Here is a 57,671-nt window from a genome sequence, read left to right on the forward strand (position 1 = left end):
CTCACCCCTGTTTCCGGCAATTACCCACAATGCAAAAGGGAAATGATTCGATGGGGAGTTTTTCCATGAAAATTTCACTTCATCAAAAAGATATTGGTTCCCGGCAAGAACAAATCTTTTTTTCGATTTATAAAGATCATTCAGCAGATCAACCCTTAAAATCCTGCGCATTTTATTATCATCTATGGCTCTAATTGCACGGACATCCGGAAATGGATAAACTTCTTCGTCTCCGAAAAATCCGTCAATTATATTTATCATAGCCCCGGATGAAATCAATGGATTTTGAAACCCATTCTTCTCTGCTCCTTTTCTGTAATTTTCCTCTTTCGTTGATGGCAAAAGTATCAATGCAATCTTTTCTTCGATAGATAGGCTATCAACGGAGATCTCATGAAAATTCCGGGCAAGTAAAAAATCCACAGAATATTGAGCTTCTGAAAGGTTTGCCACTCCACAAAACAATGATAAAAGAAATATATAGTGCAGTAATTTTGTCTTCATCTTTACAATGCCGGTAACTGGCCCTTTTAACACAGTTTAAGTCACTCAAAAGAACAAAAAAAAGAACGTTTCAGCAATCCTTCATGGTAAAAAAGAAACAGCCGAATATTTTTTGTTAAAAATTCAGGATTATTAAAAAATAAAGTGTTATTTTGGAGAATCCAAAGTGAGATCATTAAATCTATTTTAAGTATAATATGTTATGTCGGATTCGAATTTAAGTGATGCATTAAATCAGGACTGGGGCGACAAGGTAATTTTGGTAGTCGAAGATGTGGATACCAATAAAATATTCTTTGATGCCGCCCTTCGCCGAACCAGTGCAAAAATTCTTTGGGCCAAAGACGGACAACAAGCCATAGACTTGTTTAAGGAAAATAATGTTGATCTGGTTTTAATGGATTTGCAGTTACCCGTAATGGATGGTTACACTGCAACCCGTGAAATCAAAAAAATCAACCCGGATATACCGGTCATTGCCCAGACAGCTCATGTGATGTCCGGCGAAAGAGAGAAGTGCATGGAAGCGGGTTGTGATGATTATCTGGCCAAGCCTATCAGATTACAAATTCTCATTGAAACTTTGTCCAGGTTTCTGAATAGTTGACAATGATTTTTTTCGAATACAAAAGCGGATTTCCCTAAAAAGAAATCCGCTTTTTTTATTCTGTTTTTATTAACGGGATATGGACTTCAAAAACCCCGTTGGAATGGATTATATCAATATCCTGACCGGTAAGATACTGATATCGTCCACGGAGATTTTCAAGTCCGAGCTTTAAAGAATCAGCATCTGAATTTAGTTCATTGCGACTGTTTCTAACCACAAGAAATCCATCTTTTATCATCACATCAATTTTCATAGGATTTTCCGATGAAAACCGGTTATGCTTAAAAGCGTTTTCCATCAATAATTGTACGGAAAGAGGGACAATATTATAGCCATTTAGCCCATGAACCTGCAGATTAAACTGAAAAGAACTGCCAAAACGCATTTCCTGTAAATATAAATAACGAGAGGCCAGTTTTAATTCACGCTCAAGAGAAACAAGATCATTATCCTGCAACTCCAGAATATCGCGGTACATACCTGACAACCTTGATAGAAAGTGTTTGGCCGTATCAGGATTTTTATCAATCAGGGAAGCCGCCACATTTAGACTGTTAAAAAGAAAATGGGGACTTACCTGACTTTTAAGCACATCGTACTTTGCACTCAGGGCCTCTCGCTTCAACATCTCCTGTTGTTTAATCTCTTTTTTCCAGTCCAGAAAAAAAGACCGGGCATAAAACCAAAGTGAAATAAAATAAAGGATGACAAACTCGGTCACCCAGATCCCGGGAAAATCGCGAAGAAAAACACGAAATGGCATTCCCTGAACAGCTGAAAACCATACCCAGTTGGTCACAAAAATGACCAGTCCGGAATATAGGGTGGTCACACCCAGCGAAATAAAAACAGCACGTATGGGCTTATCTATCCAGGAGGTAAATGGTCCGATGGCCCATCCATACAAAAACTTATTGCAAAACAACCCTAACCCCAGCATCAATGAATAGCCCATGTTTTGAAATATCAACTCAGGCTGCGTCATGCAATACGGGCAGTTAATCCATTGAAAAAACAGACCTATTACAATAGAGATGCTTCCATATAAAAGAATTTCAAAAAATATTCCCGGACGTTTGGTCATTTTTTAAGCTTATTTCATCAAATCAGTTAATGTCTGACTATTCTTCGGGAATGGATGCCAACTGATTTTCAACCATCTCTTTTCCCCATTGAGGCCAGATTCCATTCTGTGGCTCAAAGGTATCAAATAAATCTGCTGCTTTCTTATACAATGGTTTGGCCTTTTCGGCTCCACCGCCAAACATTGCCGGAGTATAATAAATATTCTGAGCTTTGCAAAGCCATATACGCGGATTTTCAGGATTCAGGCTTTCTGCTTTTTCGAGTGCTTCGTTCGAGAGGGCAGAATATTTCATACCTCGCATGGGATTGGTAATGCGCATAGAATGGATCAATCCCTGAAGCACATGATTCTCCGATTCATTCGGATTGAGGGCCATTGCCTTCTCCAGCATTTGCTGAGCTTTGTCGAGATATTTATCAATAGTTTCTCCATCTTCAATATGATAGGTAATGCTGACATACGAATAAGCAGCATAATAATACGGAAGCCATTTGTTTTTCTCTGTTTCACCAATCCTGAAAAATTTGGCAGCAATATTTTCCAGTTTATTTGCCTCTTGCGACTGATACATTTCTCCGATGGTTTGTTTCATGACGGATTCATAATCTGCAGCCATCGCTGAATAAGAGGTCAATAATGTTAAAATCAGAATTGCGAATGTTTTCATAATTAGTAAGTTTAAAAGGTTAATTTATGGAGATAAAAACGCCCAGAAAAATGAATTGCTTCACATCCGGTTTAATGGTAATCAATGATGCATTCTCTGAATCTCCGGATAGTGATACTCTGCGATATCCCAGAATATTTTCCCGGCCCAGTACATTTGAGATGCTCAGGTGTACAATGGTAAACTGGCCGAATAAGCTTGTCAGATAACTTATATTTGCTCCCACATCACTGTAATTGGGAGAAGTGTGTGCCATAAAATTGTCATCACCGGGAATATGGTATGGTCGGCCGGAGTTCCACATCCAGGTAAGTCCTACCTGCGACCTGATGGGTGAAACAAATTGTTTGGCCACCAGACTAAAGGTGTGAGGAGCAATAAATTCAGGAGTTACCTTTTTATGGTAATCCATAAATTTTCGTTCAGAATCGATGTATGAATAGGATACCCAGAAATCCAGATTTTCTATCAGCGTTTTATCCCGGTAAAAGAAATCTATTCCTTTGGCATATCCACTTCCCTGATTTGCCATTGGTACAAACTCCCCAAAATCATTGTATTCGCCGGTGATAAGTCCGGAATAATCTTTAAAATAAGCTTCTGTACGGAAAAGCCGGGTAGCAAGACTTCCGCTTTGCAAACCAACAATAAAATGTTCCGATTTTTGCATTTTAATATCCCGGTTATATTTTAGGAAATCGCTCTGTGCAGTCTGAAAAAAGTGTCCCCAGGCAAGAGAAACAGTAGTGTTTTTTCCTGCAGCAAACGCCATGGCCGCACGTGGTGACAAAGCCTTTTCATTCGATTGTGTGGAATACTCGTAGCGCAAGCCGGGCCTAAATGCCAGCCGCGAATTAAGGCGCCATTCGGCTTCTGAAAAGGCAGAGTAGAGATTGTCGGAAAAATTAGCATTAATGGAAAACCCACTTTCTGACTGCTTGTAAGTTTCATCAAAACTTGTTCGTTGCCAGGCTCCGCCATAAGTCAACTTAAATCTGCCATTTATCTGTGATATCAGTTTAACTTTGGCCTCAGACACCCCCTCCCCTGTTTGCTGGTTGTGAATCCCGGCCCGAAAGTCCTGGTCGTCGAAAGTATAGGATGCTCCCAGTTTCATTAACGTTTTATCAGTAATTGACCGATGGTAGGTGCTGTTAGCATATATGTTGCCCCCGTCTTCATCAATCATTAAATCACCTCCAGTCCCATCCGGAACTCTGAACGACTGTCCGCCGTAATCACCTGACGCAAAAAATTTGAACAAACTGCCCTTGTCTCCCTGTTGACGGTAACTAATATTTGCGTTGACAGCCTCTACATGATCTTCCCAGTCCATATGATTTTTCACAAGTGAATTGTAAGGACCGAAATTAAAATAACCTCCAGTCGCCGAAAACGATCGGTTATCTCCCACCCAGGTGTTAGCCAGTTCCCCTCCAATGCTCATCAGGGAGACACTTGTAAGTTCCTCGGTTGCCACATCCTGTGATTCGAGTACCAAAACGGATGAAAGTGCTTGTCCAAACTCAGCTGAATAGCCCCCGGTACTGAAAAAGGTACCTTCAAACAAAGAGGGAGAAAAACGTCCGCGAGTAGGTAAATCAGGGACTTTGGAGTAATAAGGTTTTGCTGCCAGCACACCGTCCATTAAAACCCGTGTTTCAGAAGCATCACCTCCTCTTACCAGCAACCGTCCGTCATCGGCAGCCACCTGAGTCCCGGGCAGGGTTTTAAGAGCAGTGCCTATATCGCCCAGCGAACCGGCGGTTGTATAGATATCCATAGGATCCATCACTGCAGCCCTTTTTTTGTCCCCAGCCTCAAAACTGCCGGCAGTAATGGTAACCGCATTCAGACTCGTAATGCTTTCACTTAACTGAACATCGATGGTGGCATTATCAGTTCCCGATAAACTCTTTTCAACACTCTGATATCCCACAAAACTAAAAATGAGAATTATTTCTCCGGAGTTTTGAATTTCAAGTTTATACAAACCTTTCTCATCTGTAATGGTTCCGTCGTAGCTGTCCTTTACATAAACATTTGCACCGGGAAGACCCTCACCAGTTCGTTTGTCGGTTACATGACCGCTCACCACAATCTGCGAAAGCACCGGCTGCAGGTAAACGAAAAATGAAACTGCAAGAATTAATGATTTAACATTTGAGCTCATAATGCAATAAATTGGTGGTTGAACTTTACTTTGCAAATTATGACATTTCACAGGCATATAACAATATTTAAATGATGAGCGGAAATATGAATCCGATGAACAGGGAAAAGTCGCGATGAACAGGAAACAATCCTGTCAAAAATGTCATATATTCTCGTTTGTTTCCTGAAAAAAGTCCATTTTTGTATGTTGATTGAACAGAAAAGACCCCGGAGCTATGAATTCATGGACATGATGTATAAGAAAACTCTATTTAGTGTTTGTCTATAAAGTCCAACTTCTGCGTTGTTGCTCAAAATCTAAATCCTCAAATACATTAGTATTCTGCGATTTAGATTTTTCACACGCCTTGAATTTGAACTTTCTATCTCAAACACGTGAAAAACATTTAGTTTATGGACAGACTCCATTTAGAGATGGCAACAAACGGTGCTTCGGAGATAAATTTTACTCGTTTAAAATTGGCTGTAGTTTATAGTCGCGTATATATATTCTGAGATTGCTTCGGACTGAGCCCTCGCAATGACGTACTTTCACTTTAAGATGGAAGAGGTTTGCAGAGGGCCTTGCCCGAAGCAATCTCTATTTACAAAATAGCAAATATAAACTATAGCCTTAAAATTTTGTAATCGCCATATATAAAGCTAATTAATAATTTGAGAACGAATGAAACCGCTTCACTCTCACATAATATTTTTTAAACATATTCTTTTGTGATATTTATGCTTAAAAAATATCATGTTCGTTTCATCACTATATTTTAAACAAAATGAAGAATAAAGTAATAATCATCACAGGAGCTTCCTCCGGAATAGGCCTTGCATGTGCAAGAGACTTCGCCGCCCGGGGGGCAAAATTATCTCTGGCGGCACGAAATGGTAATAAACTATCGGAAATAGAAAAAGAGCTTTCCGGGGCAGGACATGATGTGTTGGTAACCCCTACCGACGTCAGTAAAGAAGAAGATTGTAAGATGCTGATAGCCCAAACAGTCAAAAAATTTGGAAAGATAGATGTATTGGTAAACAATGCAGGAATCTCGATGAGGGCACTCTTTAAGGATCTTGAACTCTCTGTGCTGAAGCAGCTGATGGATGTTAACTTCTGGGGCACTGTTTATTGTACCAAATATGCTCTTCCTCATCTTTTGGAAACCAAAGGTTCTGTGGTGGGTGTCTCCTCTATTGCCGGATTTATCGGCTTACCCGGAAGAACCGGATATTCTGCATCTAAATTTGCCATGCACGGATTTTTGCAGACCCTGCGTACCGAAAATCTGAGAACAGGGCTTCATGTGCTTATTGCAGCACCTGGATTTACGGCTTCCAATGTGCGTAAAGCGGCATTAACGGCCGATGGATCCAATCAGGGAGATACTCCGCGCGCAGAAGACAAAATGATGAGTGCAGAAGAGGTTGCCAGCCATCTGGCCAGAGCAATTATTAAGAGAAAAAGAACCCTTATTCTGACTTTTAAAGAAGGAAAGTTAACGGTCTTTTTGAGTAAATGGTGGCCATCGCTTGTTGAGAAATTAGCATACAGTCATATGGCTAAAGAACCTGATTCACCATTCAAATAATTACCATGCTTAAACATACCACCAAAATCCGTGTCCGCTACGGGGAAACAGATCAAATGGGAATTGTAAACAATGCCGTTTATCCGTCTTATTTTGAGGTTGGTCGGACAGAGATGTTTCGTGAATTGGGTGTACCCTACAGCAAAATTGAAGAACAGGGAATTATGCTTCCTCTCTCGGAACTGCACATAAAATACCACCATCCGGCGGTTTACGATGAAGAAATCACCATTGAAACCTATATAGAAGATTTTCCAACAGCCCGCATCCGGTTCAAATACAATATCTTTAATGAATCACAGAAATTGTTGGTATCGGGTGAAACAGTCCTTGCGTTTTTGAATGCACAAACCCGGCGCCCAACCAGGATTCCGAAGTATCTTGGCCATCTGATCGAACCTTATTTTTAGCATAAATATCATACAGGAATTTGTAAGGCATCCTTTCATGCGGGTTTCATCAGACCAATAATTTAAACTAGTTTTATGCTGATCAACAATAAACAATTTTCATTTGTCGTAGAACAATTTTCCGATTTACGAATTCTCCGGTATCCCGTTTCCGGCTTTGAGGAGTTATCTCTGAAACAAAAGGAACTCATCTATTATCTGTCACAAGCAGCGGTGGAAGGACGGGATATCCTGTTCGATCAGAACTACAAACATAATCTGACCATCAGAAGAACTCTTGAAGCTGTTTATGAGCATTACCAGGGTGACAGGACATGCAGTGAATTTGTGAACCTTGAGGTATTTCTAAAAAGAGTTTGGTTTTCCAATGGCATTCATCATCATTACTCTACAGCTAAAATGACTCCCGGTTTTAGCAGGGGTTTTTTTGAAACAACAGTTCAAAGCATTGAAGAAAAGCATCTTCCACTAAAGCATGGTGAACCGAAACAAGATTTAATTAAACGTCTGACGCCCATTTTATTTGATTCTAAAGTTGCATCACGTCGGGTTAACCAGAGTGAAAATGAAGATCTGATTGTCACATCAGCCAATAATTACTACCGGGGTGTTTCTCAACAGGAAGCGGAATCTTTCTATGCCTCTAAAAAGAATCCTGAAGATAAAAGACCTGTGTCGCACGGCATGAACAGCCTTTTGACCAAAGAAAACGGCAAAATAGTTGAGAAAACATGGAAAACAGGTGGCCTCTACTCCAAGGCCATAGAAAAGATTGTTTACTGGCTGAAAAAAGCAATCCTTGTTGCTGAAAACAGTCAACAGAAAAAAGTAATTTCCCTGCTGAGGGAGTTTTATGAAACAGGAGATTTGAACACTTTTGACCAATACAATATTGAATGGTTGCAGGATCAGAACTCACATGTGGATTTCATTAATGGTTTTATCGAAACTTATGGGGATCCTCTTGGGCTAAAAGCCAGCTGGGAAAGTGTGGTAAATTTCAAAAACACAGAAGCCACTCACCGAACTGAAATTATCAGTCAAAATGCGCAATGGTTCGAAGACCATTCTCCCATCAATAAACGATTCAAGAAAGAAGAGGTACGGGGAGTTTCTGCGAAAGTAATCAATGTAGCTATGTTGGGAGGCGATTGTTATCCTCATACTCCTATTGGCATCAACCTCCCCAATGCCGACTGGCTGCGAAAAGAGTATGGATCCAAGTCCGTAACCATCGAAAACATCACCTATGCTTATGAGCAGGCTGCCAAAGGAACCGGTTTTCTTGAGGAATTCTGCTATTCAGACGAGGAAATTGCCCGTCATAAGGAATATGGTTTTCAGGCAGGTAATTTGCACACCGACCTTCATGAATGTTTGGGACACGGATCCGGTCAGTTGCTTGAAGGCATCAGCGGTGATGAACTGAAAGCCTACGGAGCTGTCATAGAAGAAGCAAGAGCCGACCTTTTTGCACTATACTACATCGGAGACGCCAAGCTAATAGAACTGGGATTACTGACTAACGAAGAGGCTTTTAAAGCAGAATACGATAATTATATTCGCAATGGTTTACTGACACAAATCACCCGTATTTCACTGGGCGACAACATTGAGCAGGCACATATGCGCAACCGCCAGTTAATTGCTTCATGGGCTTATGAAAAGGGAAAAGCTCAAAATGTCATTGAAAAAATGATAAACAATGGCAAAACCTATTTTGTTATCAATAATTATGAAGCTTTACGAAAGTTATTTGCTGAATTGCTGGCTGAGATTCAACGCATTAAATCGGAAGGTGATTTTGAATCGGCAAAAAATCTGGTGGAGACATACGCAGTTAAGATTGACAGGAGGTTGCATACTGAAGTACTGGATAGATACAAGAAGTTGAATCTGGCACCTTACAGTGGATTTGTCAATCCGGTTTACAGCCTGCAAAAAGACCAAAATGGGAACATAACAGATGTACTTCCCGATTACACGGAAGGATATGCAGAGCAAATGATGCGTTACAGCAGGGAGCATTCATGGCTGCCTGATTATAATTCCTGAAATTGCTCAGGATAGAAAATTTTATTTAACTTTGTTTGTATAAACTGTTAGGGGTGCTCCTTAGGGGGGCTGAGAATAAACCCTTTCACCTGATATGTATAATAACAGCGTAGGGAAACAGGAACTCAATGACCATTATTTTTTACAATAATACTTTCCATTGAAAAGCTGTTTTGCCTGTGCAGAGCAGCTTTTTTTGTTGTTTTCCCGGCATTAACCGGGGGTGCAGGAATATCAGCTCCCTCAAACTTTAAAAAATCTTGTTGTTCCTTATCAGGTGTTGAAAAATCAACAGTTTGTTTAACCTTACAAAAAACAAACATTATGATTACAGCACAAAATGTAAGCAAAAACCTTCAAGATTTGCGAAAACAGACACCTTTGGTTCACAACATTACCAATTATGTGGTCATGAACAACACTGCCAATGCCCTTTTGTCGATAGGTGCCAGTCCTGTAATGGCTCATGCCCCGGAAGAAATGGAAGCTATGGCCGGAATTGCTTCATCTCTGGTAATTAATATTGGAACCCTGAGCAGTGAATGGATAGAGGGAATGTTGATAGCAGGAAAAACTGCCCGGCAAAGGAAAATCCCGATAGTGCTGGACCCGGTAGGTGCCGGAGCAACAGGTTTCCGGACCCAAACCTGTCATAAAATCATTAAGGAGTGTAAGCCCACTGTCATCCGTGGAAATGCTTCAGAAATCATGGCACTTATCAGGAGTGATGTACAGACCAAAGGCGTGGATAGTACCGAATCATCCGAGAATGCGGTAGAACTGGCTAAAACACTATCCAGAGAAACCGGCGCAGTTGTAAGTGTCAGCGGTCCTGTTGACTTTATTACAAATGGAGAAAACATACTGACCATCAAAAATGACATTCCTATAATGCCCAAAGTTACAGGAATGGGATGTACGGCCAGCGCAATCACCGGTGCTGTGGCGGCTGCATGTCCAAATCCGCTCGAAGCCGCTGCCACTGCCATGGCCATTATGGCAGTAGCAGGAGAAATGACACTGCCATTGGCCAAAGGGCCCGGGACGTTCCAATCTCATTTTCTCGACGCTCTCTATAACATGAGCGATAAAGAAATAGCCGAATATCTGAAATTATGAAACCATCTTTTTCATTAAACCTGTATCTGGTTACCGACAGGGATCTTTCTTTGGGAAGATCACTGACTGAAATTGTTGTAAAAGCTGCAAAAGGCGGTGTTACAATGGTTCAACTCAGGGAAAAAAGTGCTTCCACCCGACAGATTATACAGGAAGCACTTCAAATTAAACCAATCTTAAAAAAATATGGTATTCCTCTGATTATTAATGATCGTGTGGACGTTGCAATGGCCATTGATGCTGATGGAGTTCATTTGGGACAAAGTGATATGAATTGGCAGATGGCACGAACTCTTCTGGGGCCTGAAAAAATCATCGGTCTTTCCATTGAAAATGTGGATCAATTAACGGATGCCAATGAGGCAGATATTGATTACATCGGTATCAGTCCTGTTTTTACCACTCCCACAAAAAAAGAACTATCCAAAGGCCTGGGATTATCGGGAACTGTTGAAATTGCAGCTCTTTCAAAACATTCATCAGTTGCCATTGGAGGTATTAATAAAACCAATGCGGCAGATATCTTAAGCACCGGCACCAATGGCATTTCCGTAGTATCAGCTATTTGTTCGGCTGAAGACCCGGAAGGTGCGGCAAAAGAGCTTACCGGTATTATTAAACAAGTAATAAAACAACCCTGATTATGAAGCAATACAACACGGTTTTGACCATTGCCGGAAGTGATAGTGGCGGAGGTGCGGGTATCCAGGCAGATCTGAAAACTATTTCAGCATGTGGATGCTATGGAATGTCTGTGATTACAGCTATAACCGCACAAAATACCCAGGGAGTTTCTGATATTTTCCCGGTTCAGTTGTCAACCATTGAAAAACAAATTGATGCTGTAATGTCGGATATTGGCGCTAAAGCGGTGAAGATAGGCATGTTACACTCAACGGAAGTCATTGAATTGGTCGCCCGCAAAATACAGGATTACAAGGTCAGAAATCTGGTAATTGACCCGGTAATGGTTGCCACTTCAGGAGACAAATTACTCAGAGATGAAGCCATTCAGGCCTTAAAAGAAATCCTGCTTCCGATGGCAAGGGTAATCACCCCAAACATTCCGGAAGCTGAAATTCTTTTAGGTGAAAAACTGGAAGAGCAATGCAAATTTCCGGACGCAGCCAGGCAACTCTCCTCAAAAAGTGAAGCGTCGGTGTTGCTAAAAGCCGGGCATCTCAGCGACAAAGAGTTGATTGATGTGTTTTACAATGAGGAAAGCAGCGAAATGATTTATCTGAAATCTCATCGTATTAACACCCCAAATACGCATGGAACAGGATGTACCCTTTCATCAGCCATAGCTTCATTCCTGGCTGCTGAGAATTCATTAAACAAAGCGGTAACTAAAGGAAAAGATTATATCGAAGGGGCAATTAAAAAAGGCAGGAACTATAAAATTGGTGAAGGCCACGGGCCGGTTCATCATTTTCATAAATGGTGGAAGTAAATAACATAATGAATGATCATCAATAAGAGGCACTATGAACAACCAATCAGATCTGTCTAATCCGCCGGCAGGTCCTTTTACTAGAGAATTGTGGGAAAACAACAAATTCCTGATTGATGAAATCATTCATCATCCGTTTTGCCGAAGATTGTCGGATGGCACTCTTCCCTACGAGGCTTTCAAAAATTATCTGGAACAAGATATTTTATATATTGAACAGGATGCCCGGGCATTTGCAATTACAGCCGGTTGTGCTTATACCACCGAAGCATTCTCTTTTTTTACAGATATGGCCCGCGACGGGCTGGAAATTGAACGGATACTACACAGAGATTTATTGCCCTACTTTGAGGTTAAACGACCCGATAAAATGTCAAAAACATGTAATGGATATACCTCTTTTTTGTTGAATACAGCATTAAAAGCCTCTTATCCGGAATCTGTGGCTGCTTTATTACCTTGCTTTTGGGTTTACAGGGAAACAGGGCTGAAAATGCGCCAGGAAGCGACAGAGAAAAACCCGTTCTGGAAATGGCTGGACACTTATTCAGACGAAGCCTACGGACTTTATGTTGATCGATTTTTAATCATTACAGAAGCACTTTTATCCGGGGAATCTTGCTCCATCCGTGAAAAAATGCATCAGGCCTTCCGCAGAAGCTGTGAATTTGAGAAATCTTTTTTTACTGAGGCGATGGGATTTTTGTAAAGATAAAGAAAAGAAAACTGGACAGCTGTTTCAAAAATTCCTATTTTTGTTAATCATTAATTGCATCCTGAGGGATGCGTTAACCTTTAAACTGATTTTACCATGAAGAAATTATTTTTTTCGTTGTTTATTAGCATTTCAGTGGTAGCCGGAGCCCAAACCAACACAGAAACCATTACCACTTTTCTGGAAGGCATCATAAATTTTCAGGAAGTTGAAGTAAATGATCACAACCCAATTATCTCCATTAGCGAACTGGCTGCGCAACAATCAGATGAAACAATTATCCTTACCGGAGCAAATGTCAGTGAGACTTTTGATAAGGCGATGGATTACAACCATGCTTTAATTGTGGTTGGTATTCACACAGCAGTTTTGGTTACAGACTGGAAAGATTGCACCCCGTCTGGTGCCTGGGATGCCTGTATGCCCATGGGAGAAGGATATGTCAAGCGAACGGCACTTGAAAAAGAGAGCGGATATATCAACAACATAATTGGTATTCCCGACAATCAGGAAAGAAAAGTTTATCTTTTCAATTAACCTGTTTTATTCATAAATAATCTATTCCAATGCTCAACTATCGGCAAAATACAAGTATCCTCGTCAAATTTGACTTAAAAAAATAGTCCACTATTTCCTGCTTTAAATTTACCTGCGGGTTCGTGTATTTCTTGATATTTGAACATTTCATTACGAAGATTCATGAATAAATCAGACTAAATTAGAAAAAATGCATAAAAAAGGGCTGTCCAAAAGGATTTGGGCAGCCCCTTTTTTATGCATTTTCAGCCCTATATGCTGTCTTAAAAAAACAGGCTCTAACTTGATAAATTTTTATCGACAGAATAAAAACCTCAAGAGCAATAATGCGGAAGAAGTGATTTAAGAAGCCTCAAACCTAAGTTCTTCCTGGGTGGTGATTTTCTCACAGTAATGACACCTGAGGGCAACTTCTTTTTTATTAATAACATTGAAGTGAGTGGTAACAGCCTCGTTATTAGTCACGCACTTTGGATTAAAACACTTAACAATTCCAACAATGGTGTCAGGAATGGTTACATCGCTTTTTTCCACCACTTCAAAATTCTTGATAACATTTAATCTGGCATGAGGAGCGACCAGTGATATTTTGTTAATTTCATGGTCCTGAAAAAACACCTCTGAAACTTTAATAATAGCTTTTCGGCCCTGTTTCTTACTGTCAAGATTAGCGCCAAAAGTTATCTGAGTACTGATTTTATCAAGTCCCAGAATGGTAATTACTTTGAACAGGTTTTCTGACGGAATGTGATCAATCACGGTTCCGTTTTCTATTGCACTAACTTTTAATTCTTTATTACTTGCCATTTTTTTCTGTCTTCAAAAGATTAAACTACGCTTACTTAGTATCTGTCCATAAAGTCCCATTTGCTGCGTTACTCTTGCCTCCAAAATGCTCATTTACATGAGTAAACTCCGCTTTTGGCGGTTTCGCAAGCCCCCGATGAAAAATCGGGGCAGGCTTTGCAACTGGAACTTTTTGACCAGACACATGACTACTCAGTCTCAAATCCGACTTTATAAACGGGCACTACATAAGTCCCATCACGGCAGCTATCAACGCCATCCGGGCATAAACACCGTTTTTTGCCTGATCGAAATAATAGGCCTTGGGACTGCTATCCACATCTGTGTGAATTTCATTTACTCTGGGAAGAGGGTGCAATACCCGCATATTATCTTTTGTTCCCTTAAGCATATTGCGCTTTAGTACATAGGCATTCTTCACCCTTTCGTATTCCATAGGATCAGAAAAACGTTCTTTCTGGACACGGGTCATGTAAATAATATCAGCTTCATCAATAATCTCCGACAATTCTCCATGCTCATAATAAGGAATTCCGTGTTCTTCAAGAAAAAGCTTGTATTCCCTCGGCATTCTCAATTCTTCAGGAGAAACAAAATGAAACGTTGGATTGAAGTTGGATAATGCCATCAGTAGTGAATGAACAGTGCGCCCATATTTTAAGTCACCGACCATGAAAATATTCAAATCATCCAACTTCCCCTGGGTTTGACGAATTGAATACAAATCAAGCATTGTCTGTGTCGGATGTTGATTGGCACCGTCGCCGGCATTGATTACCGGGACCAAAGACTGCTCAGAAGCATATCTGGCACTACCTTCGAGCGGATGCCTCATCACAATAAGATCGGCATAACGGCTTACCATCTGGATAGTATCTTTCAGGCTCTCTCCTTTGGTTGCAGAAGAGGAAGCAGAATCAGAAAACCCCACAACCCGTCCTCCCAGACGGTTAATAGCAGTTTCAAAACTCAATCTTGTACGGGTTGACGGCTCAAAAAAGAGACTTCCAACCACTTTTCCTTCCAGCAACTTTTGATTAGGATTGACTTCGAATTCTTCAGCAAGATCAAGGATGTGCAAAATCTCTTCTTTGCTAAAATCATTGATGGAGACCAGGCTCCGGTTCTTCATCTCAGGCATGTTGTTCTTTATCTTAATGGTTTAAAATATAGTGTTTCAAATATATGGGCAAAAAAAAGACCCGGTCAATAAATAACCAGGTCTTCCGACAAATATTTTAAAGAAAAAATGAAAGAGATGTTGATGAAAAAAAACAACATTCCTGTATTTGAGATGCCTGATTGTCAGGCCACTTTCTATTTTCTTTTGATTCGACATATCAAAAAACAAAGCTATCCATTTTTTCCCAGATAGTAAAGGAAAAATTCTGTTTTGATTAAAGAAAAAACAATTCGAATCATACAACTGTCATTTGTGATAACACTTAAAATATATTCCTTATAAAAAATTACTTTTGTACAGTTTTTTGCCATTCATTGCCCAATTCAAGAGACTGATTTCTCCCCTTATCCGGCAAATCAAAATGTATTAAAAAATAGTGCTATGCAGGGAAAATTATATATGATTCCTAACCATTTGGGAAACGAACAAACCGGTTTTACCATTCCAACCGAAGTGGCGGCTTTATCGTGCAAACTTCGATTTTTCATTGTGGAAAATATCCGGACTGCCCGACGCTATCTCAGGTTATTGGATTCACAAATGGACATCGACAACTCCACCTTTTTTGTGCTCGATAAGCACACAGGGCCCAGAGAATATTCAACTTTTTTAGAACCGATCACACAGGGCCATGACATCGGTGTAATATCAGAAGCCGGTTGTCCCGGCGTGGCAGATCCGGGTGCTGAAATTGTAAAAATAGCCCATCAGAAAAACATTCAGGTTGTTCCGTTGGTTGGTCCCTCCTCCATTCTTATGGCCCTGATGGCTTCCGGGATGAATGGTCAAAGCTTTGCCTTTAACGGTTATCTGCCCATAGATAAATCAGAACGCTCCAAGACTATAAAACAGTTGGAAGCAAGAAGTGCTAAGGAAAAACAAACTCAGTTATTCATTGAAGCTCCCTATCGCAATAATGCTATGGCACAAGATCTTTTAAAAAACTGTCGTCCTGACACACTGCTCTGCATTGCCTGTAATATTTCGATGCCTGACGAATTTGTGGTGACTCGTCCCATATCCGGGTGGAAAGGAAAACTACCCGAATTGCATAAAAAACCTACAATGTTCCTGTTACAGGGAACCTAAGCTCAGACTTTTCGCCGGAACATCGCTTCCGGATATTCGATATGGGTCAGGAAAAGAGCCTGCGGGGGAGCAGAGGTCCCTGCTCCGCCCCTGTCTTTGGCTTCAATAATTTCACAAAAATCATCCACAGATAATTTTTTCCGGCCTACTTCCAATAACGTTCCCACCACGGCACGTACCATATTTCTTAAAAACCGATCTGCAGAAATGGTAAAAACATATCTTTCATCCCTTTTCTCCCAGAAAGCCTCTGTTATTCGGCAGAAATTGGTTTTGTTTCCTCCATGCAACCGGGCAAAACTGGTAAAATCATCATATTCTTTAAGCTTTTCCGCAGCAAGATTCATATAATCAAAATCCGGAATAAACCAGGGACGATGGGTCAACCCATCCAGAAAAGGATTTTTTCGGAGAACAAGGTGATATTCATAAGTTCTGGATATTGCATCGTAACGTGCATGAGCATCATCCGCCACAGGGGTAAAAGAATAAACCGCAATTCCGGAAGGCAACATGCTATTTGTTTTTTTTAGCAATACAGATTCTGTAAAGGGTAAAGGATTTGCCTCAAAATGGGCCACAAAATAGGTAGCATGTACTCCTGTATCGGTTCTGCCGGCTCCTGTAACCTTAATTTCTTCCTGTAACAGAGTTGTAAGAACCTGTTCCAGATCCTGCTGAACAGTTACTGCATTGGGTTGCTTTTGCCAACCGTGAAAATTGGCTCCGTTGTATGCCAACTCTATAAAGTACCTTGCCATTTTGTTGATAATTGTTTGAATTATTCCACAAAGAAAAGATTTTCCTTTGATACCAGACCAATCAGATTAATTCATATACCATCTGAAGTAAAAAAAGCCACTGCTCATTGACAGATTATTCCGCTTTTCGTAACTTTTAAAACCGGGAAGAATTAACCTGCCGGGGCCAAAAAAACCATAAAAACCAATAATTATGGACAATACCAAGCCCGTTGACAGCACCACGAAAACAATTCGGGAAATTGAGAAAATTCTCCAAACTCTTTTACAATCTCAGGAAAAAGGAGATATTGAAAGCTTTTCCAATTGTTTCTTTCACGCTTCTTCTGTCGTTCATATAGGGACAGATGTGGATGAATATTTTACCTCCTGGCGGGACTATCTGCACTGGATTGATGATTTTCTTATCTCCCGTAAGGGGCATGAAATTAACGCTCAGAATACCCGAATCAGGCTCAATGAAGAACAAAATACCGCCTGGTATTCACAACTCATCGATACCTGTTACGAAACAAAGGGTGAAATTACCCGCATTGAAGGCTTCAGGCACACGGGTGTCATAATAAAAACAAATAATGGCTGGAAAATTGTACAAAGTCATGTTTCAGCACCATTGATTACGGAATCCTGAAAATCCATACAGACATTTATTAAAACAAATTTTCAAATAAAGGTCAGAAAGTCCATTGCCTATTCTATGGCTTTTATTTGCAATTCAATCAAACACAACAAAACACAGTAGTATGAAAAAACAAGTTGGAATTTGGATGAACACTGACAAAGCAGTGTTGGTGAGTTTAATGAACGGAAAAGAAGAAAAAATCCAAACCATTGAATCGGACGTTGAGACACGTTCTCACAATCCGCGGGAAATGAAGCCCGGTTCACGTACCGGCTCCATACTCATGGATGTGGATAAAAAAATGACCCAGCGCAAAACCCATCAGTTGCACGATTATTTTGAAAAAGTTATTCATTCAATAGCCTCAGATACAGGTGAAATATTTATATTCGGACCAGCAAATACAAAAAAGCATTTTGAAAAAGAGTTGAAAAAGCATGCTCAGTTTCATTCTATGAAGCTGGAACTGGAATCAGCAGATAAAATGACCCAGCCACAAATGATTGCCAGAATTAAGAATCATTTTGTGAAAAACGGTAATCATAAAAGTTAATTAGTCTATTAAGCTTATGCAAAAGAGATCTTATAATATCATTTTCAATGCCTGCCTGAAAAAGGCAGGCATGCTTTTGTTTTTCCTTCTACTTCCGGCTAATTCTGTTTTTATGCAAAGTAATGAAAATCATCCTTATCAGGAGCAACAGGAAGCGATGGTCCGGAATCAGATAATTGCAAGAGGCATCAAATCCAAAACGGTTACTGACGCCATGCGCAAAGTCCCCAGACATATGTTTGTTCCTTATAATACCAGGACCTTTGCTTATAATGATCAGCCGTTACCCATCGGTCATAACCAAACCATTTCTCAGCCTTACATTGTTGCCTATATGACCGAAGCATTAGACGCTAAAGCTGGGGATAAAGTATTGGAAATAGGAACAGGCTCAGGTTATCAGGCGGCCATATTGGCAGAAATGGGTATTGAGGTTTATACCATTGAGATTATCCCGGAACTTGCGGAAACAGCAAAAAGAAACCTGAAAAGAACCGGTTACAACAATGTTAACACCCGGCTGGGAGATGGCTATGCAGGATGGCCTGATGAGGCGCCGTTTGATGCAATCATCATTACTGCAGCTCCTGAAACCATCCCTCAGGCTCTGGTTGAACAGTTAAAGACAGGAGGAACCATGATTTTGCCCGTGGGTCCCAGAGAGAGTACTCAGTCGTTGAAAAAAGTAGTTAAGAGGTCGAAAGGTATCAGACAAACCACTCTTTTACCGGTTCGTTTTGTACCTATGATACGGTCTTACAATTAATGTATGAACTGGGAAGAAGAACTGAATATTCTGCTTGAGGAACGGAGCATCTCACAAATTGTCGAATACCTGCTCAGGTCACCTGACGAAATATCACGACTTGTAGGGATCACAAAGCACGAGAGTGAAAAAATTGCCTGGCGTGCAGCCTGGGTGTTAGATCATCTGAATATGCAAGCCCCATGTTTAGCAGCACCTTTTTACCCGGAATTCTTGCAAATCCTAAAAAAGACGCATTTTAACGGAGTGCGCAGGTCCTTGCTAAAGGTCATAATAACTGCTCCGACGGTAATTAAAGAAGACGGTGAATTACTGGATCTTTGTTTCAGGTGGATTGTTTCCCCTGTTATCCCAATTGCTGTCAGAGCTCATTCTATACAATATGTCTATGATTTGTTACCCGAATATCCGGAATTGGAAAATGAATTTAGACATAGTCTCCGGTCAGCCCTGGATGCCGGGAGTAAAGGAGTAAAAGCCAAGGCTGGAAAGATTTTATCCAGCCTTGACAAATCGACACTACGTTAAATTCTTCCTAACAACTATTAAAGTGCCATTTACACAATCACAATCACGCAGCTCAACTCTCTGTTTATAAGAGTCTTGCGTTGCTGGATTTCTGCGTTTAGACTTTTTAAACGCCTCATCGACTGTTGGTAGTCCGTCCGCTAAATAGAGTCTGTCCATAAAGTACCACTTGCTGCGTAACGCTTGCCACTGGCACTTTCTGGCCGGACACATGACTTTTTATAAACTTTCCCGACTTTATAGACGGGCACTAAATAGTGTTTGTCTATAAAGTCCAACTTCTGCGTTGTTGCTCAAAATCTAAATCCTCAAATACATTAGTATTCTGTGGTTTAGATTTTTCACACGCCTTGAATTTGAACGTTCTATCTCAAACACTTGAAAAACGCTTAGTTTATGGACAGACTCTAACCTGATTAATTCATAAATTATCTATTGCAATGTTCAACTACCTGCTAAATTCAGGTATCCTCAATAAAATTGACTCGAAAATAGTTCACTATTTCCTTCATCAATTTTCTCTGCGGTTGCCAGAATTTATTGATATTTGAACATCTCATAACGAAGATTCATGAATAAATCAGGCTAAATAGTGTTTCAAATATTTTTCTTTCATTTTTTCTTTCTGCAAGGCAAAATTTTAAAGCATTGCCATAGCTACAGTGCAAAATTTCAACGATGCAGGGAGGAAAAAGGGAGGTGAAATATGAAATAATATTTTGTGATCGCACTACGAGTGCTGCTATTTTAATTTCTGCCGAAATTTCTCCCTGAACTTTTTCAATTTAGGATTAATAACAACCTGGCAATAAGGTTGATTGGAATTATTTTCAAAATAGTTCTGATGGGATTTTTCTGCGATAAAAAAATCACCGGCCGGACTAATTTCCGTTACTACAGGTTTGTCATAAACTTCCTGACGCTTCAGTTCCTCTATAACTTCTTCAGCTTCCTGCTTTTGATGTTCAGAATTGTAAAATATTACCGACCGGTATTGTGTACCAACATCGGCCCCCTGCCTGTTCAGTGTTGTGGGGTCGTGTACTGAAAAAAATACAGAAAGTATTTCTTTGTAAGAAATCACCCCAGGATCAAAAAAGACCCGAACCACTTCTGCATGTCCGGTAAGCCCGGAACAAACCTTCCGATAAGTGGGATTGGCAATTTTTCCGCCGCTGTAGCCTGATTCAACTTTAGTAACTCCTTTTAATTCCTCAAAAACAGCTTCAATACACCAGAAACATCCTCCACCTAAAATGGCGGTCTCCTCTTTATTATTTGCCTGTATCATAATACTTAACTGGATTATCAATGTTAATAAAAATAATTTCTTCATTCGTTTTCAATTTTGGGTTATCACAATCCTGATGATTAAAACGTACCTCACTACTTAGAGTCCGTCTATAAAGTCGGGAAAGTTTACAAAAGTCATGTGTTTTGTCAGAAAGTGACAGTTGCAAGGCTTGCGAAGCCGCCAAAAACGGAGTTTACTTGAGTAAATGAGTGTTTTGGCTGCAAGCGTAACGACGCAAATGGTACTTTACGGACAGACACTACTTAAACTAAAAAAGATAGCAGTTGGTTCAAAGCAATAAACCAGATCAAAACCTATATCTTTGCAAAAAAAGGTTTGCAAAACAAGCACAACATAACAAATTGGTTGCCCACAACGGCGAAAGAAGTGAAAGAACACGGCTGGGATGAGCTGGATGTTATTCTGTTTTCCGGTGATGCCTATGTTGACCATCCCTCTTTTGGAGCTGCGGTAATCGGTCGTGTACTCCTGGATATGGGACTCCGGGTTGCCATAGTTCCTCAACCCAACTGGCGTGATGATCTGAGAGATTTCAAAAAGCTTGGAATTCCACGGTTATTTTTCGGAGTTACAGCAGGCAACATGGATTCCATGGTCAATCATTACACTGCAGGAAAGCGTCTGCGGTCGAATGATGCTTATACTCCCGGCGGAAAATCAGGATTCCGACCCGACTATGCGACTGTTGTCTATACCAATATTCTGAAAGACCTTTATCCCGACATTCCTGTAATTCTGGGAGGGATCGAAGCCTCTTTGAGACGATTCACCCATTATGATTACTGGAAAAACGAATTAAAGCCCAATATTCTCACCTGGAGTAAGGCAGATATGCTGATTTACGGGATGGGTGAACAACCGCTCGAACAAATAGTTAGACTCCTCCGAAAAGGTGTCCCGGTGGAAAGTCTGAATACAATTCCGCAGACTGCTGTTTTGCAGGACAAAGATTCCTCTTTGCCAAAAAACAAAAATTGGGAGGACATCGAACTTTTCTCTCATGAAGAATGTCTGAACGACAAGTCAAGGTTTGCCCAAAACTTTAAACATATTGAAGAAGAATCCAACAGAATGCACCCTGCCCGGTTACATCAGGTCTGTGAAGAGAAAAGAATCGTTGTCAATCCGGCCCTGCCCCCTTTAAAAGAGAAGGAAGTTGACTATTCATTCAACCTTCCCTACACAAGACTTCCGCATCCACGGTATCATAACAAAGGAGCAATTCCTGCTTTTGATATGATAAAATACTCCGTAAATCTTCATCGGGGTTGTTTTGGAGGATGCAGCTTTTGTACCATTTCGGCCCATCAGGGGAAATTTATCAGTTCCAGATCGGAGCAATCAATCCTGAAAGAAGTTCAGCAAATTGCTGAAGAAGAAGATTTCAAAGGAATCATCTCTGATTTGGGAGGGCCCAGTGCCAATATGTATAAGATGCAGGGGATTGATGTGAGTATCTGTGAGAAATGTAAAAGACCCTCCTGTATCTTCCCCTCAGTCTGCAAAAATCTTAATACATCGCATCAGCCACTTATTGAAATATACCGAAAAGCAGATCAAATTCCCGGGATAAGAAAAACCTTTATTGGCAGTGGTGTACGTTATGATATGCTGCTCAATGAGAGTGCATCTGATGAGGAGAAAAAATCTCATCAGGTTTATCTGAAAGAGCTTTTGACAAAACATGTATCCGGACGCCTTAAGGTAGCTCCTGAACATACATCAGACAAAGTACTGAAGACCATGCGTAAGCCATCTTTCGGGCTTTTCAAAAGATTTACGCACAAGTTTCAAAAAATCAATGAGGAATCGGGGCTTAACCAGCAAATCATTCCCTATTTCATCTCCAGCCATCCTGCATGTGAAGAAAGAGATATGGCTTTACTTGCAGCCGAAACAAAATCGCTGAATTTCAATCTGGAACAGGTTCAGGATTTTACCCCTACGCCCATGACTTTGGCTACCGTGATGTACTACACCGGACTGGATCCGTATAATATGAAAAAAGTATATGTTGCACGCAAAAAAGAAGAAAAAACGGGCCAAAGGCAGTATTTCTTCTGGTATAAGCCCCAAATGCGTCAACAATTGGAAAAGAAAATCAGAAACTCAGGATGGTTTGATATATTAAAGATTCTGTTTCCCGATAAACAAACAGATATCTCCTCAGTGAAGAAACAAAACCATTTTAAAAAGAAGAAAACTTCCCGAAAGAGATAGAATTCCTGAAAATCCGATTGCTATACAAACCAGGATCATTACCTGAATACAAGAATCCCTGACGATGACACGGGCATTTTTACTATATTTGTTAGAACAACTTCTAAATCCATTTATATTATGAAACGAATTCTACTCCCTATATTCTTAGTGGTAATCACCAGTTGTGCAGAACTGGCTCAAATTGCCAAAGAAATTGACACCAGCCGGCCACTTACACAAACTGAAGTAATCAGTGGTCTAAAACAAGCATTGACCATAGGCGCCGATTCCGCTGCATCTGAACTTTCTGCAACCAATGGCTACTATCTCGATCAACTGGTAAAAATTACCCTTCCACCTGAAGCATCAGTCGTCACAGAAAATATTTCTAAACTTCCCGGGGGAGATAAATTGGTGGAAGATGTAATTTTACGCATTAACCGTTCTGCGGAAGATGCTGCCCAAGAAGCTGCACCGGTTTTTGCCAGAGCTGTTACAGGCATGACCATCCAGGATGGCTTTAACATCCTCAGAGGTGAAAAAGATGCTGCCACACAGTATTTGAAAACACAAACCTACCAGGAACTCTACAATCTTTATCAACCAAAAATCAAGAAGAGTCTGGATAAGGAAATTGTCGGAAACATTTCTACCAATGAGTCATGGAACACTCTTACCGGTCAATGGAACCGGGTTGCCGGTTCTATTGTAGGGAAAATGGCCAACCTTGATGTCATAGAAACTGATTTGGACAGGTATCTGACCGAAAAAGCCCTGAACGGCCTGTTTTTGAAGCTTGCTTTGGAGGAAGAAATAATCAGAGAAGATCCAAAGGCCAGGGTAACTGCATTGCTTAAGAGAGTATTTGGTCAATAAGCATTGAATAACCTTCCCTGCCAGGTATTTCTGGCCAGCATCCGCTTGCGCACAATTTCCACAACCTGAAAGTTTTTTAATCCCCAACGGGGTGCAAGAAGCAAATTATAAGGTGCCTGACTGGCCAGCCGTTCCACCACAATGGAGGGATTCAGCCGCTCCAGAAAATCAATGACAATTTCAATATATTCATCCGGGTCAAGTACCCTGTACCCATCCGGATTGGACTGAAACTTTTTCCCCAAAGCAGATCCTTTTACATATTGAAGTTGATGAAGTTTCAGATAATTCAGTGGGAGTCCGGATAAAACATCTGCATGAGACAACATCACCTCATTGGATTCTCCGGGGAGTCCCATAATTAAATGGCCTCCAATCGGCAATCCAGCTTCATTTAGTTTCAAAATGGCCTCCCGGGTCTCCTCAAAAGTGTGTCCCCTATTTACTATTTTTAAGGTTTCTTCATTGGTCGATTCAATGCCCAGTTCCACCACCACATAATAATCCTTTTGCAATTTCATAAAATACTCTATCAACTCATCAGGGAGACAATCGGGACGTGTGCCCACCACCAAACCGACAATTCCAGGATGCTTCAAAGCTTCTTCATACATTTGCTCCAACTGATCCAATGGTCCGTAAGTATTGGTGTATGCCTGAAAATAAGCAAGATACAATTGCTCCGGGTACCTGTCACGAAAAAAAGAGATTCCCGTATTGAGTTGATTGGTGATGCTCATCCCGGGCTCGCAGTAATCGGGATTAAACGTATTGTTATTACAAAAGGTGCACCCTCCTGTTCCTCTGCTTCCATCCCGATTGGGACAGGTAAAACCCACATTTAAAGAAAGTTTTTGAACGCGGTTGTTGAATTTATTGCGTAAAAAATTACTGTAATCGTTGAATGGATTGTTGTGGCCCCACAAGTATTTTTCAGACATGAAACGCTTTTTGTGGCAAAGATAAAGAAAAAAATTACCTGGTTTTTTATCTACGGTTTAAGTACTAATCAACCAACAAAAAGAAAATATCAGGCGAAACCAGAACCAAAAAGCGTCAATGATTAATATCCAGGGATTTATTAATACAATTGACCAGTTTTTCACGGGAAATTGGTTTACTTACAACATCACGTAGTCCGTTTTCTGCAATTTTTATATTTTTTTCTTGTTCTGTGTGGTTTGTAAGTCCAAGAATGACAACATTCGGATTCATGCTTTTAAGCTGTCTTCCTATCCTTTCTCCTTCATTATCACGTAAATTCAAATCCAGAAGAATTAAGTCAATATTGCCATGCTCACGACAGGTTTTAATTGTCTGAACAGCTGTGGATGCTCTAAAAATACGCATATTATCACCGAACTCCCGAAAAATAATTTCACGGGTAAGAATAAACTCCATTTCATCGACTCCTGCAATTAGCAAACTGTATTGATTTGCAGTTGAGAAACTTCCACCAATATATTTTTTTTCAGATGAATCGGATGAATCATCTTTTCTCATCCATAGGTCAAAATAAAAAACAGAACCCTTCCCCGGGCTAGAATCAACCATTATACGGCTCCCCATTTTATCGATAATTCTTGAAGCAATAGTCAGCCCAAGCCCGTTACCACCAAAGGCTCTTGTTGCTCCACTATCGGTTTGATAAAATGGTTGAAAAATAAGGCTCTGCATTTCAGGAGCAATTCCTACTCCAGAATCTTCAACATAAAACCTGATATTATCATTATTTTTTAAACAGCCAAAATGAATGTTTCCCTCTTTTGTAAATTTAACGGCATTAGACAAAAGATTTTCCATCACCTGTCTCAACCGCGCAGAGTCAAGATAAACGGTTGCATTCTCAAATTCGGGTTCAATCACGGGTTTATTCATTTTAACCCGGCTTCCTGTAGCGTCAGCAAATGATTTATACAGAGACATCAGAAATCCGGGTAAACGAATCGGGCTTTTTTTCAAAACCACATTATTCGTTTCCATTTTACTGATATCCATTATATCATCCACAATCCCTAACAACCGGTGGGTGGACTCTATGACAATCTGAAGATATGAATTACGCTTATCATCAGGCGTATCCGACATCTTTGCCAACTCGGAAAAACCGAGAATGGCATTCATGGGCGTCCGAATTTCATGGGACATGTTTTGCAAAAATGCAGCTTTTAGCACTTCACTTTCCCTGGCTTTCTGCCTGATGTCAATAAGTTCCTGATCGCACTTCTTTTTCTCCGTAATATCTTCTTTTACCGCAATAAAATGAGTGTTTATTCCTTCAGGATCAAAAACCGGAACAATAGATGCTTTTTCAAAAAATAATTCCCCATTACTCCTTTTATTAATAAACTCCCCTTTCCAAACAGCCCCCGTTTTAATAGTTTTCCATAACTTTACATAATCATCAGGTGGAACCAGACCGGATTTGAGTAATCCGGGCTTTTTACCAATCACTTCATCAGCGGTATAACCCGAAAGATCTGTAAAGACATCATTCACATACTCAATAGTCCCATCATCATCTGTAATCATAACAGAAACAGGGCTATGTTTCAGTGCTTCTGAAAATATTCTGAAATCAACTTCACTTCCGGGAGACGCAAAGTTCCCTTCAAAAGTTTTTTCTTCTTTATTTGGATGAACTGATTCTCTGCCCCCCAAAGACGTTACCGTAGTGATTATTATAGAATCATTAAGAATTTTACTTTCAAACTTCAAATTTCTTTGTTGATCAATAAACGTACGAACCCCATCCTCCTGTTTTTGCCATAACTCAGCCAAAAATGAAAAGAAATCAGATTTTTCTGATTTGGACTGATTTTTTTGGAGAAAATCTGATAAATCCGGATACAGACGCCTAAATTCCTTGTTGGCATCAGTTTTATCAAATTTCAAAACCTGATCATCCTCATCAGTTATAACCTTATGGCACACTGATGCAACCGGTAATTTATCAAATATTTCCTGATACAAGTTGTCCATAAATCAACTGTGATACTCTCTTTTTTAGTAATAGCTGTCTATCTAACCTGACTCATTCCTAAATCAGTTAGTTATTCAAACAATAACGGAATTTTGGAACAATTTGTTACTATTTACAAGCAGAAAACTCACTTTTCAAATTCAGTCATCAATCTCAAAAAAATCCCGATCTTTCCATACAGGAAATTTTTCTCTGAAAGCGTTTAATTTTTCTCTGTCCAGGTCTGCATAAAGAATGTTCGCATTCATTGGTGAAACCCTTGAAACAATATCTCCTTTAGGAGAAAACACCACTGAGCCCCCCTGATATTCAATCCCCGGTGCCTTTCCTGTTCTGTTCACACCCAAAACATAACATTGATTCTCAATAGCTCTTGCTTTCAAAAGTGTATTCCAGACATCCTGTCTCACGGCGGGCCAGTTGGCCACATAAATCAGGATATCATAATCATTCTGGCTACGACTCCACACAGGAAACCGAAGATCATAACAAACCTGAGGCATAATATGCCATTTGCCCAAAGGAAATATTCTCCTTTCCCGTCCAGGGAGGTAATGGTTCTGTTCCTCGCTCATCCTAAATAAATGGCGCTTGTTGTAAAATTCCACATCCCTTGCAGGAGAAGCAAAATAAAATCGGTTGTAAAATCCGTTATCTCCCTGAGCAATTGAGCTTCCTGCAATGGCAAATTGAAATTTCTCCGACATCATTTGCATCCACCGGGGAATCTCTTTTAAAGCAGAAACAGAAAATTTTTCCGGATTCATTGTGAACCCGGTTGAAAACATCTCCGGCAAAACGACCAGTGAGAGGTCACTTTCCAGTTTCTCAAAAAGGGTTTCAAACATTCTGAGATTTCTGTCAATATTCTCCCAGTGTAAATCGGGTTGCAATAAGGCTACTATCATAAATCGGAATTTTAACAATTCATAACCACAATTTGTCCCAAACCAAAAGTGTGCTAATCATTTTCCCAAAGATATATCATCCCTTAAACCCTGAATTTCCTGCCAAAGTCAGCCCCTATAAAGCCAGCCATGTTGTTCAAAAGATTTATTCAGCAGATAATTATTCTCAAACTAATTACCTTAAAGATTCAGGAACAAATCGTTCATGTACTGTTCCACCACATCTTTTGCTTCATTGGTTTCGAGACCGTGATGGTTAAGAATTATGGAAAAAGCAAAGGCTTCGGCATCATTGGGAAAATAATATCCGGCATAGCCGAGAATATCTTCCATGGAACCACTCTTGCCATAGATTTTACCATGCAACAGTGGATTTCGCCACATATATTTCAATGTGCCGGAGCAACCATTCCTGGATAAGGATTCCATAAAACAGGGGTATTGCCGGCTTTTCTGATAAATATACTCCAACATCCCAACCAAAAAGGAGGATGACATCTTATTAATCGGGGATAGCCCGCTGCCATCCTTAATTGAAAGATAAGCATTTCCGGTTTTATCTCTCCAGAGCTGGTCTATCTCCAACAAACCTCTGTCCCAAACCGAAGTGAGAGAATCATCTCTTTCAAGACCAATGGAAAGGAGCAGGTGATCGGCAAAGAGATTAATACTTTTTTGGTTGGTTTTTTTAATTATTTCTGACAAGGAGGGAGAGTTTATCACTCCAATTATTCTGCTGTTAGTTCTCCAATTATCCTGTTTAATTGATTCAATCGGGATGCGATTATTATGTCCCAAAAGTTCCAGAACTTCATAGCCAAATGTCATTCCGGGGTTTGGAAGAGCACCTTTTACAGTAAATGATTTACGACCGGCAGGAATGGAACCTCTGATTTGCCACTCTTTTTGACCCGGAACCCCGTAAATATAAGCACTGTCTTTATTGTGTGACGCGGATCTTACGTAGCTTTTGAATGAAATATTGTTTTGAGGAGGACTCACGGCAATGACTTCACAGATTTCTCCCACCTGAGCCGGAGATTGCAGCACCAATTCAAAAGTATTATCCCGCCATGAAAGACCTGATGGAGGTGCCCCGTAATAATTCCCCATATCTTCCCAAAGCCGTTTTGATGGAAATCTGAACGGGTCAAAACAAACATCATCCAAGAAGATCTTCCCTGAGATACCATCAATACCCTCTTTTTTAAAAAAATTTTCTATTTGTTGAAGCACATCATCCGGACTCCTATCCTTAAAATATTTAGATCCAAGAGTGGGATCACCTGAACCTTCAATGATTAAATTACCTTGAAGAATTCCGTTTTGGACAGGTCCCGAAATAAAAAAACGTGTCGAATATTGAAAATCCGGCCCAAACTGCTCAAGTGCGGTTGCTGTGGTTACCAGTTTCATCAGACTGGCAGAAATCATTGCCTTTTCGGCATTCTGCGAGACTAGCGTTTCACCAGTTTTTAAATTTCTTACAAGAATTGAATAAGAAGAATGAATTGGAAGCCTGGTCATCAAATTCTGAGGCACCAAAGGAACTGAGACAAAGATGAGCAATAAAATCAATATTCCGATAAAACGCTTATTCATAGATTCCATATTGTTTGTCAAGCTTCTTCTTTTCCTGAAGTCTTGTTGAAAGCTCAATATAGTAATCTTTTGCCATCTTCTGCTCATAACCGTTCATGCCAAGTCCGCCATCTTCCTGAAAACCCTCCAAAGCTCTGTATGCCCAGGATGTGGCTTCCAAAAAATTTCCTATTATTTCCTGCGACAAAGCCAGATTGTATGCAGCCCGGGCTTTTTGTTTCTTCTTTCCGTTTTCATAAATAAAATACCAGATTCTTCCGGCCTCTTCCCAGTCACCACGATTAACATAGGTCTGAGCATCATAAAACAACGGATGTCCTTTTTTAAAGAAGTACCGGGTTTCACTTTGCCAGGTAGGAGAAATATACTCTGAATATTGGGCACCTGAGTAAAGAGCAGCTTCATTCAAAGCATTTCGTATGGTTGGAAGATTTTCAACAGAATTTCCCAAAGTAAGTCCTGCCCCATCCCAAAAGATTGTATCCCTCTGCAAATGCACGTCAAGAATGTCGTTGGAAAGATTATTGTGGATTTTCCAATAAGCAGTAGTCCTTGCATCTAAGGTAGCATAGTACTGACCTTCAACATCAATCACATTGATAACCGTGCCATATTCATAATGACCAAGTTCAATTACAGCCTGCGCATTGAATTTTGCACAAAGAGAGTCCACAACAAAGGGAGAAAGCTGTGCCATCGGCTCTCCTTTCTCCGGAGAATTCAACGGATGATTTACTATATAAACCGAATCAAAAAAAGCCTTTGACTGTAACGATTCAACAAGTGATTGGTTGATCTGCATTCCAAAATCTTCCACAAAAATAGAATCGATTGTATATTCCATTTTTGGGACCTTAATTTTGTGAATTCCTTTGTCTTCAGGTCTAAAAGGATAAGCATTGTCCACTACTACCACCGAGGCTATCTCAACTGGTATGGCCACCTTGGCAGGCTTAAGCACATCCAGCTCAATGGTTGAATAAGAAATACAGCCCGGCAATAAAAATATCAAACCGGGTAAAATCCATTTTTTGATTCGGTTCATAATAATAGAAGTATTACAAAGCTCTGTTTAGAATGGCAACCACATCATCAGCATTCAATCGTCTGAAAGAGCCAATTTTACCAAATATACAAGCTTTTTTACCCATATCGTCGAAATGATCACCCGGAATTTGTGCATCCGTGAGGGTTGCGGGCATTCCTAAGGAATTGAAAAACGCACGAACTGCATTGATTCCCTTTTCTGCGGCTTTCATATCATCCACTTCTTCTACGTCCCACACATTTCGTGCCATTTGAGCAAACTTAGGCGCGGTTTCTTCATTCAGCACATACTGCATCCAAATAGGATGAATAATGGCCAGTCCGGCACCGTGTGTAAGATCATAAATAGCACTTACTTCGTGTTCAATGCCATGAGTGGCCCAATCGCCCGTCTTTTTTCCGGTTAATGTCAGACCATTCAATGCGAGACTACCTGCCCACAGCAAATTGGCACGTGCTTCATAATTTTCGGGTTCTTCAAGAGCTATTGGCCCGTATTTGATACAAGTTTTCAAGATGGACTCGGCAATCGTATCCTGCACAAAAGTTCCCTCACCCGGAGCAAAATAATTCTCAAAGATATGGCTCATGATGTCCACAGTACCTGCGGCTGTGTGGTACTTATTCACCGAAAACGTATACGTGGGATCCAACACTGAAAATTTTGGAATTAACAGCGGACTTCCCATCCCTCGTTTTTCCTGTGTCTCTTCATTGGTAATTACAGCGTTTCCATTCATTTCTGAACCGGTTGCAGCCAGCGTAAGAACGGTCCCTAGTGGCAGGGGATTTTCAACACGGGCTTTTTGCATGGGAAAATCCCAGGCATCTCCATCATAACTAACTGCTGCAGCAATTGCCTTGGAGGCGTCGATGACACTCCCACCTCCAATCGCCAGAATAAAGTCAATATTGTTCTCGCGGCAAAGTTTTACTCCTTCCCGAACAGAGGTTACACGGGGATTAGGTTGAATACCTGGTAATTCAACGAAAAACAGATCATTTTCCTTCAGTTGTTTTACCACCTGATCATACAAGCCGATTCGTTTCACAGAACCCCCTCCGTAAGTCAGTAAAACTCTTGATCCATAAGCTTTGATCTCTTTGGCTGTTTCGGTTACTTTCTCTTTCCCAAATAATATTTTTGTAGGGACGTGATAATTGAAATTTTGCATATCGTTAAGTTTTTCCATTTCTAAGTTAAACAATAAAAGGCACCTTCAGTTTGAAAGCACCTTTTAAATTTTATGACGGAGAAATAAATCAGGTATTCATTCCACCACAAACATTGATTACCTGTCCTGATACATAAGAAGAGAGGTCAGAACCCAGATATACACATGTATTAGCCACATCTTCGGGAGTTCCTCCACGTTTCAATGGAATTTGGTTTTCCCAAGCTTTTCTAACATCATCAGGCAGTGCACCTGTCATTTCAGTGATGATAAATCCCGGAGCAATGGCATTGCTGCGAATTCCCCGTGATCCAAGTTCCTTTGCAATAGATTTGGTAAACCCAATCAACCCGGCTTTAGAGGCACTGTAATTAGACTGTCCTGCATTTCCGGATACCCCTACAACCGAACTCATATTAATAATAGAGCCGGAACGTTGCTTAAGCATGGTTTTCTGAACAGCCTTTGTAAAGTTAAAGGCAGATTTCAGGTTTACCGTAATAACAGCATCCCACTGATCTTCGGTCATTCTCATCAGCAGCGTATCCTTTGTAATACCGGCATTGTTGACCAGAATATCCACCTGTCCGAAGTCCTTTACAATTTCGTCAACCACCTGTTGAGTCTCCTCAAATTTAGCAGCATTGGAAGCATATCCTTTTGCTTTGACGCCCATTGCCTCAATTTCTTTCTCAGTAGCCTGAGCAGCTTCGTTGTATTCCAAATCGGTAAACGCAACATTGCATCCTTCAGCGGCAAATCGAAGAGCGATGGCCTTACCTATTCCCCGGGCAGCGCCGGTTACAATTGCAGTTTTTCCTTCTAGTAATTTCATCAGTATAAAATTTATCTAAGTTATTGGTCTGATGGAACTCGCATGTAAGAGATTTATACATTGTCTTTTGTGGCATCTTTTGCCATGCTCGTTTCATTTCAAATCTGGTTAAGTTTCTGATTCTAAATTTAACCTGAATAACTGATTCGTCAGGCTAGAAAAACAAACTTAAATTTTTTCGGACTGTAAAGATGTTAAAACTTTTGTAATTAAAGGAGGATTTAAGGCTATTTTAACAGCTGCAGAGCGCCATTAATGCTGTTTATCAGCTGTTTTCATCTTTATTCTCAAGTGTAACTCTGGCTTTGGGCAGATATTGCGGATATTCCCTTTGCATAAAGGCAATCAGTTCTTCTCTCAGCCGAACCCGCAAATCCCAGGCTCTGGGCGAATTGGAGGCGCTTACCAGGGCTCTCAGCTCCATGGTTTTCTCAGTGCAGCTGGTAACCTGTAATACATTTACATTGCCATCCCACTCAGGAATGCGGGGAAGAATCCGGGTCATCTCCTCACGCATCTTTTCAACCGGAAAACCATAATCCACATAAATAAAAACCGTTCCCATAATCTCAGCCGAATGTCTTGTCCAATTCTGAAAGGGCTTCTCTATGAAATAATTGATAGGTACCACCAGACGTCGTTTATCCCATATCCTGACGACTACATAAGTAAGGGTAATTTCTTCTATCCAGCCCCACTCACCTTCAACAATTACAGCATCTTCGAGCCTTATGGGCTGCGTAATGGCAATCTGAAAACCGGCCAGTAGCAGGGACAAACTCTTTTGAGCTGCGAAACCAAGAATCAACCCGGCAATACCTGCTGAGGCTAACAAGCTGAGTCCTATTTCCCGGATTTTCTCGAAACTAAGCAAGGCTACGGCCAGGGAAATAAAAACGATCAGTACAATCATAATTCTTTCAAAAACGCGCATTTGGGTGTGCATTTTCCGGGCTTTCAGGTTGTTTTCATTTTCCATATCATACCCTGCCAGCACAAAATGCTTAATGCTCTTGATGATTGCAATTCCCAACCAGGTAATAATAAACACCAATAAAAGAAATACCAACTGATTGGTTTCCATATTCCAATAATCCTGGAAATAGTAATTTAACACACTTACAGCAATACTTACCAACAATAGTTTCAGGGGCGTCTTCACCAGATTAAACACATTGTCAATGCCTGTTTTCATCTGGCGTCGCATTACGCGCTTCAGGGTACGCGTTATCCATACCCCAACCACCCAAACAGCGATTAACACGATGGCTGAGACAAGAATCGGAACCCACAGCGATTCAGGTTCGGTATTCTTCGAGAAAATTTCTAGCATAACAAAAAATATGAATTACAATCTTTTTTCAAGTGCCAACAACGCTTCAGAGGCCTTTGCCACCAGATGAATATCTGTAAGGGGGCCGGTAAAATTGGTAGGTTTGGGATTAATTTCAATAATGGTGGCCCCGTTTCGTTTAGCTTCCCATGGAACCATTGCTGCAGGCATTACTTCACCCAAACTGCCAATAATCATGCACACATCAGCTTTGCGGGCAGCTTCCAGACTTCCGGAATATGCTTCCGTGGGAATGGACTCTCCGAAGAAAGTAAAATCCGGTTTTACAAGTCCGCGGCATTCAGGACAGGTAACCGGTAATTTCTGAAAATCCACTTCTTTGGAGGGATAATAATGACCGCATTGAGTACAAACCATTCGCTGAGAATTACCATGAAACTCATAAACAACAGAACTACCTCCTTCCTGATGTAAATTGTCAATATTCTGGGTGATGACACATTTTAATAATCCTTTTTGTTCCATTCTCCCCAAAACTTTATGTGCATCATTGGGCCGGGCAACACCAAAGTAATCGTAAAATATTTCCCTGATCACTTTCCACGATTCCTCCGGATTCTCATGAAAAAAGTCGAGATCCAGTACCTGAGAATCATATTTCGCCCAGATTCCATTTTCTCCACGGAAAGGAGGAATACCGCTTTCTACTGATATGCCTGCTCCTGTAAATGCAATGGTATATTTTGATTTACGGATAGCGTTGGCTGCTTTCTCCAGTTGTTGTTCCCTCATAGGTTTATTTAAAAATTTTTCTCAGGCCATTGATGGCAAGAGGGCTTATTCATCTATTATTTTAACAAAAGTAAAAATACAGGTGTTCAAAAACAGTGATTATTAAGTTGAATTTTCATGATATTTAAACAACTAACCTCGAAGATTCATTAGATACCTTATTACGAAGCAATATATGCCATATTAAGAAATTTTTTCCTGGTTATTTTAAAAAAATAGACATTTTTAGGAAAACCCGAAAATATCCACAACCCTTTAACCAAATGCGTTTAAAAGTTAACATTTAAAAATATAGCAATATTTCTCACGTTCCCCTTTGCAAAAAACACCTGTTATTTCGATTTTTTTATATAAAATTGCATTTACCCTAAACACATCAGGGTTAAAATTTAAAAGCACACTTTAAGCCCACTTTCTAAAATCAAAATATTTTCTATTCCACCATATTTCAAAATCGCAACCGAAGCCACTTAAACTCAAAAACCACCCATGAAAAAGACCAAAAACCTAAAAAACAAAGTAATCAGTACAATCCTAGTTCCATTGTTTTTGATTTACATCTCTTCCATTCTTTATTTATCATTCAATCACTACAACGAGAACATTTCCCAAACAAAAAAGAATGCCAAAATCCGTAGTGAGGAGTTTGCCGCTTTAATAACTTCAAGAATTCAACAAGATTTAATTGGCACAAGAACAACAGCTTCAGTATTAGAAACCATGACTGAGATGCCTCCTGAAAGAAAAATTGAAAAAAGCCGGGACATATCGGTAAAATTGGCGAAAGAAAAAGCTGGCTATTTAAGTGTCTGGTTTAGCTGGCAAATGCATACCCTCGATAATACATGGAAAGAAAAATATGGAAGAGTAAGGGTCAATGTAGTCACCAAGCCCTCCACTTTCATTATGCAGGATACGCTTGATTTGAATGGAGAAGTCCCTGGAGGCCTTTATCAGCAGATTCACCAGTCCAATAGAGAAATGATAACAAATCCCTATTACGAAGATTATGAAGGCAATTACTCAGACTCCATTCTGGCTGCAAGTATTTGTGTTCCGATTCAAAAAAACGGACAGTTTCAGGGATTGATGGGCATAGATCTGGATCTATCTTTTTTCCAGGCATTGACAGAAGAATTCACCAGTAATACAGAGGAGGACATTCTGCTTTTTAGTGGTGATGGAAGGATTATCGCATCTTCTGATAAAAAGATTCAGGGAAAACTCCTAAAAGAAGCTGTTCCTGAACTTTTCCGCATTATGGATGCCTCAGTTCTTCTTGAAAATCAAACCATTGAAGCAGAGATAGAAATCAACTCCAACACAAACTATTACACAGTATCCTCGGTACATCCCACGCAATGGCAAAAGGACTGGGGATTGGCTGTTATTACTCCACGCAGCACAATTGTCCGGGAGGGCCAGAAAAGCCTTATTACAACGGCAATCATCGGAATAGCAGGACTCGCTATCATTACTTTTCTGCTTTTAAATATGGTTTTTAACATTGTCTCACCGATTGGAAAAATTGCAACGTTTGCCCGGAAGATTGAAGAAGGAGATTTGGACGCCAACCTGGACATTGAAAGAAACGATGAGATGGGGGAAATGGTCAGGGGACTCAAGAGCATGGCCCTCAGTATCAAAGAGATCATTAGCTCAATTAACAATAATGCTGAAACTGTAGATGAAGCAGCAGAACACATTAACAATCATCTGGTTCATCTGACCGAAAGAACAAATCTTCAGGCATCATCAATGGAAGAGATTAGTACTTCTATGAATGAAATTTTGATCAGCACACGTTCCAATAGTGAGCATGCGAGTACCACAGGCAAGATCAGTACACATTCAAATACAGAATTAACCAACAGTGCAGAGGCATTCTCAAAAGCAGAAAAGAGCATCATTGATTTAAATGAGAAAATCATGATGATTCGGGATATCGCCTTTCAAACAAACATACTAGCCCTGAATGCAGCCGTAGAAGCTGCCAGAGCCGGAGAATCAGGGAAAGGCTTTTCAGTAGTGGCAGGAGAAGTAAGAAAACTTGCTGAGCAAAGTCGCAATACCTCTGAAATAATGGAACAGCTTGTCGGGCAAAGTAAATATTCGGTAGAAGAGGTCTCTCAAAAACTGGATTCTTTAATTCCGGAGATAAAGAAAACGGCTGACCTGGTGAGTGAAATTGTAATGAACAGTCAGGAACAAAGTAGTGCAGTGCAACAAATTTCTTCTGCCATCGATCAGCTCAATGACTCTATTCAAAGCACGGCCCGTGAATCGGATGAAATGACGCAATATCTGAAAGATTTGAAAATTAAAGCTGAAGAGCTGCGAAAAAGTACCAATCGTTTTTCCAAAGCTTAATAAAGCGATGGGAATCATGACTATATCCATGATTCCCATAGGAAAACATTTATTTCAAGGCTTTTTTCATGGTAATTCCAAGATCAGCTGGTGACTCCACTACGTGAATACCACACTCTTTCATCACCTTCATCTTGGCTGCAGCAGTATCGTCTTTTCCTCCGATAATCGCACCTGCATGGCCCATTCGTCGGCCTTTTGGTGCAGTCTGACCAGCAATAAAACCAATCACTGGTTTGGTTCCATGGTCGTTTATCCATCGGGCGGCTTCCGTCTCCATGCTACCCCCGATTTCACCAATAATCACAATGCCTGCTGTATTGTCATCTTCCATGAGCAACTTTACCGCATCCAGCGTTGAAGTCCCGATAACCGGATCACCACCTATACCAATGCAGGTGCTTTGACCCAGCCCCAGCTTTGTAAGCTGATCCACTGCCTCATAAGTCAACGTTCCTGAACGACTGATAACACCAATATTCCCCTCTTTATGGATAAAGCCAGGCATAATTCCAACTTTGGCTTTACCGGGACTAATGATTCCCGGACAGTTGGGACCAATCAGCCGGCTGTTTCTGGATGAAAGATAATCCTTCACTTTGATCATATCAGAAGTGGGGATTCCCTCACTGATGGCAACAATCAATTCTATGCCGGCATCGGCAGCCTCCATTATTGCGTCGGCGGCAAAGGCAGGAGGAACAAAAATCACAGAAGTATCGGCTTCTGTTTCTGCCACGGCATCTGCCACTGTGTTAAATACAGGAAGTCCCAGATGGGTTGTCCCTGCTTTACCGGGGGTCACACCCCCAACAACATTGGTTCCATAATCAATCATTTGTTCAGCATGAAAAGTTCCTTCTTTTCCTGTAAAACCCTGAACAATAACTTTGGAATGCTGATCTATCAATACGCTCATAAACAATATAAATTCACTAGGTTAGCAAAAAATGAGATTTCGCAGATAATCGTCAAAAAAAATTAAAACAATTTCATAATAAGTATTTAACATCCAAAGGGCCAAAGAGTTTATTTTTGATGCAAAACTTACGTCTGAGGCCAACCACATTGAAAATCATCCCAATGAGTTGCAGGATATTTTATCTTTCTACAAAAAGGACAATGATGAAGCATCTAATCTGCCGCAAGTCAATCAGTGGGAATGGGCAGAGCTGCCGACCGATAATAAAAACGGTCAACCGAAAGAAATCAAGAAAACCGTACTAAACTAACAACATTATCTTTGTTAATATCTTTTAATGTGCCAACTTGTTTATTCTTTCAATGAAATCTGACTTGCAGTTAGTATAAGCTTCTCTGTCATGCTTGAATTTCTCTGCAAGACTCAATTTTAGGTTCTGATATTCCTGTGCACTTGTTTTATGTGATATCAGATAATCTCTGAACCGCATTTCATTCCAATCGCCATTGTATCTTATATGAACATGATAGGTTTGTCCCTTGAAACCCTTCTCAGAATATCCTTTTACAAAAGTTAAATGAGGAGGGGGATTATCAGGATGTTGGTTGAGATGATAATTGAGCGATTTAAAAACGGATAATATTTTGGAAATTTCAACCTGCCCGGCTACTTGTAATAGAATATCAACTGTTGGTTTGGCCTTCATCCCTGGAATTGCCGTACTTCCAATATGGTCAATACGCACAATCTCCACGCTATCAAACCTGTCAAGAATTAATTGTTTCTCCGTTTCATATAATTCGCCCCATTCTTCGCTGTAATCCTGAATAACAATTGGAAAAAGTTGCCCCAGTTCATTAACGGTCATTTCATGTAGTTTTTTACTCATATTCTTTATGTCCGGTAAAAAAAATGATAATAAAACAATATTACCTATCGGATAAAGACTACCGAACCAATTCAACGATCGTTTCTACCCAGTCATCATTCAAATTGAGACAGGGAATAGCTGTAAAAGACTCTCCGCCTGCTTCCAGAAAAGTTTCCCTGCCTTCCATTTGTATTTCTTCCAGCGTTTCGAGACAATCGCTCACAAAAGCCGGCGTAATGACCAACAGCTTCTTTATGCCTTGCCTGGGAAGAGTTGCCAACACATCCGCGGTGGCGGGACTCAGCCATTTGTCGCTGCCCAAACGGGATTGAAAAGACACACTGTGCTTTTCTGCAGGCAGTTGCAGGTACTCTGCAACAAGACGGGTAGTTTCAAAAACCTGATGACGATAACATTTTTGATGAGCGGGTGATTCTTTCTGACAGCAATCATTACTTTTCAGACAATGGTTTCCCGTAATATCTCCTTTCAGGATATGCCGCTCAGGGACTCCATGATAACTGAAAAGTAAATGGTCATAATCCTTTTCGATGTGCGACTTGATACTTTGAGCCAACGCCTTTATATACCCCGGATAATTGTAATAGGGAGCAATCACTTTTAGTTGAAATTTCCAGGGGCCTTGTTCCCAACTTTTTTTGACATGTTCCACGGCTGTTTCATAGCTGCTCATGGCATAATGAGGATATAGCGGGAATAAGACCACTTCTTCCACATCCGGATGCTCCTGAGCAATCTGTGAAAGTGCAGCATCCGGTGTAGGATTGCCATAACGCATACACATATAAGCAGGTATGCCTGAATGCTCCTGTACTTTACGGGTCAGTTTTTCCGTCAGCACAATCAATGGAGATCCCTCATCTGTCCAGATGCTTTTATACTTAGCCCCGCTTTTGGGAGCTCTGAAAGGGGCTATAATTCCATTAACCAACAGCCATCGGGGAACCCTGGGAATGTCAATGACCCGTTCATCCATCAGGAATTCTCTTAAATATCTTCGTACATCGGAGGTTTGAGTCGAATCGGGAGATCCCAGATTGGCTAACAGTATGGCTTTTTTGGACATAGATCTAACTTTATAAAATCACTTGCAACAGGTAAAAATTAAGATTGTTTTCTCCCGGCAATCGTGATATATTTTTAATAAACGAAAATAACAATTTAAGGGAGAAACAATCTTTTTAAAGATAGGTTCTAAGAAATAAAAACCCGACTTTTCAAGGAATTCTCTCAATTAATAAGAAAATTGTTTACTTTTAATAATTGAATTCGATCAAAATTTTTAATCAAAAACCGTAAACGAATGAAACACATGATTTATTTGGTGGCAATCACCATGATGATTTCAATGTGGTCATGTTCTGATGGCCCTGCCCACAAAGAAGGAGAAGTCTATTATGGCTTCAAACTAATCGAGAACCGTTTTGTTGAGGAAGTCAACGCAAATTGTCTCTATTTTGAGCACGAAAAAAGCGGTGCGAGACTGATGAAAATTGCAGCAGATGATGCCAACAAGGTATTTGCAGTTTCTTTTAAAACTCTGCCCCAGCACGATTATGGAACCCCTCATATTATTGAGCATTCCGTTCTCAATGGTTCCGAAAATTTTCCGGCCAAAAGTCCATTTGACATTCTCCGGAAAGGATCGCTGAATACTTTTCTGAATGCCATGACATGGCCGGATTATACCGCTTATCCCATTGCCAGTATGAATAACAAAGATTATTTCAACCTGATGCATGTCTATATGGATGCTGTATTCAATCCGCTTCTTCACTCCGATCCACGCATCCTCGAACAGGAAGGCTGGCATTACGAACTTGATGACGTGGATGGAGAGATCACCTATAAAGGGGTTGTTTACAATGAAATGAAAGGTGCTTTTTCTAACCCCGAACGGCAAATGGACTACCACACCTATAAAGTTTTGTTTCCGGACAATACCTATGGTGTTTCCTCGGGCGGATATCCCGATGCAATTCCAGAATTAACCTATGATTATTTTAAAAATTTTCATAAAACCTATTACCATCCTTCCAACAGTTTTATTTTTCTATACGGAGATGCAGACCTGGACAAAGAACTGGAATTCCTGAACAGCGAATATCTCTCCAATTACGAAAAGCAGGAGAAAAAGCTGGAAGTTCCCCTGCAAGAGCCTTTCAGTGAGAAGAAGACACTGGAAGAGACCTACAGTGTTCCTGAAGGAAGTGACACCAATGACAAAACGTTTCTGGGTTACTATTATGTAGCAGGTCTCACTACCGACCATGAACTAACCATGGCACTTGATATTATCTCCGAGGCATTGGTTAACCATGAATCAGCTCCGCTGCGCCTTGCGCTTCAGGAAGCCGGCATCGGAAAAGACATTTATGCTTATGTAGATGATAGTAAGCAAAATATCTTCCAGTTCATTGTTCAGAATGCAAATCCCGAAGACCGGGAGAAATTCCAGGAGGTGGTATCTGAAACACTTCACACTGTTGCTCAGAAAGGTTTTGAAGAAGAGATGATTGAAGGTATCGTCAATCGGATGGAATTCAGGCTCAGAGAGGGAGATAGTCCTTACAAAGGGTTAATCTACCTTTTTTCATTGAAAAACAGTTTTCTTTTCGCTGAAGACATCTACGACGGTATTGAATTTGAAAAGCCACTTGCCGCAGTCAAAGAAGGCATCAAAAACGGTATCCTTCAGCAAATTGTACAAGACTATTTCATCGACAATCCGCATGCCCTGATGATGGTATTCAAACCTGAACCCGGATTGGAAAAGAAGATGTCAGAACAGACAAAAGCAAAGTTGGCTGACTATAAAGCCAGCCTTTCTGATGAAGAGCTGCAAAAACTTGTTGAGAAAACCAAAGCGCTGAAAGAGTATCAGCAGGCGGAAGATTCCCCCGAAGCCGTTGCAACAATTCCAATGTTGTCACGCTCAGACATCAGCAACGATGTCCAGTGGTATGAAGTAGCTGAAAAAAGCATAAGTGACATCCCTGTGTTACATTACGAAGACTTCACCAACGATATTGTCTATGCCAATTTCTTTTTTGATTTGCGACCTTTGCCACAGGAACTTATCCCTTATGCGAACCTGATGAGTCAGCTGCTGGGTAAAATGAATACTGAAAACTATGATTTTGGTGAACTCGACAATGCGTTAAACATCCATACCGGTGGTTTTTACACTTATCTGAGTACATACCTGGAAAATAATTCTGATGAAAATCTCATTCCCAAACTCAGAATTACCACCAAAGCCACTGTGGACAAAACAGACAAATTGTTTGAATTATTGGATGAAATACTAAATCACACAAAATTTGATGACACAGAACGGTTGAAAGAACTTCTGATACGTCATCATTCACAGGTAGAATCGCAGGCCAAGAATTACGGAGTGGGAGTCGCCATGAATCGACTGACCTCCTATTTCAAAAATTCCGGAATGTTCAATGAGATGATCAACGGTCTGACTTATTATGACTTCGTTACTGATCTGACTGAGAATTTTGAGACCAGAAATGAAGAAATCATCACCAATCTGCAAAAAGTGGCCTCATTGCTCATCAAAAAGCAGAATCTTATTGCCGGTATCACTTGTTCGGGAGAAAATTACACTACCTACCAGGAAGCTTTCAATAATTTTGTTCCTGAATTGGCCGAGGGCGAAGTGTCGCTGAATCAGTGGAAATTCAACCTTGAACCTAAGAATGAGGGACTCCTGTCTTCTTCCTTGGTGCAATATGTGACAAAAGGTTATGACTTCAAGAAATTGGGGTATGAATGGGACGGAAAAATGGAAGTTCTTAACCAGATTCTTTCAACCGATTACCTTCAAACCCAAATCCGTGTAATGGGTGGTGCTTATGGTGGTTGGGCACAAATTTCGCCTACAGGAACCTTGATGTTTGCTTCTTACCGGGATCCCAATCTTACCGAAACTCTTGAAAACTATGATGCAGGTGCTGAATACCTGCAGAATTTTGAAGCCGACAGTGCCGAAATGACCCGCTACATTATTGGAACTATTGCCAACATTGATAATCCCACTACGGCATCTCAAAGAGGCTCAATCGCCATGAATAATTATTTTAAGAAAGAGACCAAAGAAAAGATGCAACAGGAACGCAACGCTATTCTTAACACGACTGCTGAGGATATTTCTGGTTACGCACAAATGATTTCAGATGTAATGAATCAGGACATTTATTGTGTATATGGTAACGATCAAAAGATCAATGAGCATGAAGAGTTGTTCGAGGCTGTTCGTCAGGTTGTACAGTAAGTACCGAGGGCGTTGAGCATGGTGCTTAGGGCTCAGGGCCTTTAAAAAAACAGAAAACCCACATTTCAGGAAAATATATTTCTGCAATGTGGGTTGTTTTTTGCCCGGTTTTATTCGCTTAATGGCAGCTATTTATTCAAGTTCCTTTCTTGATTCAGGGTGCTCCTCTAGTTGAATGACGTTTAAAACCCGAATTTGAAATCTCTCCCCCCTTATCTCCGAACCTTCTTATCGAGTGCTTCCAGGCGTTGCAGCAACGGTGGATGCGAATAGTTAAAGAAAACATACCACGGATGTGGTGTGGGATTACTCAAGGCATTGGCTGAAATCTTTTTCAGGGCGGTTTGCAAGGCTTCGGGTCTTGCATATTTTGCGGCAAAAGCATCGGCCTGATACTCATTGCGGCGGGAAAAAATAGTCATTCCCAAACCCGACAAACTGCTCACCGGGCTGTACAAAATACCAAAACCAATCAGACCAATGTGAAATACAGGTTTTGAAGCCCCCAGCGCTTCTGACAGGGCCGGTTCATTGACAAACCACCCTAGCAAAAACAGCATAATGCCAGTTTGTAAAACCCCCAAAACGGTACTCCGTACAATGTGCTTCAAACGAAAGTGACCGATTTCATGGGCCAGTACGGCAACGATCTCATCTGTTTCCAAATCCCTGATAAGGGTATCGAAAAGGACAATCCGTTTGTTTTTCCCAAATCCACTGAAAAATGCGTTGGCTTTGGTCGAACGTTTTGAGCCATCCATCACGAATACATTTTCCAGGGTAAAACCGGCCTTTTGACTCATCTTTTCAATGGCACTGCGCAGTTCGCCCTCCTCCAAAGGGGTCTGCTTATTGAAAAGAGGCAAAATAAGCGTGGTATAAAACTTACTGAAGAAAATCATAAACGCCAAAAGTCCTATCCAGGCATAAAGCCAGAACCAACGACCGGCAAACTCATAAAACCAGATTATCAACCCCAGCAAAATGCCGCCAATAATGGCCCCGATAAAAATGCCTTTTATCTGATCAAGAATAAAAGTTTTGGGAGTTGTTTTGTTAAATCCGAATTTCTCCTCTATCACAAAAGTCTCATAAAGGGAAAACGGGATCCCTATCAGCATGGAAGCAAGTCCGACAACCCCAAAAAAGAACAAAGGGCGCCACAACCAATGCGTTGTCAGCTGTTGCACAAGCTCATCTACCCGGGCAAATCCATGAAACCACAGAAAAATCAACAACACAACCAAACTAAAGGTAGAACTTATCTTCCCGAACCGATGGTTCACTTTCCGGTATTGCTTCTGTTTTTCAAATTTCTCCTGAGGATAGAAGTCTGATAACCGCTCAGGAACTTTATCTGCCCAGCTTTTGCGGTTTAATTCTTCCAAAATCCAGCCCCAGACAGCATCCAGAAGCAGGATGGTAATGATAAAAAAGAATAAGAGTGTATGTGTTTGCATCAATCTATTTTTTTGAACCTGCAAACTTAGTTTATACAAGACTTAAAAACAAACCGGGGAAATTGTTTCAAATGCAAGTATCGAAAACAAGTTTATTCCAAAAATGTTCCTCTCTTTTAAAAAAAGTTTATTATAATAATGCGTATCTCAAAAGTTTATTACGATGTCACGAAAGACAAAAATGGCTTACGCCATTTCTTGTTTATTTGGTCCACGAATTAATCGAATTAAACGAATCTTTCACACCTGTGGTGTGAATTTAAACGGCGTAGCCGCTTAAAAAAGCTGCGGAACTGCGAAAGAAAAAAGACACCATTCTTTTGCAGTTCCGCAGCTAAGGCGATAATTGTTGGTACAATTAATTATCATAAACTGGTATATAGCTCAGTCTTTGAATATCCTCCAGCGATGAGTAATCGTACTGGTACAATCCATCCTCTCCTATCACCAATAAAACTTCGCCCAGGGGTATCACGTCATAGGCATCAATATCTTTGTAATGAGCAATCATATTCTCATCAATGGCATAAGGATCGTTGGCATAATAAATTTTGAGTCCTGCTTTTCCGTCACAAAGAAATAGCACCTCATTTTCAATCCCCAACCCATAAGGTTCTGTCATCGGGTAAGTCTCCAATAACTCCGGATATTCAATGACTGAAATATCGATTACCTCCAGTTGACTTTCGATGGCACCACAGAGGTTTCCTCCTCTGAGGGTAACATAAGCATAATCTCCCTCCACTACTACCGGATCGCAAGCTGACGCATGTCTAAATTGCGAAATAAACTGAGGACTGGAGGGATCCTGTAAACTATAAACAAACATTCCCGAACGGGCGCCTATAAAAAGCATCTGATTGTATGGGAACAGGGTTTCGATTTCCCAGCTTACAGGAATCCGCTTGTTGTATTCAGGGTTGGCGGGTTCTGATACATCAAACAAATTCAAAGAGGCTTTATCGATGGCATATAAATAATCGCCAAAGACCGTAAAACGGGCCATTGAACCTCCCTGACCTGTTCCTGTGTTACTGACATTGTTGGACAAGGCACCATCCATCATAAAAAAAGAAGACTCCCAACGGGGAAATTGTCGATACGCTTCCCCGCCATCTGATACATCTTGGGTTTTCTCGGTTACTTTATACCCTGTAACCACTCCTCTGCTTTGGTCAATTTCTCCAAGAATCCCCAATTCATACTCAGGGATGATGTATGGAAAAACATTGGTATCCCGATCCACCTCCATAATATTGTTCATATCGCTGATATCGATGGTCAGCAGATCAATGTAACTGTCGGCATAGAGTTTATCACCTTTTATAGCCATATCCACATTGCCCGGTATTTCTATAAAAGACAAAACTTCAGGATTGGAGGGATCAGCATTGTTAACCACATGGATTCCTTTCTGATATTCGTTGATAAAGATAAAATCGTCTTTAAAATAAAACTTGCCGGGTTGCCGGATGGCTTCTGCACTTTTTAGGGCAAAAGAAGAGCGCAAATCCTCATAACTAAGATACTCAGGGGTATTCACCGTGTAGGTTTCTTCAATCTGGTCACTACAGGAAGAAAAGCCGGCGATAAGAACCAATGACAATAGAAGAATGGAAACTTTTTTCATGATGTTTAATTTTTGGGTGTTTAGTATAAGAATAGATTTTTCATAAATGCTGTTGTTTATCAGATGCATAAAAAAGAAAAAGGTTGCTTTCAATAATTTTCTCTACGCAACTAAACAGGAAAAAACCCATCTTTACTGAAAACCCAAAGAAATGAGAACAACAATTACCATTTTGCTGCTGATATCGACTTTTTGCAGTCTGGCTCAGGAAAAAGAAAAAACAATTAATGAAGATCAGAAAGAATATACCCTTTTCACCTCTTTCGGTCAGTTTATTGGCTCATCTGCGGATGAAAAAGGAAGTATTAGTTCATTTCGGATTGCACCGGCACTTAGATTGGGTGATCACTGGGCTGTTGGATTAACCACCGGAGTAGAATGGTTTGATGTACCTCTTTTACCCGTAGGCCCTGATATCAAATATTTTTTTCCTTCAAAAGACAATGGCGGGTTTTTCCTGCAGGGCGCATTGGGTCACTCATTTCCTCTTGAAGATGCAAGCCTGGAATACGCAGAAGTTTTGGAGACCAAGGGCGGCTTTTTTACCCAATATCATTTGGGGTATTTAATTCCACTAAAAGGAAAAAACAAACTGTTGTTCTCTGTGGGCTATCATTATCAGGTATCCGGACATGTGCAGGAACATTGGATATACAGAGAGCTGGAGAGAAAAATAAAATACAACCGGTTTTCGGTGAGAATCGGCGTGGCAATTTTCTAAAACAACAATGGCGACTGAAAATCAGCCGCCATTGTTGTTTTTAATGTCCTTTCCCGATTATTGTCTCTGAACAGGACCTCTTTTGATGGCCTTTTGCACATAGTACAAACCGGCAACCACAAAAGGAATACTCAATATTTGCCCCATATTTATGGCCATTCCTGCTTCAAAAGTTTCCTGATCTGCTTTCACAAATTCAATGATAAAGCGTGAAGCAAAAACACCTATCAGAAAAACTCCGAAGAGAAGCCCCTGACGTAGCCTTGCATTGGTTTTCCAATACAAAAACATCAAATAGACAAATGTACCAAGATACGCAAGGGCTTCATATATTTGAGTTGGATGCCTAAGCGTAACTATTTCCTGGCCGTCAACTCGCTGGAACCAAAAAGCCCAGGGTACATCGGTAACCCGACCCACAATTTCGGAATTCATAAGGTTTCCCAGTCTGATAAATACCGCAGCTAAAGCGACCGGCACCACCAGACGGTCAAGAATCCAGAGCATCGGTTTTTTGGAAACTTTTTTGGAATAGTAATAGATAGCTACCAATATTCCGATGGCTCCGCCGTGACTGGCCAGACCGCCATGCCAGATGGCAAGAATCTCTCCCGGATGCTGAGAGTAATAGTCCCATCCGTAAAAAAAGACATGCCCCAGACGTGCTCCGACAACGGTGGCTACCACCACATAAATGAAGAGTTTGTCGAGCCATTTTTCGGGAATATCTTCCCGCTTAAACATTCGCTCAATGATGTAGTAGCCCGACAAAAAAGCCAGGGCAAAAAGCAGTCCGTAATAACGTACGGTCAACGGTCCCATAGAGAAAATCTCAGGATCGGGGTTCCAGCTAATATAATTCAGTAAAAACATAGACCTTTATTTTCCGTGACATTGTTTGTATTTCTTACCACTTCCACAAGGACAGGGATCGTTACGTCCCACCTTCTTTTCCACACGTACCGGCTCTGCCTTGGGCTTTTCTTTCTGCGCTCCTCCAGGCTGTCCACCTCTTGACGCACCCCCGGGTGCTCCCACTCCGGGCATTTCATCTTTCTGCATTTTCAGACGTCCCATATCGCTGCGTTTGCGTTCTTCAGCTTGTTTCACCTGACTGGCATCCCTGATTGGGATGTGTGCCTTGGCAAGAGAAGCCACCACTTTTCGGTTGTTCTCCCCAATCATTGTCTTGAAAAGATTGAACGACTCAAACTTATAAATCAACAGCGGATCTTTTTGTTCATACGAAGCATTCTGTACCGCCTGCTTCAGGTCGTCCAGTTCTCTAAGGTGCTCTTTCCAGGCTTCATCAATGGTAAGCAGCAACATGGCCTTAGAGAATGATTTGGCCAGATCGGCACCCTCTGTTTCGTAGGCTTTTTTGAGATTGGTGGTAATCTGGAAGACACGCTGTCCATCGGAAATGGGAACCACGATGTTTTCGTAAACTTCTCCTTTATTCTCAAAAACATCTTTGATTACAGGATAAGCCTGACGAGCAATGGTTTCCATCTTACGCTGATAATTGTCCCATACTTTTGTATGTAATTTATCTGCCAGCTCTTCCACCTTGGTTTTCATAAACTCCTCCTGTTTAAACGGAGAATCGGTGGAGAAAGTACGTATCAACTCAGTATTGAATCCTTCAAAATCATTGGTTCCCTGATATTCGGTGACCAATTCCTCACAGGTATCCAGCATCATATTGGAGATATCCACCTGAATACGTTCCCCGTACAGAGCATGCTTACGTTTGGTATAAATCACCTCACGCTGTGAGTTCATCACATCATCATATTCCAGCAGACGCTTACGAATACCAAAGTTGTTCTCTTCCACTTTCTTCTGCGCCCGCTCAATACTCTTGGTAATCATACTGTGCTGAATCACCTCTCCGTCCTGGATTCCCATACGGTCCATATATTTCACAATACGATCGGAACCAAACAGACGCATCAGATTGTCTTCGAGCGAGACAAAAAACTGAGAAGAACCCGGGTCACCCTGACGACCGGCACGACCACGTAACTGACGGTCCACACGGCGTGATTCGTGACGCTCAGTACCCACAATGGCCAAACCACCAGATTCTTTCACCTCTTTGGAAAGTTTGATATCGGTACCACGACCGGCCATGTTGGTAGCAATGGTTACTACACCCTCCTTACCTGCATCGGCCACAATTTCGGCCTCCCGTTGGTGCTGTTTGGCGTTCAGGACATTGTGCTTAATGCCACGAATTTTAAGCATCCGGCTAAGTAACTCCGATACCTCCACCGAAGTAGTACCAACGAGTACCGGTCTGCCGGCTTTTACAAGCCCGGAAATTTCCTCGATAACGGCATTGTATTTCTCCCGAGTGGTTTTATACACCAAATCCTCATGATCTTTTCGGGTAATTGGCCGATTGGTGGGAATAACCACAACATCGAGTTCATAAATATCCCAGAATTCACCAGCTTCCGTCTCTGCGGTACCGGTCATACCCGCGAGCTTGTTGTACATCCGGAAATAATTCTGGAGTGTAATGGTGGCATAGGTCTGTGTGGACGCTTCAACTTTAACCCTTTCTTTAGCTTCAATAGCCTGGTGCAAACCGTCGGAGTAGCGACGCCCCTCCATAATACGGCCGGTCTGCTCATCCACAATTTTAACCTTGTTGTCCATCACCACATATTCCACATCCTTCTCGAACATGGCGTATGCTTTAAGCAACTGATTTACGGTATGAACGCGCTCCGATTTGACAGCATAATTCTGAAGCAATTCATCCTTTTTTTCCACCCTGTCCTCTTCTTTCAGAGATTCATCTTTATCCAGGGCAGCCACTTCAGAACCAATATCCGGTAGCACAAAGAAATTGGCATCATCGCTGGTTCCGGTAATCAAATCGATTCCCATATCGGTCATTTCCACCGAATTGGTTTTCTCATCAATTACAAAATAAAGAGGATCGGTCACCACATGCATGTTTTTATTGTTCTCCTGCATGTAGAAGTTCTCAGTCTTAAGCATTCGGGCTTTCATTCCCTGCTCACTCAGAAACTTAATGATGGCCTTATTTTTAGGAAGTCCCTTGTAGGCACGAAGCAACAGCAGGGCGCCCTCGTCCTGCACTTTGGAATCTTCAGATTTGAGTTTCTGCTTAGCCTCAGCCAGTATTTTGGTCACCAAGGCACGCTGTGTCTCGAAAAGTTTTTCCACTTTGGGACGATATTCCATGAAGAGTTCGTCTGTCCCTTTGTTGGGCACGGGACCTGAAATGATCAGGGGAGTACGTGCATCGTCAATCAATACGGAGTCCACCTCATCCACGATGGCATAGTTGTGCTTGCGCTGCACGAGGTCTTTGGGGGAAACAGCCATATTGTCACGAAGGTAATCAAAACCAAACTCATTGTTGGTTCCGTAGGTGACATCTGCTTTGTAAGCAGCTCGGCGTGCTTCCGAGTTGGGCTGATGTTTGTCAATACAATCCACACTCAATCCATGGAACATAAATATGGGCCCCATCCATTCGGAGTCACGCTTGGCCAGGTAATCGTTCACCGTTACCAGATGTACGCCTCTTCCGGTCAGTGCATTCAAAAACACCGGCAGGGTTGCCACCAGGGTTTTTCCCTCACCTGTGGCCATCTCTGCTATTTTACCCTGATGCAAAACAACACCACCAAACAGCTGCACATCGTAATGCACCATATCCCAGGTGATTTCGTTACCACCGGCCTGCCAAGTATTGTGGAAGATGGCATTTTCACCCTCTATCTCCACGAAATCATGTTTGGCAGCAAGGTCGCGGTCGAAGTCGGTTGCCGTTACTGTCACTGTTTCGTTTTCTTTGAATCGCTTTGCGGTTTCTTTTACTACCGCAAAAGCTTCGGGCAGAATTTCATCCAGTGTTCCCTTTAGTTTTTCGGTAATTTCGTCCTCCAGCTTATCAATCTGGTCATAAATATCCTCGCGCTCATTGATGCCCATTTTTTGGGTATCGGCCTTTTCCTTGAGCTCATCAATTTGCTTTTGCTCGTCACTCACTTTTTCATCCAGGCGGGCTTTAAGATCCAGCGTGCGTTGACGCAGTTCATCATTGGAGAGTTTCTCTATTTCCGGAGAAACGCTTTTTATTTGTTCGACAACAGGCATCACCAGTTTCTGGTCACGTGTAAATTTACTGCCAAACAACTTGGTCATTATCTGATTAAATGCAGACATATATTTTTAACAATTAATGTTTTACAAATTGAAATAAAACTTCCGTACTCTGCAGAATTGGTGCCAAATATTTTCAAGCTCCAACTCTGATGGCGGAAGTATCGGGAATAAAGAATCAAGCCACAGAAGGTCCTGCCCGTATCTCAAGAGAAGGAAAAGTTACAGAATTCCGGGTTTCCGGCTTTTGCCTGAGGTATTTTTCATCCTGAAAATCTGTCAGCCACACCTCTGAGCCGCAACGTTGTGGAAGTGTAAATAAAACCGCATCGGGTAAAATCTCCGGAAGAACGGAAATACCTGACAATGCAGAAATATTAACAGTAGAAAAAACGGGCAAAGATTCTTTGTCATCACCTGACAGAACAGAGGACTTGGAAATCTTCAAAAAATAGTGTTTCCCCTTACCCTCCGTGAGGGCTTTAACAACCTCTTCGGCAGAGATGTTCTTCTCCGGACTGTCAGGCCATTCCTCATAAGGCTGACATGCACCTACAGCTACATAAACCGTAAGTGTTACCCCAAGCAGGGTCAAACATCCTATTTCAGAATAGTTTCGCACAAATATCTTTTTCTCCGTTTCGGCCCGTAAAGATGTTAAAAGTTTTGCAATTTTCAGGGATATTCGGGGAATTTTTACATTGGAGGGTTAGGGTTAAACCACAGAAGACACATAAGGATTTGAATCATATGAGGTTTTTATCGGAGTTGAAAGAGAGTGAACAAGGTTTTAAGGCAGAAGGCAGAAGTTGGTGGAATTTACCCGAATCGCGGAGAATTAACAGATTTGTGGAAAATATCGTGAATACACCAGGTATTCGCAGGAGAGCAAAGAAAGGACGGGGCTAAAAGAATCAAAATATGGGCCTCGCCTCCCAGGTATGGAGAACTCCAATCTCCCCATTGACAGGTATAGCGTATTCCGATCCGCCATTAGACCGCAGATCGTCTTTGGCTCTGCCGCTTTGCCCAGCAAAAATTCCCCTGAATTATGAGAACAGCGGATTGGAGCTCAGCTTTGTTGCTTTGCTTGTTAAAGAATCCGCCTCACCCGGAAGCCTTCATTGCTGAAGGCCGGCCAGCAACTCTACCGATCTTTCGCCGCTCTTGGGTTTGGTAAGCTGTTAAAAGACGCAAGACAATTGCCTCACCACAACAGACATAGCTGACTCTAATCCCCCATTGACAGGTATGGCGGATTCCGATCCGCCATCTTGTAAAAAGGATTAGCCTCTGCTCTGCTGTTTTGCTTGTCAAGGAATCCCTTGCATTAAAAAAAACAGCGGATCGGAATCCGCCGCACCTGATTTCCACATATATAATCTCTAACGGATTGGCCCCGGCTCTGCCGCTTTCTTCAGAAAGAATCCACCGCACTTGGGTGACCTTCATTTGACGGTCGGCTCCATGCTCTGCGCTCCATGCGCTTTGCCTCTCTCCACCACCCTTCGGGCCTCTTCAAAACTATTGGTCTCCATTAATTCCTTACGCAACCCGGCTGCCCCACGAAAATCGGAAATATAGATTTTAAAAAACCGCTTTAGAATTGGAAATGGCCGGTTATTACCCCATGCTGCTTCATAAAGTTGAAGATGCCTTAAAAGGGTATCCATTCTTTTTTCAACATCAACGTCCTGAAGTGTGGATTGAAACATCCATGGGTTCCTAAAAATTCCACGACCTATCATCACACCATCGGTTTTAAAAAGGCTACAACGTTCATGGAGGTCGTCAAGCGAAAAAACATCTCCATTGCCAATCAAAGGCACACCAGGGACCAACTCATCTCTTATGACTGAAGCTTTGGCGATTTCGTTCCAGTCGGCTGCACCTTCCGACATCTGCTTTTGTATGCGCCCATGCAGAATGACACCATCCAGAGGCTGACGAAAAAGAAAATTCATCCAGCGTTCCGTATCCACCTTTTTGAGGCCTATACGCGTCTTGACACTTAGCGGAAGAGAGGTGGCTTCACGTGTAGCCTGTATTATTTCTGCTGCCAGAGATTCGTTGTCAATCAAAGCCGAGCAACTGCCGTGGGTAACCACGTTGCGCACGGGGCAACCCATATTGATATCAATCCCGTCAAAATCGTAATTCTCGTCAAGATACTTTACGGCTTCCAGATATTTTTCCGGCTTATTGCCCCATATCTGTGCAACAATCTTCACCCCTTTTTCTTTGAGCAGTTGCCGTTCTGTTTCCGACACCACCAATCGCTGGGCAACATTGTCGCGTCCCTGAGGATGACACAATCCGTCGGTAGAGGTAAACTCAGTAAAAATCACATCCAAATTGCCCGGCTGGGTGTTGTGCAGCACCAGCTCACGAAAGGCTGTATCGGTGACATCCTCCATGGGTGCCAGCATTACCAGTGGGCGTTTGGCTGTTTTCCAGAAATTACTTTTAGTATTGGGCATATTGTTTAATCATAATTCTACCATTGTTTCGCCGCTCTGCAGCTTAATATTAAATGAGTACGCTCGCTTTAATTCTGAACCTTAGCCTTAGTCTCAACCTCATCCTGTCGAACCGAACCACGAACCTCTGAATGCGTAAACTCCTGATAACACTCGTTGCTACAGCAACCTGCATATTTCTCCGCACATTCATCGCACTGAATAACCAGTTTGTGACAGGGATCGTACGCACAATTCACATGTGTATCACATGGTTTGCCACACTGATGACAATGGCTGATGACATCTTCAGTAATCCGTTCTCCCAGTCTGTCGTCAAAGACAAAATTCTTTCCTATAAATTGAGATGGCAATCCTGCCTTTTTAATCTCATGGGTATATGCAATCACCCCGCCATGCAGTTGGTTTACATCCAAAAAACCATGATGGCGCATCCAGGCACTGGCCTTTTCGCAGCGGACCCCACCGGTGCAGTAAAGCAAAATTTTCCTGTCTTTCTGCTCCTGAAGTTGCTCAACCACCAGCTCCACTTCCTCCCGGAAAGTTCTAACTTCAGGACAGATGGCGCTCTCGAAATGTCCAACCTCGCTTTCGTAACTGTTGCGCATATCCACCACAATCACATCGTCCTGTTGGACCAGATTGTGAAACTCCATAGGAGAAAGTCGCGTTCCCACATTGGTCACATCGAATACCTTATCTTTCAATCCGTCAGCCACAATCTTGGGACGCACTTTTATTACCAGCTTCAAAAAAGATTTTCCATCATCTTCCACGGCCCATTTAAGTGGGATTTCTCTCAGCACCGCAACAGAGTCAAGGTGCGCTATAAAATCGTCAATAAAGTGTTCGGGCACACTCATCTGGGCATTAATGCCTTCGTGAGCCACATACACCCGCCCATAGCACTGCAACTGATTCCAGGCAATGTAAAGTTCGTCACGAAACTCCTGTGGGTTTTCAATTTTAAAATATTTGTAAAATGAAACGGTACGACGCTGAAATTTCTCAGCCTGCAATCGTGCTTTCAACTCTGAAGGCCCTAATCGATTATACAATAACATTATCTATCCTTTTTTGAAGCTTAAACAATGGGCAAAGATAAAAACTTTTATTATTTAGGATAAAGTTGTCTTATTTAAAAATCTCTTCTACACTCCTCCAGCAATAACCATTTATCCTCCTGTTTTATTTGAAAAAGATGTTATTTCGTTATTGGAAAAAATTGAAACTAATTCTTAAAAAAACAATATGAAAAAACTATTTCCGCTTTTGATGTTGATTGTTGTATTCGGCAGTTGTCAAACCAAATCAGGAAACTCCACCCCAAAGAATTCAGATAAAGGAGAAATCAAATACAGTGGGAATCCACTCTTTGAGGAACCTTTCACCGCCGATCCATCAGTGCTGGTTCATAACGATACATTGTATCTGTTTACTGGCAGCGATGAGCAAGCCGAAGGAGTTGATGGATTTCTCATGAACAAATGGTACATATTCTCTACTACGGATATGGTGAACTGGACCAATCACGGTTCCAAATTATCGGTAGATGATTTTGAATGGGGTTCACACAATGCGTTTGCCGGAGACATCGTAGAAAACAATGGCAGATTTTGGTGGTATGTTCCCATCGTACATAAAGATCCGGCAACCAGGGTAAACGAGGGTTTTGCTATGGGGGTTGCGGTAGCTGATCATCCCACAGGCCCTTATCACGATCCGGTAGGCGAAGCACTTATTATGGACACCACGACCAATTCCATTCCTCTCAATATAGATCCGATCGTTTTTGTAGATGACGACGGGGAGGTTTACTTCTTTTGGGGCTCCTGGAATGAAGTGCGCATGGTAAAACTTAAAGAAAACATGATGGAACTGGATGGGCTGGTTCAAAACGTAGAAGGATTGACCAACTTCTTTGAAGCGCCTTATGTCCATAAACGTGGTGACACCTATTACATGAGCTATGCTGCAGGTTATCCTTCCCGAACGGAATATGCAACCAGCAAAAGCATCACAGGTCCATGGGACCATCAGGGTGTCATTCACGACACCATCCCCAACTCGCCAACCAACCACCAGGCCATCGTGAACTTTAAAGGAAATGATTATTTCATTTACCACACTGCCGGATTGGAAAACGGAGGTCCCTTTCGTCGTAGCATTTGCATCGACAAACTGGAATATGATGAAAACGGCATGATTAAAAAGGTGGTCAGGACAGAAAAAGGAGTTCCGATGATTGAATAAGTAAAAATTAGCCGGTAGTTTTTAGTGAAGCAGTCAGTAGTTTAGATTTCAGTTCTTACACATAAAAAGATTGTCCAAAAAGTTACTGTATTTTTCGCATGAGCGCTTTGAGCCCTAGAATATCGCTCAAAAGGAGATATTTCAATACGTTGCCAATGACAGATTTATGGTTTAGGCTTCGACACAATTAGAATTTAGCCACAGCAGTAGTGATGCATGAACAAAAATGGCATCACTGCTTCTGTGGCTTTATTTTTATTCTCATAAAAAACAATTCCCTGCAAAGTATGCCATTATTGACATTTGAAAAACAATGGATTTAATTTTTTCTCCTATTTTCGCAATATGAAGAAAAAACGCACCACCATACTCATTTTCCTGGCCATTGCCATGATTCTCTATTTCACCAATTCAGAATCGACGATGACGGTTAATGGCAGACACCTGTTTGATGCCAACGGAGAACAGGTTGTGCTCAGGGGTGTGAATGAGATGTTTATCTGGTCGGATGATCCTACCGGAGATACACTGATGACTGAAATTGCTCAAACGGGTGCCAACTCAGTCCGCATTGTATGGCTTAGCAATGAAGATGATTCCATCGCTACGGCAGAGAATCTTGATAAGGTAATTCAGAATGCCATTAATAATGGAATGTTCCCCATGCCTGAACTCCACGGGGCTACGGGTGATTTTGAAAAATTACAAAGTCAGGTTGATTATTGGCTGAAACCCAAAATTGTCAAAGTTCTCCGGAAACATGAGCCCTATTTGTTATTGAATATTGCCAACGAATGTGGTGGACACGATGTGAAAGCACCTGAATTTCTGGAAGGTTACAAAACAGCAATCTCACGAATCAGGAAAACCGGTCTCCGTTGTCCACTGGTCATCGATGCCTCCGGATGGGGACAGGATATTGACATTCTCATGGAAACCGGTCCGGAACTTCTTAAACACGATCCCGAAACCAATTTGCTTTTCTCTGTCCATATCTGGTGGCCTGCAGATCATGGATCTACAGAAAGAATAAAAACAGGACTGCAAAAAGCGGTGGATATGGATCTCCCATTGATTGTAGGTGAATTTGCTCCTATGGGCGTTGGGTGTAAAGAATGGATTGATTACGAAACCATCATGAAAGAATGTCAAAAGCACCAAATCGGTTGGCTGGCGTGGTCGTGGGGAGATGTCCGCAATGGAGATTGTTCGCTGATGGACATGACCCGCGGCGAAAAACGCGGCACCTATGAAGGATTGACCGACTGGGGGCTTGAAGCAACTGTCACCCTCCCAATGAGTATTCAAAACACCTCGGTAAGGACAGAGTTTTTGAAAGATAAGATGAGTGGAAATTAGTCAGTAGCTTCTAGTCAGTCTTGGAATTTCCGAATCCACATGGCAATAACACCCATTAACCAAAGGAAAAAGACACGGCAATAATGATATTTTTTTAAGTCCCCCCGATGGGGATTCAGAGGGTTTTCCAACTGGCTTTACTTCTTGCAATCAATTTTGTAAATAAACCAAACCGATATCAGCGAAAAAAAGAGAAATATCCCAACAAAAGTGGTGAAGCCCAGTTGGTCAATAATCCATCCTCCCAACAATGGGAAAAGCACCGGCAAAACATTTCCTGCGCCGGTGATGCCCGCATACAGAACCCGGTTTTCTTTTCCTGATACTTCGAGTAACACTCCATTCATAGTAATGTTGAAAAGAGAAAAAACAACTCCGCCAATCAGGAATACAAAATATAGTGAAGACAAATCTTTACTAAGCAGTGTTAGTACTGCCATCAAAACTGATAACACCACATTTCCATAAAGCATGTAATTGTAACGCATCTTCTTGGCCACTGCGGCTACCACGAGACTGACCACCACCATTCCTATTACTTTATACAACAGAAAATCACCCGTGGAGCCACTTCCGGCATTTAGATAATCTTTTCCGTACAGCACAACAAAAGGCAGGAAAGAGACTGAAATACCCTGCGTGTTGATAAATCCCAAAAAATGCACCAGCCTTTTGTTCTCTTTCATCTCCCTACGCATAACCGAAAAGAAGTTGAAAGTTCCTTTGATCCGGAGTCTGGAGGCAATCTCCTCTCTGATTGACCAAAACCCAATGGATGCCAGCAACAGGAAAAATCCACCGGACAAAAACATGTAGGCATAATTTACAGGATAACTTTCAGAAGCAAGTACCTGCCGGGCCACATAGGCCGAAATGAGCACAATAGCTCCGGACAAAACC

The 57,671-nt window shown here is 41.3% G+C and carries 49 protein-coding genes and 1 riboswitch (1 of these 50 running past the window's edge); of the genes, 21 read left to right on the forward strand and 28 right to left on the reverse strand.

What is annotated here, in order from left to right; translation table 11 throughout:
* A partial coding sequence (locus W7W_RS21985; protein WP_010663581.1) for a hypothetical protein occupies positions 1–504 on the reverse strand: 504 nt, incomplete at its 3' end.
* A 202-nt stretch (positions 505–706) separates the two neighbouring features.
* Between W7W_RS21985 and W7W_RS0109720 the strand changes: the two genes are divergently transcribed.
* A complete protein-coding gene (locus W7W_RS0109720) occupies positions 707–1,111 on the forward strand; it encodes a response regulator (protein WP_010663582.1) in 405 nt (134 codons plus the stop codon).
* A gap of 55 nt (positions 1,112–1,166) precedes the next feature.
* On the opposite strand, the gene W7W_RS0109725 is transcribed toward W7W_RS0109720, so the two are convergent.
* The 3 genes from W7W_RS0109725 to W7W_RS0109735 are packed head-to-tail and all read right to left on the reverse strand — an operon-like array spanning position 1,167 to position 5,041.
* A complete protein-coding gene (locus tag W7W_RS0109725) occupies positions 1,167–2,198 on the reverse strand; it encodes a sensor histidine kinase (RefSeq protein ID WP_010663583.1) in 1,032 nt (343 codons plus the stop codon).
* 37 nt (positions 2,199–2,235) lie between these two features.
* Entirely contained in the window at positions 2,236–2,868 is a 633-nt protein-coding gene (locus W7W_RS0109730; RefSeq protein ID WP_010663584.1) for a tetratricopeptide repeat protein, read from the reverse strand.
* A 19-nt stretch (positions 2,869–2,887) separates the two neighbouring features.
* Complete coding sequence (locus W7W_RS0109735; protein ID WP_010663585.1) at positions 2,888–5,041, reverse strand: TonB-dependent receptor; 2,154 nt, start codon at positions 5,039–5,041, stop codon at positions 2,888–2,890.
* Between the two features lie 769 nt (positions 5,042–5,810).
* Between W7W_RS0109735 and W7W_RS0109740 the strand changes: the two genes are divergently transcribed.
* The 8 genes from W7W_RS0109740 (at position 5,811) to W7W_RS0109780 (ending at position 12,909) form a co-directional block, all read left to right on the forward strand.
* Positions 5,811–6,620, forward strand: coding sequence for an SDR family oxidoreductase (locus W7W_RS0109740; protein WP_010663586.1), 810 nt, complete (start codon positions 5,811–5,813; stop codon positions 6,618–6,620).
* Positions 6,621–6,625: 5 nt separating this feature from the next.
* Entirely contained in the window at positions 6,626–7,030 is a 405-nt protein-coding gene (locus W7W_RS0109745) for an acyl-CoA thioesterase (protein ID WP_010663587.1), read from the forward strand.
* 75 nt (positions 7,031–7,105) lie between these two features.
* Positions 7,106–9,085: a dipeptidyl-peptidase 3 family protein gene (locus W7W_RS0109750; RefSeq protein WP_010663588.1), complete on the forward strand. Its 1,980-nt coding sequence runs from the start codon at positions 7,106–7,108 to the stop codon at positions 9,083–9,085.
* 39 nt (positions 9,086–9,124) lie between these two features.
* A riboswitch (TPP riboswitch) is annotated at positions 9,125–9,218 on the forward strand.
* Positions 9,219–9,409: 191 nt separating this feature from the next.
* Complete coding sequence (thiM, locus tag W7W_RS0109760) at positions 9,410–10,204, forward strand: hydroxyethylthiazole kinase (RefSeq protein ID WP_010663590.1); 795 nt, start codon at positions 9,410–9,412, stop codon at positions 10,202–10,204.
* Positions 10,201–10,845 (forward strand): thiamine phosphate synthase, encoded by a 645-nt coding sequence (gene thiE / locus W7W_RS0109765; RefSeq protein ID WP_010663591.1) that lies wholly within the window; start codon positions 10,201–10,203, stop codon positions 10,843–10,845. The genes thiM and thiE overlap by 4 nt, the downstream gene beginning before the upstream one ends.
* A 2-nt stretch (positions 10,846–10,847) precedes the next feature.
* Positions 10,848–11,657 (forward strand): bifunctional hydroxymethylpyrimidine kinase/phosphomethylpyrimidine kinase, encoded by an 810-nt coding sequence (thiD, locus tag W7W_RS0109770; RefSeq protein WP_010663592.1) that lies wholly within the window; start codon positions 10,848–10,850, stop codon positions 11,655–11,657.
* A 34-nt stretch (positions 11,658–11,691) separates the two neighbouring features.
* Positions 11,692–12,366, forward strand: coding sequence for a TenA family protein (locus W7W_RS0109775; RefSeq protein ID WP_010663593.1), 675 nt, complete (start codon positions 11,692–11,694; stop codon positions 12,364–12,366).
* Positions 12,367–12,468: 102 nt separating this feature from the next.
* Positions 12,469–12,909: a hypothetical protein gene (locus W7W_RS0109780; RefSeq protein ID WP_010663594.1), complete on the forward strand. Its 441-nt coding sequence runs from the start codon at positions 12,469–12,471 to the stop codon at positions 12,907–12,909.
* Between the two features lie 342 nt (positions 12,910–13,251).
* Here the strand turns inward: W7W_RS0109780 and pyrI are convergent, their stop codons facing one another.
* A complete protein-coding gene (pyrI, locus tag W7W_RS0109790; RefSeq protein WP_010663595.1) occupies positions 13,252–13,716 on the reverse strand; it encodes an aspartate carbamoyltransferase regulatory subunit in 465 nt (154 codons plus the stop codon).
* A 223-nt stretch (positions 13,717–13,939) separates the two neighbouring features.
* Entirely contained in the window at positions 13,940–14,848 is a 909-nt protein-coding gene (gene pyrB, locus W7W_RS0109795) for an aspartate carbamoyltransferase (RefSeq protein ID WP_025007311.1), read from the reverse strand.
* Positions 14,849–15,280: 432 nt separating this feature from the next.
* Here pyrB and W7W_RS0109805 point away from each other — a divergent pair, with 432 nt between their 5' ends.
* On the forward strand, positions 15,281–15,988 hold the full coding sequence (locus W7W_RS0109805; RefSeq protein ID WP_010663597.1) for an SAM-dependent methyltransferase: 708 nt from the start codon (positions 15,281–15,283) through the stop codon (positions 15,986–15,988).
* Positions 15,989–15,990: 2 nt separating this feature from the next.
* Here W7W_RS0109805 and truA read toward each other — a convergent pair whose 3' ends face one another.
* Positions 15,991–16,749 (reverse strand): tRNA pseudouridine(38-40) synthase TruA, encoded by a 759-nt coding sequence (truA, locus tag W7W_RS0109810; protein WP_010663598.1) that lies wholly within the window; start codon positions 16,747–16,749, stop codon positions 15,991–15,993.
* Between the two features lie 193 nt (positions 16,750–16,942).
* Between truA and W7W_RS0109815 the strand changes: the two genes are divergently transcribed.
* The 4 genes from W7W_RS0109815 (at position 16,943) to W7W_RS0109830 (ending at position 19,218) form a co-directional block, all read left to right on the forward strand.
* Entirely contained in the window at positions 16,943–17,380 is a 438-nt protein-coding gene (locus tag W7W_RS0109815) for a nuclear transport factor 2 family protein (RefSeq protein ID WP_010663599.1), read from the forward strand.
* A gap of 112 nt (positions 17,381–17,492) precedes the next feature.
* A complete protein-coding gene (locus tag W7W_RS0109820; RefSeq protein ID WP_010663600.1) occupies positions 17,493–17,924 on the forward strand; it encodes a hypothetical protein in 432 nt (143 codons plus the stop codon).
* 16 nt (positions 17,925–17,940) lie between these two features.
* Positions 17,941–18,690 (forward strand): protein-L-isoaspartate(D-aspartate) O-methyltransferase, encoded by a 750-nt coding sequence (locus W7W_RS0109825; protein WP_010663601.1) that lies wholly within the window; start codon positions 17,941–17,943, stop codon positions 18,688–18,690.
* A 3-nt stretch (positions 18,691–18,693) separates the two neighbouring features.
* On the forward strand, positions 18,694–19,218 hold the full coding sequence (locus W7W_RS0109830) for a hypothetical protein (RefSeq protein WP_010663602.1): 525 nt from the start codon (positions 18,694–18,696) through the stop codon (positions 19,216–19,218).
* A gap of 742 nt (positions 19,219–19,960) precedes the next feature.
* On the opposite strand, the gene msrA is transcribed toward W7W_RS0109830, so the two are convergent.
* The gene (msrA, locus tag W7W_RS0109840; protein WP_010663604.1) at positions 19,961–20,554 is read right to left on the reverse strand and encodes a peptide-methionine (S)-S-oxide reductase MsrA; all 594 of its coding nucleotides are present in this window, start codon (positions 20,552–20,554) and stop codon (positions 19,961–19,963) included.
* A gap of 324 nt (positions 20,555–20,878) precedes the next feature.
* Here msrA and W7W_RS21990 point away from each other — a divergent pair, with 324 nt between their 5' ends.
* Both W7W_RS21990 and W7W_RS0109855 read left to right on the forward strand, forming a co-directional pair.
* On the forward strand, positions 20,879–22,753 hold the full coding sequence (locus W7W_RS21990) for a YgiQ family radical SAM protein (RefSeq protein ID WP_010663605.1): 1,875 nt from the start codon (positions 20,879–20,881) through the stop codon (positions 22,751–22,753).
* A gap of 120 nt (positions 22,754–22,873) precedes the next feature.
* Complete coding sequence (locus tag W7W_RS0109855; protein ID WP_010663606.1) at positions 22,874–23,611, forward strand: DUF4197 domain-containing protein; 738 nt, start codon at positions 22,874–22,876, stop codon at positions 23,609–23,611.
* Here the strand turns inward: W7W_RS0109855 and W7W_RS0109860 are convergent.
* From W7W_RS0109860 to W7W_RS0109900, 9 genes are all read right to left on the reverse strand, one after another.
* Positions 23,605–24,552, reverse strand: a complete 948-nt coding sequence (locus tag W7W_RS0109860) for a TIGR01212 family radical SAM protein (protein WP_010663607.1) — start codon at positions 24,550–24,552, stop codon at positions 23,605–23,607. The genes W7W_RS0109855 and W7W_RS0109860 overlap by 7 nt on opposite strands.
* A 115-nt stretch (positions 24,553–24,667) precedes the next feature.
* Positions 24,668–26,593 carry a hybrid sensor histidine kinase/response regulator gene (locus tag W7W_RS0109865; protein WP_010663608.1) on the reverse strand — a complete coding sequence of 642 codons (1,926 nt, stop codon included), beginning with the start codon at positions 26,591–26,593 and terminating at the stop codon, positions 24,668–24,670.
* Positions 26,594–26,734: 141 nt separating this feature from the next.
* Positions 26,735–27,502: an amidohydrolase gene (locus W7W_RS0109870; protein ID WP_010663609.1), complete on the reverse strand. Its 768-nt coding sequence runs from the start codon at positions 27,500–27,502 to the stop codon at positions 26,735–26,737.
* 180 nt (positions 27,503–27,682) lie between these two features.
* On the reverse strand, positions 27,683–29,104 hold the full coding sequence (gene dacB / locus W7W_RS0109875; protein WP_234409082.1) for a D-alanyl-D-alanine carboxypeptidase/D-alanyl-D-alanine endopeptidase: 1,422 nt from the start codon (positions 29,102–29,104) through the stop codon (positions 27,683–27,685).
* Entirely contained in the window at positions 29,097–30,149 is a 1,053-nt protein-coding gene (locus W7W_RS0109880; protein WP_010663611.1) for a DUF6340 family protein, read from the reverse strand. Before W7W_RS0109880 ends, dacB begins: the two co-directional genes overlap by 8 nt.
* Positions 30,150–30,162: 13 nt before the next feature.
* The gene (locus W7W_RS0109885) at positions 30,163–31,326 is read right to left on the reverse strand and encodes an iron-containing alcohol dehydrogenase (protein ID WP_010663612.1); all 1,164 of its coding nucleotides are present in this window, start codon (positions 31,324–31,326) and stop codon (positions 30,163–30,165) included.
* Between the two features lie 88 nt (positions 31,327–31,414).
* Entirely contained in the window at positions 31,415–32,161 is a 747-nt protein-coding gene (gene fabG, locus W7W_RS0109890) for a 3-oxoacyl-[acyl-carrier-protein] reductase (RefSeq protein WP_010663613.1), read from the reverse strand.
* A gap of 265 nt (positions 32,162–32,426) precedes the next feature.
* A complete protein-coding gene (locus W7W_RS0109895) occupies positions 32,427–33,494 on the reverse strand; it encodes a mechanosensitive ion channel family protein (RefSeq protein ID WP_010663614.1) in 1,068 nt (355 codons plus the stop codon).
* Positions 33,495–33,509: 15 nt separating this feature from the next.
* Positions 33,510–34,247 carry an SIR2 family NAD-dependent protein deacylase gene (locus W7W_RS0109900; protein ID WP_010663615.1) on the reverse strand — a complete coding sequence of 246 codons (738 nt, stop codon included), beginning with the start codon at positions 34,245–34,247 and terminating at the stop codon, positions 33,510–33,512.
* Between the two features lie 489 nt (positions 34,248–34,736).
* Here W7W_RS0109900 and W7W_RS22875 point away from each other — a divergent pair, with 489 nt between their 5' ends.
* A complete protein-coding gene (locus W7W_RS22875) occupies positions 34,737–36,617 on the forward strand; it encodes a methyl-accepting chemotaxis protein (protein WP_010663616.1) in 1,881 nt (626 codons plus the stop codon).
* 49 nt (positions 36,618–36,666) lie between these two features.
* On the opposite strand, the gene sucD is transcribed toward W7W_RS22875, so the two are convergent.
* The 3 genes from sucD to hemH form a co-directional block, all read right to left on the reverse strand.
* Positions 36,667–37,536, reverse strand: coding sequence for a succinate--CoA ligase subunit alpha (sucD, locus tag W7W_RS0109910; protein WP_010663617.1), 870 nt, complete (start codon positions 37,534–37,536; stop codon positions 36,667–36,669).
* A 337-nt stretch (positions 37,537–37,873) separates the two neighbouring features.
* On the reverse strand, positions 37,874–38,428 hold the full coding sequence (locus W7W_RS0109925; RefSeq protein WP_025007298.1) for a GrpB family protein: 555 nt from the start codon (positions 38,426–38,428) through the stop codon (positions 37,874–37,876).
* Between the two features lie 58 nt (positions 38,429–38,486).
* Positions 38,487–39,497 (reverse strand): ferrochelatase, encoded by a 1,011-nt coding sequence (hemH, locus tag W7W_RS0109930; RefSeq protein WP_010663619.1) that lies wholly within the window; start codon positions 39,495–39,497, stop codon positions 38,487–38,489.
* 237 nt (positions 39,498–39,734) lie between these two features.
* On the opposite strand from hemH, the gene W7W_RS0109935 reads away from it, so the two are divergent.
* A complete protein-coding gene (locus W7W_RS0109935; RefSeq protein ID WP_010663620.1) occupies positions 39,735–42,719 on the forward strand; it encodes an insulinase family protein in 2,985 nt (994 codons plus the stop codon).
* Positions 42,720–42,931: 212 nt separating this feature from the next.
* Here W7W_RS0109935 and W7W_RS0109940 read toward each other — a convergent pair whose 3' ends face one another.
* Both W7W_RS0109940 and W7W_RS0109945 read right to left on the reverse strand, forming a co-directional pair.
* Positions 42,932–44,179 carry a M48 family metallopeptidase gene (locus W7W_RS0109940; RefSeq protein WP_010663621.1) on the reverse strand — a complete coding sequence of 416 codons (1,248 nt, stop codon included), beginning with the start codon at positions 44,177–44,179 and terminating at the stop codon, positions 42,932–42,934.
* Positions 44,180–44,537: 358 nt separating this feature from the next.
* A complete protein-coding gene (locus W7W_RS0109945; protein WP_029510550.1) occupies positions 44,538–45,809 on the reverse strand; it encodes an LVIVD repeat-containing protein in 1,272 nt (423 codons plus the stop codon).
* Positions 45,810–45,960: 151 nt separating this feature from the next.
* Here W7W_RS0109945 and W7W_RS0109950 point away from each other — a divergent pair, with 151 nt between their 5' ends.
* Positions 45,961–46,530, forward strand: a complete 570-nt coding sequence (locus tag W7W_RS0109950) for a hypothetical protein (RefSeq protein ID WP_010663623.1) — start codon at positions 45,961–45,963, stop codon at positions 46,528–46,530.
* Positions 46,531–46,587: 57 nt separating this feature from the next.
* Here the strand turns inward: W7W_RS0109950 and lgt are convergent, their stop codons facing one another.
* The 5 genes from lgt to trhO form a co-directional block, all read right to left on the reverse strand.
* Entirely contained in the window at positions 46,588–47,403 is an 816-nt protein-coding gene (gene lgt, locus W7W_RS0109955) for a prolipoprotein diacylglyceryl transferase (RefSeq protein WP_010663624.1), read from the reverse strand.
* A 6-nt stretch (positions 47,404–47,409) separates the two neighbouring features.
* Positions 47,410–50,742 (reverse strand): preprotein translocase subunit SecA, encoded by a 3,333-nt coding sequence (gene secA, locus W7W_RS0109960; RefSeq protein WP_010663625.1) that lies wholly within the window; start codon positions 50,740–50,742, stop codon positions 47,410–47,412.
* A gap of 115 nt (positions 50,743–50,857) precedes the next feature.
* On the reverse strand, positions 50,858–51,301 hold the full coding sequence (locus W7W_RS0109965; protein WP_010663626.1) for a hypothetical protein: 444 nt from the start codon (positions 51,299–51,301) through the stop codon (positions 50,858–50,860).
* 826 nt (positions 51,302–52,127) lie between these two features.
* The gene (locus W7W_RS0109980) at positions 52,128–53,159 is read right to left on the reverse strand and encodes a tRNA dihydrouridine synthase (protein WP_010663629.1); all 1,032 of its coding nucleotides are present in this window, start codon (positions 53,157–53,159) and stop codon (positions 52,128–52,130) included.
* Positions 53,160–53,227: 68 nt separating this feature from the next.
* Positions 53,228–54,223, reverse strand: coding sequence for an oxygen-dependent tRNA uridine(34) hydroxylase TrhO (gene trhO / locus W7W_RS0109985; RefSeq protein WP_010663630.1), 996 nt, complete (start codon positions 54,221–54,223; stop codon positions 53,228–53,230).
* 187 nt (positions 54,224–54,410) lie between these two features.
* Here trhO and W7W_RS0109990 point away from each other — a divergent pair, with 187 nt between their 5' ends.
* Both W7W_RS0109990 and W7W_RS22000 read left to right on the forward strand, forming a co-directional pair.
* Positions 54,411–55,412 carry a glycoside hydrolase family 43 protein gene (locus W7W_RS0109990; protein WP_010663631.1) on the forward strand — a complete coding sequence of 334 codons (1,002 nt, stop codon included), beginning with the start codon at positions 54,411–54,413 and terminating at the stop codon, positions 55,410–55,412.
* Positions 55,413–55,757: 345 nt separating this feature from the next.
* Complete coding sequence (locus W7W_RS22000; RefSeq protein ID WP_148660910.1) at positions 55,758–56,771, forward strand: cellulase family glycosylhydrolase; 1,014 nt, start codon at positions 55,758–55,760, stop codon at positions 56,769–56,771.
* A gap of 137 nt (positions 56,772–56,908) precedes the next feature.
* Here the strand turns inward: W7W_RS22000 and W7W_RS0110000 are convergent, their stop codons facing one another.
* Positions 56,909–57,671, reverse strand: partial view of an MFS transporter gene (locus tag W7W_RS0110000; RefSeq protein WP_010663633.1) — the 3' portion only. 476 nt of this gene lie beyond the right edge of the window; the window shows 763 of its 1,239 coding nt (coding positions 477–1,239); its start codon lies off the right edge, out of view; its stop codon occupies positions 56,909–56,911.

Source organism: Marinilabilia salmonicolor JCM 21150 (assembly GCF_000259075.1).
GTDB lineage: Bacteria > Bacteroidota > Bacteroidia > Bacteroidales > Marinilabiliaceae > Marinilabilia > Marinilabilia salmonicolor.

Excerpts from the sequence above, each read along its gene's own strand:
- W7W_RS0109720 (WP_010663582.1), top strand. The coding sequence starts at position 707 with ATGTCGGATTCGAATTTAAGTGATGCATTAAATCAGGACTGGGGCGAC.
- W7W_RS0109725 (WP_010663583.1), bottom strand. The coding sequence starts at position 2,198 with ATGACCAAACGTCCGGGAATATTTTTTGAAATTCTTTTATATGGAAGC.
- W7W_RS0109730 (WP_010663584.1), bottom strand. The coding sequence starts at position 2,868 with ATGAAAACATTCGCAATTCTGATTTTAACATTATTGACCTCTTATTCA.
- W7W_RS0109735 (WP_010663585.1), bottom strand. The coding sequence starts at position 5,041 with ATGAGCTCAAATGTTAAATCATTAATTCTTGCAGTTTCATTTTTCGTT.
- W7W_RS0109740 (WP_010663586.1), top strand. The coding sequence starts at position 5,811 with ATGAAGAATAAAGTAATAATCATCACAGGAGCTTCCTCCGGAATAGGC.
- W7W_RS0109745 (WP_010663587.1), top strand. The coding sequence starts at position 6,626 with ATGCTTAAACATACCACCAAAATCCGTGTCCGCTACGGGGAAACAGAT.
- W7W_RS0109750 (WP_010663588.1), top strand. The coding sequence starts at position 7,106 with ATGCTGATCAACAATAAACAATTTTCATTTGTCGTAGAACAATTTTCC.
- thiM (WP_010663590.1), top strand. The coding sequence starts at position 9,410 with ATGATTACAGCACAAAATGTAAGCAAAAACCTTCAAGATTTGCGAAAA.
- thiE (WP_010663591.1), top strand. The coding sequence starts at position 10,201 with ATGAAACCATCTTTTTCATTAAACCTGTATCTGGTTACCGACAGGGAT.
- thiD (WP_010663592.1), top strand. The coding sequence starts at position 10,848 with ATGAAGCAATACAACACGGTTTTGACCATTGCCGGAAGTGATAGTGGC.
- W7W_RS0109775 (WP_010663593.1), top strand. The coding sequence starts at position 11,692 with ATGAACAACCAATCAGATCTGTCTAATCCGCCGGCAGGTCCTTTTACT.
- W7W_RS0109780 (WP_010663594.1), top strand. The coding sequence starts at position 12,469 with ATGAAGAAATTATTTTTTTCGTTGTTTATTAGCATTTCAGTGGTAGCC.
- pyrI (WP_010663595.1), bottom strand. The coding sequence starts at position 13,716 with ATGGCAAGTAATAAAGAATTAAAAGTTAGTGCAATAGAAAACGGAACC.
- pyrB (WP_025007311.1), bottom strand. The coding sequence starts at position 14,848 with ATGAAGAACCGGAGCCTGGTCTCCATCAATGATTTTAGCAAAGAAGAG.
- W7W_RS0109805 (WP_010663597.1), top strand. The coding sequence starts at position 15,281 with ATGCAGGGAAAATTATATATGATTCCTAACCATTTGGGAAACGAACAA.
- truA (WP_010663598.1), bottom strand. The coding sequence starts at position 16,749 with ATGGCAAGGTACTTTATAGAGTTGGCATACAACGGAGCCAATTTTCAC.
- W7W_RS0109815 (WP_010663599.1), top strand. The coding sequence starts at position 16,943 with ATGGACAATACCAAGCCCGTTGACAGCACCACGAAAACAATTCGGGAA.
- W7W_RS0109820 (WP_010663600.1), top strand. The coding sequence starts at position 17,493 with ATGAAAAAACAAGTTGGAATTTGGATGAACACTGACAAAGCAGTGTTG.
- W7W_RS0109825 (WP_010663601.1), top strand. The coding sequence starts at position 17,941 with ATGCAAAAGAGATCTTATAATATCATTTTCAATGCCTGCCTGAAAAAG.
- W7W_RS0109830 (WP_010663602.1), top strand. The coding sequence starts at position 18,694 with ATGAACTGGGAAGAAGAACTGAATATTCTGCTTGAGGAACGGAGCATC.
- msrA (WP_010663604.1), bottom strand. The coding sequence starts at position 20,554 with ATGAAGAAATTATTTTTATTAACATTGATAATCCAGTTAAGTATTATG.
- W7W_RS0109855 (WP_010663606.1), top strand. The coding sequence starts at position 22,874 with ATGAAACGAATTCTACTCCCTATATTCTTAGTGGTAATCACCAGTTGT.
- W7W_RS0109860 (WP_010663607.1), bottom strand. The coding sequence starts at position 24,552 with ATGTCTGAAAAATACTTGTGGGGCCACAACAATCCATTCAACGATTAC.
- W7W_RS0109865 (WP_010663608.1), bottom strand. The coding sequence starts at position 26,593 with ATGGACAACTTGTATCAGGAAATATTTGATAAATTACCGGTTGCATCA.
- W7W_RS0109870 (WP_010663609.1), bottom strand. The coding sequence starts at position 27,502 with ATGATAGTAGCCTTATTGCAACCCGATTTACACTGGGAGAATATTGAC.
- dacB (WP_234409082.1), bottom strand. The coding sequence starts at position 29,104 with ATGAATAAGCGTTTTATCGGAATATTGATTTTATTGCTCATCTTTGTC.
- W7W_RS0109880 (WP_010663611.1), bottom strand. The coding sequence starts at position 30,149 with ATGAACCGAATCAAAAAATGGATTTTACCCGGTTTGATATTTTTATTG.
- W7W_RS0109885 (WP_010663612.1), bottom strand. The coding sequence starts at position 31,326 with ATGCAAAATTTCAATTATCACGTCCCTACAAAAATATTATTTGGGAAA.
- fabG (WP_010663613.1), bottom strand. The coding sequence starts at position 32,161 with ATGAAATTACTAGAAGGAAAAACTGCAATTGTAACCGGCGCTGCCCGG.
- W7W_RS0109895 (WP_010663614.1), bottom strand. The coding sequence starts at position 33,494 with ATGCTAGAAATTTTCTCGAAGAATACCGAACCTGAATCGCTGTGGGTT.
- W7W_RS0109900 (WP_010663615.1), bottom strand. The coding sequence starts at position 34,247 with ATGAGGGAACAACAACTGGAGAAAGCAGCCAACGCTATCCGTAAATCA.
- W7W_RS22875 (WP_010663616.1), top strand. The coding sequence starts at position 34,737 with ATGAAAAAGACCAAAAACCTAAAAAACAAAGTAATCAGTACAATCCTA.
- sucD (WP_010663617.1), bottom strand. The coding sequence starts at position 37,536 with ATGAGCGTATTGATAGATCAGCATTCCAAAGTTATTGTTCAGGGTTTT.
- W7W_RS0109925 (WP_025007298.1), bottom strand. The coding sequence starts at position 38,428 with ATGAGTAAAAAACTACATGAAATGACCGTTAATGAACTGGGGCAACTT.
- hemH (WP_010663619.1), bottom strand. The coding sequence starts at position 39,497 with ATGTCCAAAAAAGCCATACTGTTAGCCAATCTGGGATCTCCCGATTCG.
- W7W_RS0109935 (WP_010663620.1), top strand. The coding sequence starts at position 39,735 with ATGAAACACATGATTTATTTGGTGGCAATCACCATGATGATTTCAATG.
- W7W_RS0109940 (WP_010663621.1), bottom strand. The coding sequence starts at position 44,179 with ATGCAAACACATACACTCTTATTCTTTTTTATCATTACCATCCTGCTT.
- W7W_RS0109945 (WP_029510550.1), bottom strand. The coding sequence starts at position 45,809 with ATGAAAAAAGTTTCCATTCTTCTATTGTCATTGGTTCTTATCGCCGGC.
- W7W_RS0109950 (WP_010663623.1), top strand. The coding sequence starts at position 45,961 with ATGAGAACAACAATTACCATTTTGCTGCTGATATCGACTTTTTGCAGT.
- lgt (WP_010663624.1), bottom strand. The coding sequence starts at position 47,403 with ATGTTTTTACTGAATTATATTAGCTGGAACCCCGATCCTGAGATTTTC.
- secA (WP_010663625.1), bottom strand. The coding sequence starts at position 50,742 with ATGTCTGCATTTAATCAGATAATGACCAAGTTGTTTGGCAGTAAATTT.
- W7W_RS0109980 (WP_010663629.1), bottom strand. The coding sequence starts at position 53,159 with ATGCCCAATACTAAAAGTAATTTCTGGAAAACAGCCAAACGCCCACTG.
- trhO (WP_010663630.1), bottom strand. The coding sequence starts at position 54,223 with ATGTTATTGTATAATCGATTAGGGCCTTCAGAGTTGAAAGCACGATTG.
- W7W_RS0109990 (WP_010663631.1), top strand. The coding sequence starts at position 54,411 with ATGAAAAAACTATTTCCGCTTTTGATGTTGATTGTTGTATTCGGCAGT.
- W7W_RS22000 (WP_148660910.1), top strand. The coding sequence starts at position 55,758 with ATGAAGAAAAAACGCACCACCATACTCATTTTCCTGGCCATTGCCATG.